General features: G+C 30.8%; 34 protein-coding genes and 1 pseudogene. 14 read left to right on the forward strand and 21 right to left on the reverse strand.

Features of this window, described 5'->3' with window-relative positions:
• The 4 genes and pseudogenes from C7H52_RS10785 to C7H52_RS10800 all read right to left on the reverse strand — a co-directional run.
• A pseudogene (locus C7H52_RS10785) lies at window positions 1–2,582 on the reverse strand (hypothetical protein); the annotation flags it as partial.
• Between the two features lie 7 nt (window positions 2,583–2,589).
• On the reverse strand, window positions 2,590–2,997 hold the full coding sequence (locus C7H52_RS10790) for a hypothetical protein (protein WP_106463930.1): 408 nt from the start codon (window positions 2,995–2,997) through the stop codon (window positions 2,590–2,592).
• Window positions 2,998–3,237: 240 nt separating this feature from the next.
• Window positions 3,238–5,538: a translocation and assembly module lipoprotein TamL gene (gene tamL / locus C7H52_RS10795; RefSeq protein ID WP_106463931.1), complete on the reverse strand. Its 2,301-nt coding sequence runs from the start codon at window positions 5,536–5,538 to the stop codon at window positions 3,238–3,240.
• Between the two features lie 11 nt (window positions 5,539–5,549).
• Entirely contained in the window at window positions 5,550–10,628 is a 5,079-nt protein-coding gene (locus C7H52_RS10800; RefSeq protein WP_106463932.1) for a translocation/assembly module TamB domain-containing protein, read from the reverse strand.
• 261 nt (window positions 10,629–10,889) lie between these two features.
• On the opposite strand from C7H52_RS10800, the gene C7H52_RS10805 reads away from it, so the two are divergent.
• Window positions 10,890–12,341, forward strand: coding sequence for a CotH kinase family protein (locus C7H52_RS10805; protein WP_106463933.1), 1,452 nt, complete (start codon window positions 10,890–10,892; stop codon window positions 12,339–12,341).
• Between the two features lies 1 nt (window position 12,342).
• On the opposite strand, the gene C7H52_RS10810 is transcribed toward C7H52_RS10805, so the two are convergent.
• The 6 genes from C7H52_RS10810 to C7H52_RS10835 all read right to left on the reverse strand — a co-directional run bounded on the left by C7H52_RS10810 (window position 12,343) and on the right by C7H52_RS10835 (window position 20,418).
• Window positions 12,343–13,464, reverse strand: coding sequence for a metallophosphoesterase (locus C7H52_RS10810; protein WP_106463934.1), 1,122 nt, complete (start codon window positions 13,462–13,464; stop codon window positions 12,343–12,345).
• A 186-nt stretch (window positions 13,465–13,650) separates the two neighbouring features.
• Complete coding sequence (locus C7H52_RS10815) at window positions 13,651–14,700, reverse strand: hypothetical protein (protein WP_106463935.1); 1,050 nt, start codon at window positions 14,698–14,700, stop codon at window positions 13,651–13,653.
• A gap of 14 nt (window positions 14,701–14,714) precedes the next feature.
• Entirely contained in the window at window positions 14,715–16,289 is a 1,575-nt protein-coding gene (locus C7H52_RS13370; protein WP_146130043.1) for a hypothetical protein, read from the reverse strand.
• 111 nt (window positions 16,290–16,400) lie between these two features.
• On the reverse strand, window positions 16,401–17,414 hold the full coding sequence (locus C7H52_RS10825; protein WP_106463937.1) for a hypothetical protein: 1,014 nt from the start codon (window positions 17,412–17,414) through the stop codon (window positions 16,401–16,403).
• Window positions 17,415–17,546: 132 nt separating this feature from the next.
• A complete protein-coding gene (locus tag C7H52_RS10830; protein ID WP_106463938.1) occupies window positions 17,547–19,775 on the reverse strand; it encodes a TonB-dependent receptor in 2,229 nt (742 codons plus the stop codon).
• A 199-nt stretch (window positions 19,776–19,974) separates the two neighbouring features.
• Window positions 19,975–20,418: a hypothetical protein gene (locus C7H52_RS10835; RefSeq protein WP_146130044.1), complete on the reverse strand. Its 444-nt coding sequence runs from the start codon at window positions 20,416–20,418 to the stop codon at window positions 19,975–19,977.
• A gap of 819 nt (window positions 20,419–21,237) precedes the next feature.
• Here C7H52_RS10835 and C7H52_RS10840 point away from each other — a divergent pair.
• Together C7H52_RS10840 and C7H52_RS10845 are read left to right on the forward strand one after the other, a co-directional pair.
• Window positions 21,238–22,233 (forward strand): hypothetical protein, encoded by a 996-nt coding sequence (locus C7H52_RS10840; RefSeq protein WP_146130045.1) that lies wholly within the window; start codon window positions 21,238–21,240, stop codon window positions 22,231–22,233.
• Between the two features lie 233 nt (window positions 22,234–22,466).
• On the forward strand, window positions 22,467–22,832 hold the full coding sequence (locus tag C7H52_RS10845) for a hypothetical protein (RefSeq protein WP_106463941.1): 366 nt from the start codon (window positions 22,467–22,469) through the stop codon (window positions 22,830–22,832).
• A 33-nt stretch (window positions 22,833–22,865) separates the two neighbouring features.
• On the opposite strand, the gene C7H52_RS10850 is transcribed toward C7H52_RS10845, so the two are convergent.
• The 3 genes from C7H52_RS10850 to dinB are packed head-to-tail and all read right to left on the reverse strand — an operon-like array spanning window position 22,866 to window position 27,783.
• The gene (locus tag C7H52_RS10850; RefSeq protein ID WP_106463942.1) at window positions 22,866–23,597 is read right to left on the reverse strand and encodes an SOS response-associated peptidase; all 732 of its coding nucleotides are present in this window, start codon (window positions 23,595–23,597) and stop codon (window positions 22,866–22,868) included.
• A 14-nt stretch (window positions 23,598–23,611) separates the two neighbouring features.
• Window positions 23,612–26,569: a DNA polymerase III subunit alpha gene (locus C7H52_RS10855; RefSeq protein ID WP_106463943.1), complete on the reverse strand. Its 2,958-nt coding sequence runs from the start codon at window positions 26,567–26,569 to the stop codon at window positions 23,612–23,614.
• Entirely contained in the window at window positions 26,569–27,783 is a 1,215-nt protein-coding gene (gene dinB / locus C7H52_RS10860) for a DNA polymerase IV (RefSeq protein WP_106463944.1), read from the reverse strand. Before dinB ends, C7H52_RS10855 begins: the two co-directional genes overlap by 1 nt.
• Window positions 27,784–27,835: 52 nt before the next feature.
• Between dinB and C7H52_RS10865 the strand changes: the two genes are divergently transcribed.
• Complete coding sequence (locus C7H52_RS10865) at window positions 27,836–28,609, forward strand: XRE family transcriptional regulator (RefSeq protein WP_106463945.1); 774 nt, start codon at window positions 27,836–27,838, stop codon at window positions 28,607–28,609.
• A gap of 260 nt (window positions 28,610–28,869) precedes the next feature.
• Here C7H52_RS10865 and C7H52_RS10870 read toward each other — a convergent pair whose 3' ends face one another.
• The 7 genes from C7H52_RS10870 to C7H52_RS10900 form a co-directional block, all read right to left on the reverse strand.
• A complete protein-coding gene (locus tag C7H52_RS10870; RefSeq protein WP_106463946.1) occupies window positions 28,870–29,589 on the reverse strand; it encodes a hypothetical protein in 720 nt (239 codons plus the stop codon).
• A gap of 206 nt (window positions 29,590–29,795) precedes the next feature.
• The gene (locus tag C7H52_RS10875; protein ID WP_106463947.1) at window positions 29,796–31,448 is read right to left on the reverse strand and encodes a type I restriction-modification system subunit M; all 1,653 of its coding nucleotides are present in this window, start codon (window positions 31,446–31,448) and stop codon (window positions 29,796–29,798) included.
• A 2-nt stretch (window positions 31,449–31,450) separates the two neighbouring features.
• Complete coding sequence (locus C7H52_RS10880; protein ID WP_106463948.1) at window positions 31,451–32,806, reverse strand: AAA family ATPase; 1,356 nt, start codon at window positions 32,804–32,806, stop codon at window positions 31,451–31,453.
• A 2-nt stretch (window positions 32,807–32,808) separates the two neighbouring features.
• Entirely contained in the window at window positions 32,809–33,972 is a 1,164-nt protein-coding gene (locus C7H52_RS10885; RefSeq protein WP_106463949.1) for a restriction endonuclease subunit S, read from the reverse strand.
• The gene (locus C7H52_RS10890) at window positions 33,965–36,925 is read right to left on the reverse strand and encodes a type I restriction endonuclease subunit R (RefSeq protein WP_106463950.1); all 2,961 of its coding nucleotides are present in this window, start codon (window positions 36,923–36,925) and stop codon (window positions 33,965–33,967) included. The genes C7H52_RS10885 and C7H52_RS10890 overlap by 8 nt, the downstream gene beginning before the upstream one ends.
• Before the next feature lie 472 nt (window positions 36,926–37,397).
• Window positions 37,398–37,700 carry a helix-turn-helix domain-containing protein gene (locus C7H52_RS10895; RefSeq protein WP_106463951.1) on the reverse strand — a complete coding sequence of 101 codons (303 nt, stop codon included), beginning with the start codon at window positions 37,698–37,700 and terminating at the stop codon, window positions 37,398–37,400.
• A gap of 658 nt (window positions 37,701–38,358) precedes the next feature.
• Complete coding sequence (locus C7H52_RS10900) at window positions 38,359–39,510, reverse strand: tyrosine-type recombinase/integrase (RefSeq protein WP_106463952.1); 1,152 nt, start codon at window positions 39,508–39,510, stop codon at window positions 38,359–38,361.
• Between the two features lie 643 nt (window positions 39,511–40,153).
• On the opposite strand from C7H52_RS10900, the gene xerA reads away from it, so the two are divergent.
• The 7 genes from xerA (at window position 40,154) to C7H52_RS10935 (ending at window position 46,020) form a co-directional block, all read left to right on the forward strand.
• Window positions 40,154–41,269 (forward strand): site-specific tyrosine recombinase/integron integrase, encoded by a 1,116-nt coding sequence (xerA, locus tag C7H52_RS10905; protein WP_245918616.1) that lies wholly within the window; start codon window positions 40,154–40,156, stop codon window positions 41,267–41,269.
• A gap of 48 nt (window positions 41,270–41,317) precedes the next feature.
• Window positions 41,318–41,983 (forward strand): VOC family protein, encoded by a 666-nt coding sequence (locus C7H52_RS10910; RefSeq protein ID WP_146130046.1) that lies wholly within the window; start codon window positions 41,318–41,320, stop codon window positions 41,981–41,983.
• A 147-nt stretch (window positions 41,984–42,130) separates the two neighbouring features.
• Window positions 42,131–42,865, forward strand: a complete 735-nt coding sequence (locus tag C7H52_RS10915; RefSeq protein ID WP_106463955.1) for a hypothetical protein — start codon at window positions 42,131–42,133, stop codon at window positions 42,863–42,865.
• A gap of 173 nt (window positions 42,866–43,038) precedes the next feature.
• Complete coding sequence (locus C7H52_RS10920; protein WP_106463956.1) at window positions 43,039–43,887, forward strand: alpha/beta hydrolase; 849 nt, start codon at window positions 43,039–43,041, stop codon at window positions 43,885–43,887.
• 316 nt (window positions 43,888–44,203) lie between these two features.
• Window positions 44,204–44,725: a hypothetical protein gene (locus C7H52_RS10925; protein WP_146130047.1), complete on the forward strand. Its 522-nt coding sequence runs from the start codon at window positions 44,204–44,206 to the stop codon at window positions 44,723–44,725.
• A gap of 307 nt (window positions 44,726–45,032) precedes the next feature.
• Window positions 45,033–45,248, forward strand: a complete 216-nt coding sequence (locus tag C7H52_RS10930; RefSeq protein ID WP_106463958.1) for a helix-turn-helix domain-containing protein — start codon at window positions 45,033–45,035, stop codon at window positions 45,246–45,248.
• Between the two features lie 4 nt (window positions 45,249–45,252).
• The gene (locus C7H52_RS10935; protein ID WP_106463959.1) at window positions 45,253–46,020 is read left to right on the forward strand and encodes a SinI family restriction endonuclease; all 768 of its coding nucleotides are present in this window, start codon (window positions 45,253–45,255) and stop codon (window positions 46,018–46,020) included.
• Here C7H52_RS10935 and C7H52_RS10940 read toward each other — a convergent pair.
• Entirely contained in the window at window positions 46,002–47,261 is a 1,260-nt protein-coding gene (locus C7H52_RS10940; protein ID WP_221405038.1) for a DNA cytosine methyltransferase, read from the reverse strand. The two genes, C7H52_RS10935 and C7H52_RS10940, sit on opposite strands and share 19 nt — an antisense overlap.
• Before the next feature lie 297 nt (window positions 47,262–47,558).
• On the opposite strand from C7H52_RS10940, the gene C7H52_RS10945 reads away from it, so the two are divergent.
• From C7H52_RS10945 to C7H52_RS10960, 3 genes are all read left to right on the forward strand, one after another.
• Window positions 47,559–48,185, forward strand: a complete 627-nt coding sequence (locus C7H52_RS10945; RefSeq protein ID WP_146130048.1) for a hypothetical protein — start codon at window positions 47,559–47,561, stop codon at window positions 48,183–48,185.
• Window positions 48,186–48,331: 146 nt separating this feature from the next.
• Window positions 48,332–49,198, forward strand: a complete 867-nt coding sequence (locus tag C7H52_RS13375; protein WP_146130049.1) for a hypothetical protein — start codon at window positions 48,332–48,334, stop codon at window positions 49,196–49,198.
• Window positions 49,199–49,576: 378 nt separating this feature from the next.
• On the forward strand, window positions 49,577–49,909 hold the full coding sequence (locus C7H52_RS10960) for a hypothetical protein (protein ID WP_146130016.1): 333 nt from the start codon (window positions 49,577–49,579) through the stop codon (window positions 49,907–49,909).
• Window positions 49,910–49,984 lie beyond the last annotated feature (75 nt).

A 49,984-nucleotide genomic window follows, 5' to 3' on the forward strand; every position in this document is an offset into this window, starting at 1 on the left:
GTGGTGTTTATTGTTACTACAAAACTATTCTCATCTGTACAGTTTGGTGTAGTTCCTGATTCTGCATAAACGTAAATTGTTTGGGTTGTCGTAATACTGGTTCCTGATGCAATTACTGTTCCTGTGCCGCCTGATCCTGTGTAATACGTATTACCTGCATTTAAGGCTGGTAACACATAACTGTCACATGCCGTAACATCGGCTGGTGCATCTGCGGTTGGTGTAGCGTTTATCGTTACTACAAAACTATTCTCATCTGTACAGTTTGGTGTAGTTCCTGTTTCTGCATAAACGTAAATTGTTTGGGTTGTCGTAATACTGGTTCCTGATGCGATTACCGTTCCTGTGCCGCCTGACCCTGTGTAATATGTATTGCCTGCACTTAAAGCCGGTAATACATAACTGTCACATGCTGTAACATCGGCTGGTGCATCTGCAGTTGGTGTGGTGTTAACTATAACTGTTTCAGAATCTGTTAAAGGCACAGTACAACTTGATACAGGTAAGGTATACTCTACCCCGTCAATCCATAACCTACCTGCTAAACGGTTAAATGTAAGCGTATTAGTTGCCACACCCGTAACAAAATTAATTTGTTGGGAAACGTCTATAGGACCTGTATTAAAGTTTATAGTATTAACACCATCTGAAATAGTCATATCTCCTGCTGCTATATCCTGAGCCACAGATAAAATTATAGAAGTTCCAACTGGAACAATATCTTCTAAAACTAATGTTAGAGTTGTATCTGCTCCATTTGCTATTTGAGCTGAATTAGTTGCATCTAGGGTTGAACCTATTGGCAAGATTGGACCCGAAGCATTTGCGGAATTTATTGCTCCAGAACCTGACAAACCATTACCTACAATAGGAGCTCCCACAATTGATACTTGAGTTAAATTTATTGTTTGATTTGTTACTGGTGACGTCACCGTAACAGTAGCATTTCCTGATGCATCCAATGTAATTGTTTGAGTGGCCCCGCCATTTATATTATATTCTACAGTAGCGTTTGGTGTACCTGTAATAATAAATTGAGCGTTTGTACCATCATCACAAATTGGTGAAGCTACAGCTGAAGCATCTGCAGTTGGACCTGGAGAGACAATAACGGTTTCTGAAACAGATAAAGCAGAAACACAACCACCTTCATCCATTGAAATGACATTAATTGTTTGATCAGTAATTGGCGCTGTTACGGTAACAGTTGCATTTCCTGATGCATCCAGTGTAACTGTTTGAGTAGCACCACCATTAATATTATATGATACAATAGCATTTGGAGGACCACTTAAGTCAAAAACTGCGTTTTGACCAGCACAAATAGTTCCATTTGATGTTACACCATTAAAAGTCCCAGATGCTGGGTCTGAAATAACAATATCTCTTGGTGTACATCCTGCTGTACCTGTATCTACCGTAGTGTAATTTCCTGCTGGCAAATTAGGAATAGTTAAAATCCCATTAGCATCAGAAGTACCAGAATACGATTGTGGTGCCGGATCATTATAGGTAATTGTGTAAGCTGTATTAGGCTGAAGTAACTCAATGTATATAGCTCCATCTGACGCACCACAAACTGATGGCTCAATTGCAGAAATTACAGGACAGCAATCTGTAGTACCTGCACCTGGGTTTCCTGAATTTGTTTGAGTAAGGGTGATAAACCCCTCGTCTCCATCAAAATTTGTGACTAAAAACATATAAAATTCCCCAGCCTGAGCTCCTATAATATCTGCCGTCTCTATTGCAGCAAAACTATAGCTACAGTCTATAGGTGTATTAGCTGTAAAATCTAAGCACGCATCTGATGGTTGCGTGAATGGTCCCCAAACCGCAAAATCTACATCCAATCCGGTACCCGTTCCCCCTGGCCCGGTAGTCTGCTCAATTTCTACAATAATATCACCTGAAGTTCCAACTTCTATAAAATACCAAGCTGGATTAGGTGCAGAGCCTAAACATGAATTTGTTACTACTTCTGCAGGTGCATCAGGTACACAATCTGCATCGGTTGTATTAGGAAATTCTAACGCTCCAGCGTCTGCGCAGAATGCTCCAGATCCTCCACAAACTGAGTTAGCTGGTGGAGTCACACCGCCTGGAATTGTATCTCCTCCTGGAGTGGTTGTACAACTTATAGTGGCTTCCCAACCATCTAGTTGAACTGAACTATCAGACTCGAATACTACTGTTATACAACCTGATGGATCACTTGATGCTATAAAAGTTCCACCAGCACACGCACCGATATCTGGTGGGTCATTGTCACCATAAACACCAATTACGGTTCCTCCAGTTCCTATTCCCTCATAAAAAGTTAAAAAATCGAATGGTTCTCCTTCTACATTAAAACTTGAAAAATCAAATTGAATGTAATTTCCAGGTGTTGAAGGACAGAAAGTAACTTCAAAAGACTCACCCGCAGAGTAGTTTCCTCCTGCACCTCCAGAATCCACAAATGTTCCAGAGCATGTTGTTTGCACACCAGAACCTGTAGTTACATCACCCATGGTGTAAGTCTGAGCAAAAGAATAATTGGTTAACACTAAAGCTAACAGAAAAAGTATTTTTTTAATCATCTCTGAATTATTTAAGTGGATTGATAATAAGTAAATATTGAGTATTTCCTAATCTGTAAATTTTAGATTTTTGAGGAAACATCGGGGCCTTATACTTTAAAGGATTAAAGGATTGAATAGAAAATATGTTGTCCTTTTGTAGTTGAGGATTATATTTATTATTTAATGGTAAGTCTAAATAATTATCAAACTTTTTATTAATATCGATATCATTGCGTAATTCAATATTAATGTTTGAAAAAAACATATTAATTACTTTGTGTCTTTCTGGATTTTGAAAAACTAAATCTTCTGATTGACTTGCGTAAACTTCTTCTATAAAGCCACGTATTTGGCTTTCTGAATAATTAGCTTGAGAAAAACTAAATTGTAATAAAATAAGAAAAAAGGTAAGAAAAATGTATTTTTTTTGCATATCGAACAATAATTAATATTAAGAAGTATTAAAATATTGTTAAATAACTCAATTATCAACTTAAAATACAAACGAAAATTACGTGTTTCAACTATTTTTTATGCCCTTCGTCGAAGATTGGAAATAAAAATATAAAATAGGCAGCTAAGAGCACCAATTCTATTTTTGAAATCGATGGATTTTATTTTAAATTTTTATCCAATGTAAAAATTTAAACTAAAGAATAATGAAATTTTCATTTTAGAAAGGATAGCCAATTGCAAAATTTAGAATTGGTTCATCGAATTTAAAATCTAAACGCTCTCCTTCAGGTAATGACGGATCATGAAAAGGTGCTGCTAAATCTAAACGAATAACAAATCCCTGAACATCTATACGGGCACCTATTCCTGTTCCCATACCTAATTCGTTTATAAAATTATTAGAAAATTTACCACCAGGTAAACTAGGATTTTCTTTAGAGTTCCAAACATTTCCAGCATCTGCAAAAATTGCTCCTTTTAAAAATCCATATACTGGAAAACGGTACTCTATATTTGCCTCTAGTCTGATATTTCCTGTCTGATCAAAAAAAGTACCTTCATCTGTCCCTAACTCATTATAAGTCCCTGGTCCTAATGATCGTATTCTAAAAGCTCTCACGCTATATGGCCCTCCTGAAAAATACTGCTTCGTGAAAGGCAATATATCTGAGTTACCATAAGCTAAACCATATCCAGCAAAAAGACGAGTTGCGATTTTTTGTTCCTTGCCAAAATTGAAATGATAATGAAAATCTACATCTGCTTTTGCAAATTGTGCATATTCGAGACCAAAAATTTCTTTTGCTCCATTTGGCGCACCTTCTTTTCCAAATAAACTGATACTATTTCCAGCCACATCGAAATTAAAGTTGGCAAAAATCTGGTGCTTTTTTTTAGTATTAACCATTTCATTATATGTAAATGAATAGGTTAAACCAGATATAAATTCTTGATCAAAACTTCGTTGTAAAAAAGGATTTTCATCTAGAATTCTTTGAAACTCATCTGTAGTGTTAGATAGTCTGGTATAGTTTGTAGAAATAGGATTTACAGCATGTGTAACATAGCGATTAGCATCCCAAACGTAACCAAAGCGGGCATTCGCAGATAATAAACTGTATAATTTTGTACGGTTTAAGTAATCAAACCCTAAAGACATTCTGGTTTTAGGTATAGCGTACTCAAAATAATTATCGCTAATTTTTATAGGAAATAAGACTCTTGGAAAAATTAATTCCGCCTTAGCTCCAAGCTCCAAACTACTTAATCCTGATTGATTACCGCTAGCTATTTGGGTTTCGTAAGCAGACTTTAAACTGATATTTAAAGTTTCTCCACCTTTAAATAGGTTGCGATTACTAAATGTTAAAATAATTCCTGGACCTGCAAAACTGTTGGACTTTGTTACTGCCTGCAACTCTGCTCTTACTGCTCTTTTATTTAATGGAGACAAAAAAATGTCGGCATCTAAATAGCCTATTCCATCTGAAGCGGAAGAATCTATTTCTTTGTATTGAATGTTAACATACTTGTAAGCTCCGATTGTAGATAATCTTCGTGCTGTATTTTTTGATGTTTGTGGATTATAAAGCTGACCTTCTTCTAGTGTAATAAATGGATTTAATCGATCTGCTCTAAAAAATTGAGGATCCTGAATATAGTTTTTATTATCATATCGCTCATTATCGGAAACTTTAGAATCTTTTGGCAACTCATAATCTGGATAAATATTAAGATTCCTTATACGATATGGTATAATGGCTTTTTCTGGCACATCATTTTTAAGCTTTAAAAATAAGTCTATGCGTTTATTTGCGTATTGATTGCTATCGGCTTCAAATATTAAAAAATCTGAATTAAAATTAAAATAACCTCTTTTTTTTAAAATTCCATCCAAACGCTCTCTTTCTAATTTTAAACTTTGTAAATCAAACCTAATGCCTTTCTTAAATTGAGAACTTTCTACACTTTGTTTAATTTGGCTGTAAAGAGGTTCGGGCATAGAATCTACCTGATATGACTCTATAAGATATGGGGTTGGCACGCTTACACTATAAGTTACAAAAGATTCTTTAGCATCCTCATTATCTGTAAATGTGCTATTAGCTGTGCTATAAAAAAAACCGTTATTTTCTAACTTATTTTTTAGAACATCTTCTACCTCATAAGACTGTACATCGCTTTTATAAACAGGTTCTTCTCCAAACTTTTTATACAGCCATCTATTTAAAAAACCAGGTTTTTCTTTCTGATTAACATAGTAATAATGTAAGCCAGGACGCATACCTAAGAATGTTGAATTGGGCTTTGGTGTTGTAGCAGCTTCTAAAATCGCTTTCAAATCTTGTGGCTGCTTTACACTACTATCTGCTTTAATTTCAATTTCTGCTCCAGTGTATAATAATTCGCCTTCAGGTATATATTTTTTAACCGCACAAGACTGTACAAGAACTACAACAAGATTTGCCACCAATATATATGAAAGCCAATTCAAATTAAAACCTTTTAAATATTTCATGTACTTTAAGACTATTCTTTATTTAATTCTTCTTTGTTTGGATCTATCATTTCATTCTCTTTTAATTCCTGTTCTTTTTCCAAACGTTTTCGCTCTGCTTTTTCTTCTTTAGTTTCGCCTTTTATAATAGCATCCCAAAGCTCACTAAACTTATTGAATTCTTGGGTGAAAATAATTCCTATCCCACTTACAATGGTTTGTCCATCAATGACATTTTCAAACTCATTTCGTCTAAAACCTTTTAATTTATAACGTCCGTTTTTAGTTAATAGATATTCTAAACTTACATTTCCAATTAGAGGAGTTTCTTCTCCTGTAGAACTACTACCTTGCAAATCAACTTCACTACCAACTCTAACAATTAACCGATCGTTAAATAATCTTTTTTGAGCAGCTACATTTAATTGTGTGCGCTCTTCGGGAGCGTTTCCTTGATAATCGGTATAACTATCTAATCCAAAATCCAGCTCAAAACTAGATTCTCCCAATATTTTATTTGAAAATGTATTTAACTGATCTGAAACCGCGTCGTTTAAATTATCTCTGGCAACTGTTGCAAATCCTCCATTACTTCCATCGCTTCCTGGCTCTGGATAAAAACGATTTAAAACAAGCAGTGAAAACACTTGACGATTTAGTTCATCTTCCTGCTGATTAACCTGCTGAACACGTCCATAAACCTGACCACCTATAGCACCTTGTTCGTTTTCGGGCATATCTAACTGAAAGGCAATTTTTGGCGACATTAACTCACCATCAATATTTAAATACACATAAAAAGGTAAGACTTGTTTGTATTTACTTCTTACAGCAGCATCTGCTCCAGAAAGCTGTGGTGCCATAAGTGATGATGCCGAAGCTTTTAGATTGTAAATGGCACGAATATCAAGCTCCGCATCAAATGGGTCTCCAGACCAAGTAACTTTACTTCCAGGTGCTATTTCAAATTTTCGGTTAACCAAATTATACAAATTCATTTCATATAAACCTGTATTTACATTATAAGTACCTACTAAATCCATACGACCATTAGGTTTCATCAAGAAATTAAACTCTCCATTTCCTGCAACTTTAAAGTAATCTCTAGTTTCTTTATCTATAATAATTGTTACTGTAGCCTTATTTCCAATCTTCAAAAATGTTTTAATGTCAAAACCTTTTATGGTTGCGGTTTGCTCTTCCACCTGAGTTAAAATAGCGTCTGGATTTTCTCGATTTACAAAAACAACTACACCATCTCTATTTTCTACATTTACTGTTGCAGAAGGCATAACATAAGTAACATCGGTTTCTGATCCAACTGTAACATTAGCATCTAATATGGGAATTTGCAAGTCTCCTGTAAGCATACCTTGCGCATCAAAACTTGCTTTACCATACAAATAATCATTATCTTCTTTTGTAGCATCTAGAACCTGAAAATTCTCTGCTGTTAAACTTAGATTAAAAGTTGGATTAATAAAGCTTTCTGTCCCAATGTTACCAGATAAAACTAAGCTGTTATTATCCACATCTTTAATTGTAAAATCATTAAGCGTCAATCCCTCATTGTTTACTAAAAGTGATTCATTTTCAAATTTAAATGCTGCATTAAACATGGCTATGTTAAAATTAGCATTATTAAAATTTAATTGTCCTTGATAACTAGGGTTTGTTGTGGTCCCGTTTAATTTAAATTGCCCTGAAAAGTTTCCAGAAGTATTTTTTAAATAACCTTGAGAAAACTTTTCTAAGGCAATCATTTTAAATTCCTTAATATCTAAATTTAAATCTAATTTTGCGCCTGTGCTATTTGCAATATAATCGCCCACCAAATCTAAAGTAACATCACCGCCTTTTAAAGTCGAATTAAAAGCATAACTGTTACCACCAAGAGATCTTCCTGTTAAGGCCAAAACTCCTAAGTTAGCTTTTAATACTTCTAACTTAGAGATTTCGATATCTGCCAGTATTCCCGTATTTTGAAAAGGCTCTTCGAGCACAAAGTCACCATTTATGGCTCCACTAGCTAAAGTTTTTTCAGTGTTAAAATAACTTAAAAAATCACCCAAATTGAAATCCCTGAAGTCTAATGCAATGTGCTCTTTTGTTATGTTTTTTAAGTTATCTGTAATCTCGACAGATTGAGAACCGTTACTAATTTTAAAGTCGGTAAATTTTAAACGGTTTTCACTATAAACCATTTCATTAGAATCTGGAATAGTCCAAGGTTCCTGATTAAACGTTAAGCCTTCAGGCTGAACTTTAAAAATCAATTCGTTTCTTGTTCCTGTTATTTTTGAATTGACATTTATTAACTTCTCTTCTTTGTTATACGCTTGAATAGCCAATAGCATTTCATTATTTTTCTGTTCACCAGAAATTCGAGTGCGTTGGATATCTATAGGACCTCCTTTTAAAGCTTTAAAACCAAAGTCAAAATTTAAATCGGTTTTATTTGTATTCAAACTAAAATTTAGACTATCCAGTTCTGTATCGCTATAATTTATATGAGGCGCGGTAACATTTGCTATTAGTTTACGTTCGGCTTGCTTAAAATCGACATCTATAGAGATGGTATCTAAATCTTTTACATTTACTAAAAACACCTCATTTAGTAGTGGTGACTGGGTAATATGTCCTTTTAAAATTAAATTAACTGGTTTAATAATACTGTCTTGTACTATGGCATCTCTATAGAAATAACTATAGATATGATCTTGCAAAGCTGTAACAAAACTTTCTGGATCTGTATTAGATTGTAAATCTAAATCTACCAACTTATTGTAAAATCTAACAGAAGTGGTGTCTGGTTTCACAAATCCATCGGCTTGAATAGATCCAACCAGATATGTGTTATTATCGTAAACTACTACTGCATCATCTACGTTTGCATCAAACTTATAAGTTTCTGCATTGCCTTTAAAATTTGCTGTAAGTTTTAAACCTGTTCGTATGTCTCGATTTGCTAATCCCAAACCTTCCAAATTCGCTCCAATTAAATCCAAATTAATTTTGGCTTCTGGCGCAATAGAATCTAATAAAACATCTGCATTTAAATTTAGGTTAATTGCCTCGTCTTTGTAATTTGACACCACATTTCCTTTACCGTTTCTTATAGCACCTGTTAGTTTTAAATCGTTTATAGCGTAATTGTTATATCCAAACTTAGAGACTACAGCTTCTACATTAGCATCCAGATTATTTATAGTTTTACCGTTTCCTTTGGCATCTAAAGTCACGCTTAAATTACCCAAAGTATTATTTTGTAACAGCTCGCTTAATTTATAATCTTCTATACTAATTTTAGCATCGAACGCGATTGTATTTGTGTTTTTGAAACTTCCGTTTATAGTTGCAACTCCTTGTGATGTTGATAGTTTTGTGTTGGTCATTAAATTGTCCAGACGTCCATTTAAATTCCCTGCAATAGAAATATTTTTAGGAAGTGATATACCTAACTCTTTTTCGTTTACAAATTTTACTAGATCAGATTTGATGGTTTTTGCTGAATAATTGGAAATATTTAAAGCTAAATCTTCCGGACTAGTAGCATTTAAAATAGATCCCGTTGCAGTAATTTGAGTAGAATTGCCCCAATTGACATAAGTGTTTTTTAGGGTGATATTTGACAAGACGCCATTAGCATTAACAGTTCCGGTAAGTGGTCTTTGACTTAAGGTTTTTAAGTAAGGATTGTTTTTTAAATCTGGTTGAAATTTAAACACTTCATTTAAATCTACTTTAAAAACAGGAAGGCTTAAATCTATTTTAGCATTTTCGGGACGTTCTATAAATGAAGCGATAGATTGATAATTTAAATCTACATCTCCATTTAAAGTGTTATTATTAAGTTTAAGTTTTAAATCGGTAATACTTAAATTAGTATTGTCTATATTAAAATTTAGAGATGCATTTTTAAGATTCAAACCTGAGCCTTCATTAAAACTTAACGCTTCTAAATTTAAAACCCCTTTTTTATTTTTTGATAGTTCTGCGTTTCCTTTTAAATTAAGATTTGTAAATACCAAAGCCTCAGGATTGAAATAATCCTGTTTAGGTTGTTGATTATTTACAGTATAACTAATCTTATTATTTTCAAGGTTTAGATTTTTAGCTACAAACTTTAAAGCTGGCCATTCAAAACCGGTGTTAGAATCAACATTTGTTTTGGTTGAAGCATCTTCCGTTTCTGTTTGAATTGCGATGACCGAATTTTTTAAATCTAATTTATCAATTTCAAAAATGCTTTCAGCTAGATTAACTTGAGGTAATTCGGTATATAAATTGGAAATATCTAGAGTGGCTGCAATCTTATCAGCTTCAGACTTATAATCTGCAAATACATTTTTTAGGGTTAATTCTTCTACAGCTAATTTGGGTAAAGGCGTTTCCTCTGCATTAGGATCTATAGACACTGGTTTCTGGAAAAATTTGATTTTTGCATTAGTTAACTCAAATTTGGAAGCTTTAAAATCCATGGTTTCCAGATTGCTTTCTTCCATATTTAATTGAAGCGCATCAAATTTGAATTGGCTATCAATACCCGTAACCGCATCGTTATAAACCACATCTATATTTTTCAAATCAAAATCTCCTAAAATAATAGTTAAGGGCTGATTTGCTGTAGTATCTACAGGCGTATTTGGATTAGGTGCTGGGGTTAATGCCTTCAATAAAAAATCAAAATTAAACCCATTTGTTGTATCTTTTCTTATAATATTGGCACGTAATCCGTCCCACTCTACTGCATCTACGCCAACACTTCCACCACGAATCATGGACCAAAGTGGTAAGTTAGCTTCCAGAGATTTGGAATACACTAAAGTATCGCCTTTTTGATCTTCTAAATACAAACCGTCAATTTGTAAATTTCCTCCAAATGTTAAAAACAGATGTTCAACTTCAACTATTGTATTGGTTTTATTGGAAACATACTTAGTAGCTTTATTTACAATAATGTTTTGTCCAAACGGACTACGTATAAAAAGAACCACAGCAAAAAACAAGAGTAAAATAACCAGAAGCGTTTTGCCTAGTATTTTTAATACCCTTAAAAATTTTTGTTTTGGGGTTTTGGTCGTTTTTGTATTAGATTTAGAATCGTTCAATTCTTGATTTATATTTTACTAATTTGAAGTTTAAATGCTTAAAAACACATCATTTTACGACATGTAACCCAAAGGTTAAAATTTTTAACGAGATATGTTAACACGTTGGCTAAATTTTATCATCCTAAAATCTATATTCCAGACTTTTAATTTTTGTAAACTCTATTTTAAAACAAATAAATTAATGTTTTCGCGGTAAGTAAGGGACGGTTAAAGCTCAAATTTAATTATCTTTCAAAAAAATTAAAATTTAGTATTAACATGCGTTTAAAGCAACATAAGTTCTCTCTAGTCTCTATTCTATTCTGCTTCGTTTTTAATAGTGCCTGCAGCCAATCTGTTACTGCAGAAAAAGACAGTTACGGGATTGATCAAACCAACAAGCTAATTGTTTGGCATGTTCCAGATTTGGATGCGTCACTTTCTATAGGTCAAAACGTCTCCGAACTTGTTTTTGATAGTAATTATAAAATGGTATCTAGCAACACCAAACTATCTTACGAGCAATCTTATAAAGTCAATGCAAATGGTACAGATTACAAACTTTACGTAACCAAATTGCCTATTATACAAGTTGAACTTGACACAACAACACTTAATAGCGATAAAAAATTTGGAGCGAACTTTAGATATTTTTATCAAGACAAGGCAATATCTTCTGCTATGGGTATTCGCCAGCGCGGTAATTTATCGTTGACGTTTCCTAAAAAATCTTATGACATCGAATTCTGGAACGACACCATTTCAAAAGAAAAAAAAGATTTAAAGTTTGAAGGTCTTAGAGATGATGATGATTTAATTTTAGATGCACTTTATAATGAACCTTTAAAGGTGAGAGCCCAAGTAGCTTCAGAATTATGGACTGAAATGCATAAACCTTATTATTTAAATGAAGAACCCGATGCTAAAAGTACTTACAGGTCTACATATGCGGAAGTATTTGTAAACGGACGTTATAATGGTGTGTATGCTATGTCTGAATCTGTAGACCGTAAACAATTAAAACTTAAAAAAAATAAAGACAATGTTGTTAGAGGCGAACTATTTAAAGCCAACTCTTATGCTGGTGGACCAGATTTTAAAGTGGCTGGCGAGTTTAATAATGCATTCCCGCATTATGTAGGATTTAGAATGGAGTATCCTGTAATCGATTACGATTCGCACTGGGATGATTTAGCAAAGGTTTTAGATGTGGTTGTTAACCAGTCTGACGCCAATTTTAGCTCTAACATTTCTAAAGACATTCACATAAATAATGCTATAGATTATTATTTATTTATTAATACTATTGGAGCAGTAGATAATTTTGGTAAAAATTATTATTTAGCCAAATACAATTCAAATGAGCCTTACTTTTTTGTACCATGGGATTTGGATAGTTCTTTTGGGTTGGTGCAAAATGCTGAAAAATATACGGTTACAGACCGTACATTTAGCAATAATTTGTTCGACCGATTACTTGCCGTAAATCCTAATGAGTATAAAACAAAACTAAAAGAGCGTTGGAAAACTTTGCGAGAGTCTACCTTAGCTGAAAAGGCAATTATATCTCGTTTTGAAAACTATTATTCAGAATTTACTGCACATAAAATTTACGAGCGTGAAGCTTTAGTTTGGCCTAAAAAAACCAGTAATCAGGATGATTATAACTATTTAACGGAATGGGTTCAAGACAAATTAAAGTATCTGGATACGTATGTTGAACAGTTATAGCCTATTCCAATAGCATTTTTTCACCCAAATCGTTAACGATATATTCAATACCATTTTCTATTAACAGTCCTTTGGTTCTACCAGAGAACTTGTCGGCGCCATGTAAAACATCTACACGTATGACTTTACCATCATACGAAGACGAAATGGTGTTAACTACGGTATGACCAATCACCACTTTTTTGGCTTTATAGTACAATAACAGCTCATCGAGTTTTTCTTGTGTTATTTGTGGATATTTAAAATGATCTACAACTAAGCCACGATACCAAAAAGGACCTTTAGAACCATAAATAAATATTTCAGCTTCAGATAATTCTTTTTTAGATTTTGGCGTTTGTATATGAAACTGAGAACGGGCTTTAGTATTAATCTCTTCAAGACTTAATTGATAGTCCAAAAGTTCCGGACTCAAGCCTGCATGAACAAATATATAATCTCCAATTCTTTCAATCACATTTTTTGAAGCTAACCATTTACCAAGTTCAGAAACTTCGGAATACATGTATTTCACAGCTTCTTCTTTATTAGAAGTCCCACTAATTTTCAGTGCTGCTTTAATATATTTTAAACGGTTGTAACGATGTTTCCCTTGAAAATTTAAGACCTCATGGTTTCCTAAAATAAAATGTACTTGTCCGCCGCAAAGTTCTGCTTGTTGTTCCAATTTATAAATAAGCCATAATACTTGAGTAACGTTTACACCTCTGTCTACAAAGTCGCCCACTAGAACGAGTTTCCCATCGTTATAAATCCAATTATGGTTTTGATCTATGATATTATTGCTATATAAAAAACTTGCAAACGCATTGTATTTTCCTTCAATATCTGCAATTACCATCATTTGATTTGATGATTTATATATACTTTCAGGAATGACGTAATTGGTTTTTAAAGCCACATGAAATTCGTCTTTATCTTGGTTATCGACCTCAACCAACAAAGAATCTCTATTAAAATTGATTTCTTTTAAAAACTGATGATTTCTGGTAATGCGGTATAGCGTATCTTTTATAATATAAGGTCCATCTGCTCCAGTAAATTCTGCCTCATCCAGATAATGCTCTGTATCTTCCGTTTCTTTCTGAGCTATGGGCAATTGAACTTCTTGAGCAAATACCATATTATTAAAACAACATAGCCAGACTAACAAACATAGTTTTTTAGCTGAATGAAATTTATAACCGCACAGTGCTCTTGAAAACATAGAAACATTCTAAAATTGAAGTTTAATATAAGGCTATAAATTAAAAAGACTTCAAGTTGTACGACATTTTATGATAGGTTTAAGAGCTTCATCTTAAAAAAATTATTTATAAGTAATGTTTAAAATCGTTTCTTTATGGAGCCATTTACCCGAATTGGTAACTACATAGGATTTTATGTTTATAGGATTTTTATAATCGTCAAACGTATATTCGTAAAATCGTTTTGAAGGTAAACTTGCGTCTATATATAATTTATTTTTACCATAACTAATGTTATAATTAAAGTTGTAATAATCTTCTGGATTATAATAAGCTGTACCATCTTTAGAATAAACATTATGGCTTTGCTTGGCCTCTATAAGTTGATGGTTTATGTCGTACTTAAATTCTATCTTCTTTTCAAATACCTGTCTATCATCTGCAAGGTACTTTTTATAATCAAATTCTGTAATTACAATTGGCTTTTTAGTTTCTTCCTCAATTTCAAACCAAGGAATAGAGTAATAGGCTTCTTCTTCTTTTAATTCTATTAATAAATTAAGGTTATTATAAGTGTAGTGTTTTTCATAAACAGACAAACCATCTCTGGTATCAAAACTTTTAAACTCTATAATTTGACCTTTGGAGTTATAAGTCGCTATCTCTATATTTTCTCCATCATAGTCATGGTCAATTATTTTCTTAATTAATCTTCCTTTATCATCATAAAGGTATGATGTCATCACATTAAATTCATCAGATTTATTTACAATAACTCCATTTTTTAATTTATAATAATAACTTATATAATCTAAACTATCAAATACGAACAACCTAAACTGTCGTCTTTTTATTTTTTCTACAGACGAAACACCTAAAACATCTAAAATTGGTTGTTTACTTATTTTTTTATTGCTTATAAACTTTTTTGTAGGTTGATTAATTTCTGTATTTGTACCCAAAGCCTGCCCTGATGAATTATACTCGGTATAAATTCTGTCAATTTTTGAAATAGGTCCGTTATAACTATTTGTATCAAAAACAAAATCCTCTTGATTAAAATAAAGCAATTCCTTTTCTGGAGCTGGAAATTGTGGTTCATTAAACACTATTTCTTGAGAACTAGCAATAATTGAAAATGTAAATAATATTATTTTAAATAAATTTTTCATAGTTTTTTTTTATTTTAAAGACTAAAAGCAAGTGAAAATGTAAAATAGCCAAGTTTAGGTTTTGTATATTCAAATTTCTCTTCTTTATCATAATTACTTCTGTAAATAGTGATGTCATTATTTGTTGTTGAATTCAACCATTCTCTTTCAATAACATCATTGTTTTTAAAATTTAAATTTGTTAGAGGAATTACATCTGGAGGCAATGATTCATTTATAGAACCACCTAACACTCTAAAATTATAGGTAGAGGACATATATTCTGCTCCGAAAGTAAATCTTCCAATTTCAAATTGCAAGCCTCCTCCAAAACCAATACTAGAGTAACTTTTAGTTCCTATAGCTAACTCTCCAATACCATAAGGCGTAATTGCCGTTTTGTTTGACAAATCTATTCGCACACCCATAGATAACTCTAAACCTCCTCCAAAAGACTGTATATTTTCATTTCTCTTAAAAAACTCATCATCTCCATCTCCAGTAGTATAAATTAAGTCTCCACTTTTCAGATCTTCTAAATCTAAATCTTCATTATACTCCCAACCGTTTATCGAACTATATACTCCATTTATATAAACTGACAAAAAAAAGAGTTTCCATGCGTTTGCGAATTCAAAACCAAATTGATAACTATTAAAACTGTTATTTTTATATTTCACTTTTAAATTTTTTCTACTCACTCTTTCTTCATTAATTTTTATATTACTCAATGCAACAAACGTATCTGCTAAAGCATTTTCTGTTTTTTGAGTTTGGAGTGTCTCTTTTTGTTTAGGTGTTAAATACTCCTCATAAACCTTGAGTTCATCGACTATTTTTTTTCTTTGACTTAAACTCATTTTATTGTTCTGAAGCTGTTTATATAAACTACCTGCTTTATATGTGTATTCAGCTCTTAATTGATCATAAGTCTTTTTTTCTTCTTCTTGTTCTTCTTCCTCTTCTTTTTCTTGTTCTTGTACTTTGTCTTTATTATTATTTTTTTTTGAGCCAGAATTACTCAATTTTATTTTGATCTGTTTTTTTCTCTCAACAATACTTAAGTCATAAATAGCTTCTCTTATAGCGTCATTAGTTTTTGACAGCTTAGATAAATTATCTGTACAATTAACATAAACTTTAGGGCATAAAACACCCAAACGGTAAGCTAGTCTTCTAGCTTCTTCAATTGCAGCTTCAGCTTCAGAAAACAAAATACTTGCATCAACTTTATCATCTTCAAAATTTTCACTATCCTCAATACCTGTATAAATATATAATCCTTCTCCTAATTTTGAATCTGCTTTACTATACAGTTGAACAAATTCTTGATTTAATTTAATATACTCTTTTTTAATTCTATCAGTTTCTTCTTTATATGCTTTCAAGTTATCTTCATACTCGCACATACATCTTGAATAAGTCGTTGAGGATTTAATATTACAATAGGAGAATCCATTATCCCCAGATCCATAATTCTCATTTTTTTCTTTCAAATCTTTACAATGATTGACAGGTGGTAATAACGTTTGTCCGTAAAAAATAAATGGAAACAAAAAAATAATTAGAAAAATAAGTTTTGAATAATTGGCTGCAAGTTTGATTTTCATCTTTAAAAATTTAATTTATAGTTTCTTTTAATTATTTAATGCTTTAATTTTTTTTGAATTATAAATATCTATTCTTCTATATCTAATTCTAAAAAACAAAACATATGAAAGTTAGTGATATTCGTAAATATAAATCTCAGATTCATTTTCGTTTAATTTTAAATTAATAGTTGTGATAGAGTTATTTTTATTATAAACAATATGGCATTCACCTACACTATTGTTTTCAGATGGCGTAATGGTTATTTTTTTTAATCTGTTATTACTATAAGTGTATAAAACTTTCTCTTTCTCTGTTTCATCTTTATCATAAACTGTTGCTGTATGTAAATGATGTTTTGGAGTGTAGTCTAATTTTAATTTATAAGTGTGCTTAGTCGCTTTTTTTGCATCTTTATCTTCTAAAACGACATTTTTATATACGACTTTTGGCAAATTATTTTTTCCGTATTCTATCTGATGTTCTGTTTGTTCTATATAATGGTATTGAAATTCATTTACCATTTCCTCTTTAAACAGTTTAACTAATCGTCCTTTTTTATAAACACCTGTTTCTATAATGGTTGTTGTGGGTTCATCTTTTAAATAAACTCTACCATAACTATCTTCGGAAACCCCATGAAAGCACTTCGTTGTTTTTTCGACAAGCTGTTGATGTTTATTGTACACATAAGTTATCACATCGTAAGATGTGTCTTCAAGATATTTTACATAGACCTCCAATAGTTGATCTGAATTGTACTTATATTCTTCCGCCAACACATAACCTTCACCATCAGTAACTCTATAGTCTTCCTCATTCTTGTTTAAAGGTGTATAAATTTTTATTGAGGTGTTTTCAACCGATGAATCTATACGTTTTGTTACGGGCAACCCATCTTTATTAATTTTAATTCCATTCTTATTAAAGCTAAGCTCCTCACTCGATAGTTTTTCACCAGAATAAATCGTTTCTTTTTTAAGAGATTTTAAAACAGAATTAGAATTATAAGCTTTAAGGTAATGACTTATAGTGTCTTTATGCTGATTGAAATAATCTGGAAATGCAGGAATTTTCTCGGGAATGTCCTGAGCGAAACTTATAGATATAGAAAGTACGCATAGGAAAAACAAAGGTGTTTTCATATGTTTTTTTAGTTGGTTAGACCTTTACAATATACAATAAATCTTAACATTTAATCTAACGCTAAGTTTGGGCATAAAAAAACCTGAACATTATTTAAACGTTCAGGTTTGTAATTTTAAAGTGAGAATAGATTAAAACCTCACCGAGACTTTCCCTCTTACATAAAATGGTATTCCTGGTGTAAAATGAATTTCTTCCGTAGATTCTGTCTCATTAAACAAACGACTTTCTGTTGCAAACTGAGTTTCATTCCATTCTGTATCAAATAAATTTTCTACAATAACACTATACGTCCAATTATTTACTTTGTAGTTTAAGTTTAAATCTGTTACAAAATATCCTTCCGCATTAATAGAATTGTCTTCATTAGCTGGTCGGTCTCCAATTAAGCGATAAGTTAAACCTCCTGAGAAACTGCCTAAACCATCCACTAAAATTCCTCCAGAAGACGTAAAATCTGGCGCTAATGGAATAAAATCTTCTCCATCTGCCTCTTCCGTACTTCTCGCGTTAGTAAAGTTAACATCTGTATACAGGTATAACCAATCTAAAGCTTGGTAACGCGCACCAACTTCTGCCCCATAACGTCTTGTTTTACCACTAGGCTCAACAATTCCTGCATCTCCAACATATACAAACTCTTGTTCTAAAAATAAAGTCCAAAGTGTTGCATTAAGTGCTAGTTTTGAAGTTGGTTTAATAATGGTTCCGAAGTCTACACCATAAGCTGCCGGTAAAATATCTTTACCATCATTTGCTACAACCACACGAGAGTCGTTAGAGTGAAACCCTATTCCTGATTTTAAAAACAGTTGCCAGTTCTGATTTACGGAATAAATCGTATTCATCTTTGGACTAAACGCTACCTTAGATTCACTTTGATTATCATAAGTTTCGGTAAGTTTATTTAAATAATCAAATCTAAAATAATCTAAACGTAGCGCAGGATTAAATGTCCATTTTCCTGTTCTGTATTCTGCATTTAAAAATCCATACGTATTCACTTCATCTACGTCGCCTAAAGCAACCGTATTTAAAGTAGTTTTTCGGTTTAAAGTATTAGCCAGCTCAATGTTATCGGCATTGTCATATCTAAAACCAACACCAGATTGATATTTAAACTGCCCATTCTCTCCTACGTTTATATTTTTTCTTTCATACGCAGTTTCTGCACCTACAATAATACGGTCTTCTTTTTGTTTAATCTGGTCTCCATTAATTGGATCTTCTAGAAAGAAGGTAAAGTTAGAAAACAACTCAAAGTCATAGTGAGATACAAATGCTCTAGTTTTAACCAACTGATTATCGTCTATAATTTTTGTGTGGTTTGCCATAAGGTTTGTTCTGCTGGTTTGTCCACCTTCAGTATCATCTATAGCTCCAAAACGACCAATTAATCCTTGGTCTACAGCTCTTTGAGGAATTTGACCCGAAGCGTCCCATTTACTTTGAAAGTGAGAAGCTGTTACATTTAATTCCTGACTACCAGGCAAATTAAAATTATATCGCCCCATAATATTTATACGGTTAAAATCTTGTGGCGAATCGAAAGCTCCATCTGTTAAGTAAATTTCTGAGGCTAAATAAGCATTACTATTTTTTGAATCCAACACATTAAACATTCCTAAAAGACGTGTGGTATTAAATTGGCCAGCTTCAAAAGAAATTAGACTTTTATCTAAAGTTTTGCGTAATCTTAAATCCACAAAACCTGCAGTATTAAAGTTACCTTTATCGGCGTAATATGGTCCTTTTCCAAAGTTTACATTTTCAATAGTTTCTGGAATTACAAAGTGTAAATCGGCATAACCCTGACCGTGTGCATGACTCACCATATTAACTGGCATTCCGTCTACACTAATCGCCACATCTGTTCCGTGATCTATATCAAAACCTCGTAAAAATATTTGTTCTGCTTTTCCTCCTCCGGCATGCTGACCAATAATTAATCCAGGAACTTTACGTAAAATCTCTTGTGAAGATTGCACTGGATTGGTTTGCACGTCTACATCTACAATACGACTAAGCAAATCAGATTCTGACACTAAAATAACCTGATCTAAAGAAATACTAGATTCTGTCATGACCATAGTAAACTTAGAATTTAAGTTATTACTTGTAATTACAACTAAATCGGTTTTATATCCTAGGTTGGAGAAGTAAACCGAATCTCCTACAGATGTTCTTGGTAAGGTAAAAAAACCTGTGGCATCTGTATGACCGTGCTGTCCAGTATTTTGATTAAATATCCCCACATCTTCTAGTGGTTTTTGTTTTTCGTTAACTACGGTTCCTTTAAAGTTTTGAGCATAGATTACGCTCGAAAAAAGCATCATAAATGCGAGTAAATTATATTTCATTTTTTAGTTTTTTAATTGGTAAATGGTTTTTTATAATCAAAACGAGGTTTGATTAATGTTTTAAAACTATAAAGTATAAGCACTTCTCTAACCTTTCATTTATTAAAATGAAATGCATTAAATCACACCCAAAAAATTTAAGGGTATAACACAAAAGAGAATTACAAACCTTCATTATAGGTTTGTAAAAGAAAATACTTTAAATGAAATATGTTTTGGGAGGAGGCGTATTGACATCAAAACCCATTTGGTCTATTTTTAAAGCGTAAAACCAAATTTTTAATGTTGTAATTGAAGGTAATTCTTCTGGATTTATAACTGTTATAGGAATAATGTGCTTATCTAATTTTGTTTCGACAAGTAATTTCTCGGAATTGTTAGCCGACTCATCTGTATTAAACACAGCATTTAAAAACGAAAGAATTTGATGCGAATGACTGGTTTCTATTCCATCATCATGATGATGCTCGCTTGTAACAGCAGCCTCTAAAGTCGAAAAATTATGATGATGATTTATTTCATTTTGAGTGTGATGTTGATGTGATTTTGAACGATTAAATTTAGATTCTAGCTGGTGTGAAATTTCATGAAAAAAACTATACACCTCAGTCTGCAATGGACTTAGCAGATACATCACAGACATAAAAACAAAAACTGTTTTTAATAAAATTGATTTTAGGCTGTTGGTTTTTTTCACTATTTCTATCTAAAAATAATATGGTCAATATAGAAACTTACAAGGTATTTACGAAATTTAATTGCTATTGGTTTTTGACTTTATTAGATTTAAACGTAAAACCAGTATTGTAACAACTCATCTAATCTATGGACATAAAAAAAGCTTCACAGTTTTGTGAAGCTTTACTTAGTAGCGAGAACTGGACTTTATGACCAATTATATCAAAACATAAAAAACTGATAACGAGACAGTTTAAATTATTTGAAACCTATTTTTTACTATCATTTGTGGCGTTTTTGTGGCGAAAAAACTTAATTTTTATTTCTGTAAACCTAGACTATAATTGACTCTACAATTATTTACTCTAAATTTTGATTTAATCGTAATTTTTAAAAACAAGAATTACCAACACAGAAAACTCTATTTTACTAATATATAATTTTATTTTATTCTATTTATACTGAAAATTGGTAACTTGGTAACTAAATATATAAATAACTAATTACCAATAAATTACAAGGTTACCAAAATGGTTACCAATCGGTTACCAATCGACAATAGATTGGTAACCCGTCTATAAAAAACATTAAGATTTAATGAAAATTTAAAAATAATTAAATAATATCCTAATTAGATTTTAGGTAAGCTAATTAACCATAAACGTATATATAAAATCTTGATTAGAAAAATTAATAGCATGTGAGCCCAATTTCTTATGTTTATTATCGAAATAACACATAGGAATTTTTACAACTAATTAGTTTTAAAATTTAAAAAAACTTTATGAAATATATTTTCCAGATAACTTTCTTCTTTGTGATGAGCTACACTTACTGTCAAGAAAGGAATTTTGAAATTTTGGGAAAAGATTTAGCTAAAGCAATTATTAAAAACGACTCAGTGTCTTTTTATTCATTAATCTTGCCTAAAGAAGCAATTATTGAAAAATTTAAAACAGAAGCTGAGGTTAAGCTAGAAAAAGAAGAAATTGATTCTGGCATCAAAAACATCAATGAAAATTATACTAACATCATATCATCAACCTATGGACTTAGTTTTTTCAGTTTAAATGCAAAAACTACCATATTTAAATTGGACTTGCTAAAGGCTAATTTTAAAATTGTAGATTCAGAAGAGACAAAAATAGATACAAATATTTTTGCGATTCAAGGTGAAATTGAGCATAAAAAGTTTACTCATTTCACATTTTACGCCTCAGAGTTTAAAGGAAAGTTATATTTAGCAAGTCACCTAATTAATATTTCCGAGGTAAATAAATTTGATGAAAGAGCAACACTTAAAAAAGTTAAATTATCTACTGATCATAACGGAAATTTAATTGCTCAAGGGAAAATTGAACTTGACAGTATTAATACACCAAAAAAGAACATTTTAAATTGTATACTGAACTCACCTACCACAGTTGGAGTAAAGGAAAACTCAAAACATAAGAACATCTCTAATGACTTTGAATATATAAAAAGTCAATGGCGATATCCTTATTACATTAACAATTCATCTGATTTTGCTGGAATGGTTGAATTCAAATATGAATTTAAGATTACAGACGGAACTATTTATTATAATTATTATGATTTTAAGCACGATAAAGATGATTCTACCTTTAGATCTATTGGGATATTACCATTTAAGGTAAATGAAACAGTATTGGAAGTTTTTAGCGAAAAAGAATATCAAGAAATCATTGAAGAAATATATCTTAATCAAGTTTTAACAATAAAAAGAATTAAACAGTTCTCAAATAATTGTTTCAAATAAATCTTGCTAAAACATTGACTTTAAGAAATTGCATCTACTTTATCACTCCTGAGAACCCTAACAGTTTTCAATTTGGTGGATATTTGCGAAAGTAGATACTAATTCAAGGAACTCCGCGCAATAGAGGTCGTTATGTAATATTATTAAATGAAAAAAATTGAAACAAAATGAGTTGCTAAAGACCCATAAAAGTTAAAAATATTGAATAAAATTCATATAAAATTAAATTAGGAATGTTTTTAAAAGAAGAATACAATAATCATCCACATCTAATTTATCAACTCGCAACCTTATTTTATTTATCTGAAATAGAATTTATAGATGATATTATAAAATTCTCTTTGCGAGAAAGTAAAATTGAAGAATTTGCTATTAGAACTACATTGGATATAATAACCTATGGAATTACTACTAATAAAATTTTAATTTCAAATGGAAAAGTTGTTTACGATAAATCGAATTATAAAACACTTCTAAATATAGTAGAAAAGAATTACCACAATTTTATTGATATAAATAATCTTCAATATCCTTATTTGTACCAAATTGAATATACGGGTTATTGGCAAGAGAAACTAAAAAAGATTGGTTTAGGTTGACAAAAAAATTGGAACTTAAAATGCAAATCCAATTTAAAATTTCAGCACACTATATTCCACTTCATTTAAAATACTAGGCACATTACTATCAACTTTAGGACTAAACAAATCCTTACTAACGGTATAAGTTTCTATAAGTTCTTCTGGATAATTAAAATTAATTAGCTCGGATATAGCTTTTTCGTTTAAGTTGGGAGATAACCAATCGATACATAAATTCTTATCTAAAATTAAAGGTTGTCGTTCTTTTTTATTGTGGATTTTAGCAAATAAAGGCGAAGCACTTTTAGTTAATATTGTAAAAGTAATGTAGGTATCAATTACTGTATATAATCCTGCCAAAGCTAATGGTTCGTCCTCTTTATGCTTAAAGTGAAAAGGATATTTTTTACTTTTAAATTCATGCGGTTCAAAAAAGCCAGAAACTGGTATAATACAGCGTTTTTCCATGACAGCTTCTTTGTATAGAAAATGACTAAAAATCTTTTCAGATCGTGCATTTAAGCCTGCGCCATAACGAACAGCTTCTTTGTAATAAGATTTAATTTCATTTGAGGATTTGTTTGATGGAACAATACCCCAAACTGCTGGAGCTAAAACCTCACTTTTTTGTTGTGGAATAACTAACATATTGGGATGTGAGAAACCGTTTAAATGATAGTTTGGTTTATCAAAAATAGGTCGCAAATTTTCATCACTTATTTTAGTTTGAAAATGAGTCTCTAACTTTTTTACTTTTTGTGTGGTACTAGTATGAAAACACATAATTCATTATTCAATTAAACACCTCTAGGATCTGGTTTTAAAGCTAGTTTTCTTGACCAAATAATGTCTAAACTACAAAAACCAAAGGATTCTGTTACTTTACCATAGCAAGCATAAACTCCTAAACCATTAATAGGACATTTATCAACTACTTTTGTAAAATGTACTGTATCAAAATAATTTCCTTCCTTATCTATAAAAGTACAAAATCTTAATAGTTTACCATTAGACGCTTTATGGAATCTTGTATTAACTAAAACGCCATACATTAAAACGTTTTGGTTGACTTGGTTTTTAAACTGTTTTACTAAAACACTTGGCTCTAAATCTTCATTAATCAAATCAAAATAATCTATTAATGGAAATCCTAATAATTCCATTTGATCATAAGCATCTTCAATTGTATTTGTTTCTATTTTTGGAAGGTTAAACTGCTTATGCTCTATTTTAAATAATTTAGATTGAGCGGTTTTCGCTTTTGATACATTTAGTTTAAATATCGCTTGCCAAAGCAATTCAACTTTTGAAATTCCTGTAAACCTGAAGGCATTTATTCTTATTAAAATAGTTAGTTGCTCTATACTTATAACGACTCTATCAATAAAATCACTTAAAGATAAAAACTTACCATATAGCTGTCTTTCTGTTAATATGCGCTGGATGACTAAATACTCTAAACTTTTTAAATAACCTAAACCTAAATAGATATTTTTACCCTTAATAATGTTGGCATGATCACTTGTATTTATACAAGGCGGATGAATAATGCCACCACACATTTTGGTTTCATGAATATAATGCTCTGCACTATAAAAGCCACCACCATTATTTAAAACTGCCACCATAAACTCTAAAGGATAATAGCATTTTAGAAATAAACTCTGGTAACTCTCTACCGCATAAGAAGCGGAATGACCTTTTGCAAAAGCATAACCTGCAAAACTTTTTATTTGATTCCAAACTTCAAAAATTAAGGCTTCCTCATAGCCTTTTTTACGACAATTAGTAATGAACTTCTCTTCTACCGCTAAAAATTCAGATCTAGATCTATACTTACCACTCATACCTCTTCTAAGCACGTCTGCTTCACCTAAAGTTAATCCTGCAAACTGATTAGCCACTTTTAAAACATCTTCCTGATAAACCATAATTCCATAGGTTTCAGGCATAATTTTTAATAAAATAGGATTCGCTTCTTTTCTCTTTTCAGGATATCGTTGTCTTATTATAAATTCTTGCTTCATTCCTGAACCTGATACGCCAGGTCTAATGATGGAACTTGCTGCAACTAAACCTATATAATCTTGAGTTTGTAATTTTTGCATAAGTCCTCGCATAGCTGGAGATTCCACATAGTAAGCTCCGATTGCTTTACCTCTTTTTAGTAGTTGATTTATTTTAGGATCCTTTTTAAATTTTTCAACCTGTGTAATGTCTATTGGCGGTAAGTCTGGACGATTTTCTTTGATAATTTCTAACGCATCTTTAATTTTTGCTAAACCACGTTGACCAAGAATATCAAACTTAAAAATGCCAACATCTTCCGCAATTATCATATCAAACTGAACTGTTGGAAAGCCTTTTGGTGGCATATCGGTTGCCGAATAATAATGAATAGGTTTGTCTAAAATTAAAATTCCACAAGAATGAACACTTACATAATTTGGAAATCCTTCAATTAGCTTACCATATTTTATAACTAAAGAAGCCATTTCATCTAGTTGACCTAATTGCTTTCTATCTCGGCTTAACTTATCAATTTCTTCTTTTGGCAAACCAAAAACTTTTCCTAATTCTCTTATAACTGCTTTGTATTTAAAAGTGTTATAAACTGCCAACAATGCAACGTTGGTAAATCGTTTAAAAATATATTGGGTAATATCTTCACGTTCTTTCCAAGAAAAATCGATATCAAAATCTGGTGGTGAAGCTCTATACGGATTTATAAATCGTTCAAAATAAAGATCTAATTCTATAGGATCTACATCGGTTATTCCAATTATATAAGCCACAATACTATTTGCACCACTACCTCGACCAACATGAATAAAATCTTGACTTTTTGAATAGGAAATGATATCGTAATTAATTAGAAAATACGACACGAAATCCATTTTATAAATAGTCTCTAATTCAACCCTTAAACGCTCTTTTACCTTATCTGTCGGATTCTCATAACGATTGTGTATTTTCTCTTTACAAAGTTGTTTTAAAAGCTGAAAATCTTCTTCTTTTGAGTTTAAATAAAGACTTTGATTTTGTGTAATGCGCTCTTTTCCAAAACTGAAATTAATAGAACACCTTTCAATAATTCGTTTTGTGTTTTCAATTATATGAGGAAAATCTTTAAAATGATGTTCTAACTCATCCACAGAATACATCACATCTGTTTCTTTACATTCTTCTGTTTTTTGAAGTTTACTTAGTAATATATTATTATCTATCGCTCTTAATAATCTGTGCGCATTAAAATCTCGTTTTTCTCTAACTGTTACTTGTTGTTGAATCACTAATTTATCCTTGAAATCTTTATAGACTGAAAAACGTAATTTTCTTAATTCTTCAACAGATACTCCAATATATTCATTGGTTTTAAATTCCTTTTTTTCTAGTTGCAATACTTTTTCAAAAGGATAAACAATTATTGCATTTTTAAAATCTGGTGCTATGCTTGGTATTTTCTTTTTATGATGAAGATGTTTGGATAGAAAAACATTTAACTCTTGAAAACCAACGTTGTTTGTTGCTAAGCACACAAACTGTTGTTGCGCTCCATTTCTAAAATCGATTCCTAAAATGGGTTTTATACCGTATTCTTTAGCTTTTCGGACGAAATTTAAGCAAGCAGAAGTGTTGTTGATGTCTGTTAACGCCAAAGCAACAACGTTGTTGTTTTTTGCCAACAACAGTAAATCTACTTCAGAAAATGTTCCGAATTTTAATGAGTAATATGAATGACAGTTGATATACATTACTGTTTTCTATGAGCTAACAAAACTGGTGGTTCACCATTAAAAGGATTTTGAAAGCGTCCAATAGTTTTAGCTCCAATAGAAGCTGCTTTTTGAATACTTAATTCACCATATTTATTTCTAATATGATCCATTGCATTGTAAAGACTTAACATTTCCTCTGTATCATCAAATAAATTAATTTGATAATTTCCTGTTACTAAATGACTTAATTTAACTCCTACTAATCGAATTAATAAGCGTCTTTGATATAAGCTATTAAACAACTCCAAGACTTTCGGAATAATAACATGATCTGCACTGGTATATGGAATTTTAAGTTGTTTAGTATAAGTATTAAAATCGGAATATCGAATCTTTACACTTATACAAGACGATAATTTGTCGCCTCTTCGTAACTGATATGCTAAACTTTCTGCCATAGCAAAAATGGTCGTTCTAAGTTTCGTAATATCAATAGTATCTTTATTAAAAGTACGTTCTGTAGAAATGGACTTTCGTTCGTAAAAAGGAATTAAAGGCGGATTATCAATACCATTAGCACGTTTCCAAATGGTACGACCATTTACACCTAATGCACTTACAAGCATTTCAACTGGCATATTTTGTACAACTCCTACTCTATCTACACCCAAATTTCTTAGAACTTGATAGGTCTTCTCTCCTACTGATGGAATTTTTTTAATAGATAATGGTGCTAAAAAAGATTTTTCAAAACCAGGATCTATTCTAAGTTGGTTGTTAGGTTTTGCCTCTCCTGTTGCCACTTTAGAGACAATTTTATTTACTGATAAACCAAATGAAATTGGCAAACCTGTTTCTTTTATAATGGTTTCTCTTAATTCCGATGCATATTTATAGCTACCAAAAAATTTATCCATACCACTTAAATCGGCATAAAATTCATCAATACTCGCTTTTTCAAAAACAGGTACACGTTCTTTAATAATTTCGGTAACGAGATGGGATTGTTTGGTATAAATTGAAGAATTTCCACGAATAACAACAGCTTCAGGACATAATCGTCTTGCTAGTTGCATTGGCATACCAGAATGAACACCAAAACGTCTAGTTTCATAACTGCAAGCAGCAACAACACCTCTATCTCCAGTACCACCGACCAACAACGGTCTTTTCTGTAAACGACTATCAATCAGGCGTTCACATGACACAAAAAAGGTGTCTAAATCGAGATGTAAAATGTTTTTATTCATATTACAAAACTAGCTACATTTTATAGCATTTATTGCTTATATTTGTAGCATTATGAAATTTATATCTAAAAATATTCGTCATTTAAGACATCTAAAAGGATTAACACAAGAGGTGTTATCTGAAGACCTTGGTGTTACCAGATCACGCATAAGTTCTTATGAAGAAGGACGATCTGCACCAACCATTGAAATGTTGATCAAGCTATCAGATTATTTCAAATTACCTGTAGATATTCTCTTAAGAAATGATTTGACCAAAGCAACAAATTCTTCATTTATTGAAGTGGGCAACCAACGTGTGTTATTTCCAATAAGTGTTGATGAAGATGGCGAAAACTTAATTGAAGTTGTTCCTGTTAAAGCTTCCGCAGGATATCTTAACGGTTATGATGATCCTGAATATATAGAGCAGCTTCAAAAAATAAAATTACCTTTTTTACCCACTGGTAAGCATCGTGCTTTTCCTATAAAAGGAGATTCTATGTTGCCTATGAAAGATGGCTCTTTTGTTGTTGGTCGTTTTATAGAAGATAGAAATGACATCATAAGCGGTAAAACATACGTTTTAATTACTCTTAATGATGGTATGGTCTACAAGCGTGTATATAAACAAACAACAACAGAACCAACGTTGTTGTTGGTCTCTGATAATACGTCTTACCAACCGTACTACCTTGCTATGGATGAAGTTCTAGAATTGTGGGAGTTTACTTGTAGCATCAACACTCAAGAATATGACGAACGAGAACTTAAAATTAGTAGTATCTTAAATATGTTTAATGATTTAGGAGTTGAATTGAAGGCTTTGGAGAAGTTGATGGATTAAAAAACAAATAATTTTAAGTTTAATACTTCTCCTTAAAAAACTCCTTTTAAAACTTGTCTTTCAGCCTACTCCAATCATTAAATTTTTTTTTTACTTTTTAAACATTCTTCGGTCTTGTATATGGCTCGTAATGTGTAAATTAGCGATTATTTATCGGTTAAGAGCGAGCCAAATTAAAAAATTTGGCGGACTTGCAAATTTGCGTTAACTTGGAATTAAGCAACTAATTAGCTATGAGCTATATACATTGTTACCCACAGTTATTTTGTGCGATATTTATTTAAACTTCCATTTTTCGCAATTCTATTTATCTGCCATTTTAATCTTCTTTTGTCAAATTTTGACATATAAGTTAGAGTACTCGTAAATAAAACTGGTGTTCCAAATAGAAACTCATTTTGCATTGGTAAAATACTATTTTCGTTTTTAGATTTGATAATATCCACTCCTAAATTTTCATCAAATTCAAAATCATAACCAAACCAAACATTCAGCCAACCTTTCGTATTTTTCCATTTATTAATCCCAAAAAAGTCGGACGCACCACTGTTGCAAACAATAATAAGTTCGGGATTTATCTCAAATATCATTTTATGAGTTAATCTTAATTGACTAACCAAAAATTGAGGGTCGTTTTTTGCAAAATCGGATACTTTTTTTTGGTCAGTTTCTCTGAATTGAAATAAATCAATATATGTCCAACTTTCACTAAACTCGGTATCGTTAATTAGTTCAGAAAATTTGGAATAGTGTTTCGGGTATTCGGTTACTGCGTTATCAATGCTGTATTGAAAACTTTCTATTTTTGAGCCAGAAGGATAAGATGGGTTTATACCAACGAATAGCACTTTCCCTTTTTTAATTCGTGAACAAACAAACCCACGATTGATAATTTCTTGATTTTGAAAATTTTTAGATTGATATGTAAAAATGTCTAATAACTCTTTAAAAACTAAATTGTCATTTATTCTGTTAACCATATAATTATTACAAGTATTAGCATCACGAAAAAAAGTCCAATAAAAATTCCTTATTTATTGAAAGCCTTTTTTATTTTGAGCCGTTTCAGTTTTTTTATATTGTTTTTTAATACTCTCATCATCCGTAGTTTTAAAAAGACTTTACTTTTTTGAAGTAGTGAATTCTTAATTATTTATATCATTTCGTTTATTATAATTAAGATCAATTATATTGTATTTAAACCTAATTCTTTTAAATAAGTATTATGTTCCTCTCTACTTGCTTTTATTCTTTTTTCAATATCTACTATATTAGTGTTAACCTCTTTTAAGTCGATGATTGGTTGTGGTTTTGCTGTACTTACGTAACGTGATATATTTAGGTTGAAATCATTTTTTTCAATTTCTGCCATAGAGACTCTACGAGCAAAGCGCTCTATTTTTTCTGGTCTATTTTGATAAGTATCTACTATTTCTTGAATATCATTAGGCTCTTTAGGATTTATTACACCATCTACTGTTCCATCACGTAAAGTATTTTGACGTTTTTCTTTTTTATAATGCTCACTCGCATTTATAAACAAAACATCATCTTCTTTTTTACATTTTTTTATTACTAATATACATACAGGAATACCTGTTGAAAAGAATAGATTTGAAGGCAAACCAATTACTGTATCAATATTACCGTCTTTTAATAATTTTTCTCTAATACGTTGTTCTGCACCTCCTCTAAACAAAACACCGTGAGGCAAAATAATAGCCATTGTACCTTCATCACTTAAGAAGTGTAAACCATGTAATAAGAACGCAAAATCTGCTGCTGATTTAGGTGCTAAACCGTAATTTTTAAAACGAAAATTTTCACCCATTGCTTCAGATGCATCCCAACGTAAACTAAATGGTGGATTTGCTACAATGGCATCAAAAGTTGTTTTCTTAGCTGGATTCATTTCATTCAATAAATCCCATTCGTTTTTTAAGGTATCACCGTGAAATATTTCAAATTCTGAATCTTTTACTCCATGTAACAACATATTCATACGTGCTAAGTTGTATGTTGTTATGTTTTTTTCTTGACCGTAAATTCTACTAATTGTACCGCCTCCTTTTTCTATTTTGTCTTTTACATTTAAAAGTAAAGAACCTGAACCACAAGCAAAATCTAGTACTCTATTAAGTTTTTTCTTTTTCCCTGCTTTTGGGTTTTGACTATCTAAGGTTACAATTTCTGATAGGATTGTAGATAATTGTTGCGGCGTGTAAAACTCACCTGCCTTTTTTCCTGAACCTGCTGCAAATTCGCCAATTAAATACTCGTAAGCATCTCCTAGCGTATCACTATCTGTTGAAAAATCGGCAATACCTTCTGATATTTTTTGTATTATTTTACACAGTTTCTTATTTCTTTCTGTGTACGTTTTACCAAGCTTTTCTGAATCTAAATTGATTTCTGAGAATAACCCTTTAAAAGAACTTTCAAACGAATCATTTTCGATATGTTTAAACCCTTTTTGAAGGTCACGTAATAAATCTTCATTTTGAGTACGCGCTAATTCCGAAATACTATTCCATAAATATTTAGGTTCTATAACATAATGTACTTTTCTACGCATTTGTTTTTCAAAAGGCTCTATATCATTTGGATTAGCTTCATACCAAACTGAAAGCGGTGTGCGTTTATCTTGTTCATCTAACTTAGGGTAATCTGAACCTAATTCTTTTTTTACTGAACCCTCATAATTATCTGATAAGTAACGTAAAAAGAGAAATGATAGCATATAATCACGAAAATCGTCTGCATTCATTGCTCCTCTTAAATCATTAGCTATATCCCAAAGTGCTTTTCCTAATTGTTCTTGTTTTTGTTTTGCTGTCATAATTAATTTTGTTCTTCTGTAAGAGCTGGTATTATTACAGGATTAAACTGATAATTTGTAATAAAATCTTTAAATATTTGTTTGAAATATTTTTTGTTTTCTGGCAACATTTCTCTTGGTTCATATAAAGAATAATTACCGTGACTTAATATATTTACCATTCTTGTATAAAGAACTTTATCTTCATCATCTTCTAGTGGTCTAATACAATCAGAAAAGAATTTAAAGCCGTGAAATGAAGCTGTCTTTTCTAATACACTTCTTAATATATTAAAATGATATGTGTACAATACCCCTGACTCAATTGCGTTACGCAAGTCTTTTATCAATGAAACGTGATGAAAAAAAGGTGTGTCTGTTGTATTGGTTAATGTATAATTTGACTCACCAAGTTTACTTAAAAAATATCTATTAGCCTTCTTTAATTCATTACACATTACATTAAAAAACAAGGTGTGATGTGAAGAAATTATTGTTTTAATATTATTTCCTTCCTTTTTAAGCATCTGAGATAAATGACTTGCTACAGCAATAGTATTATTATCGTCTAATGAAGAAATAGGATCATCAATGTAAATATATTTCACCCAATTATAATTTTCCTCTCCATCAATTGCTAATTGACAAATAGCTAAGAAAAAACACCAAATAAATATATTTTCCTCACCTCTTGATACTTTAATAAATTCAATATTTTCAGCAGTACCATCAACTATTTCTTCACGTATAAATTTAACAGCCCAATACAAATTATCATCATTTTCGTCTGCTTTTTCGTAATCAAATAGAGTTAAAAAATTAAAGTCAGCATATCTATTTAATAAAACACGTATTTTATTATCAATATCTAGTGTTTCAATTAGTCTTTTACCATCAGAACTTGAAACATCTCTACTACCAAAAAACTCTGAATGCTTATTCAAAAGTAAAACTCTTTGTTCATCTTTATCCAAATCATTATCCCAAGTAAATAAATCTTCTGTAAACGCATTAAAGTATAAAGTGTCAGCATTACCATTTTTTTTAGCTTCGTCTTTAAAACTCATTGATAATCTGGTTTTACCTGTACCATTATAAGCAAAAAACAAAAAGTATTTATTTTCAAGAGTTCTAATATATCGACTTATTTCATCTAAAGATTCAAAAGGTAAAAAACCTACAGATTTAAGGATAAAAATAATATTAGCTATCTCTTCGTCAGTTAAATCATCTTTTAAATTGTAAACTAACTCTTGATTATCATAAACATAATTTGCTTCTAAAATCACTTTATAAAAACGGTCAAACTCCTTTTTATTTGGCTTGTTAAAAATGCTTTTTTGATAAACCTCTTTTTCTATTTGCTGTATTGCTTCCATAATTATAAACAATTTACATTAGGAAACAATTGCTGCATCAAACCTTTTTTGTGATTTTTCAAGTTTTTTATTTTTATTTTTTGTGCTTTTATTAAATCATCCGCACTAGAAAAACAATCAGCAATTTTTTGTTGTTCTTTAGGGTCTTTTGGTTTTAAAATATCAAGTTTAGAGTAGACAGAAATCCAATGCCTTTTATGTGTACTTACTTCAAATTTTAAGTTTTGAATAGTCTCAAATAAAAATTTAATATTATTATCTCCTTTAGATAACAAAATTTTCATTGCTGAAGATTTAGCTTTAAAAGGAAAATCTACAAACTTTGTTGCTGTTGTGAAATCATCAAAAATAATAATAGGAAGATTTTTATTAAATATACCTTCCTGCTCATTTGTATAACCCAAAATAAAAGTTTTACCTGCTGTTAATACAGGTGTTTCAAACTTATCATCATAATCAGTACTACTAACCAAATAAGGTGTAGGCTGTAAATAATCAAGACAATTTCCTAAAGTTGTTTCAATCCAATCTCCATCATTTTTAAACTCTGGAAAACGGTATAGTGGTTTGGTTTCTCCTTTAGCAGGAAATAACTGTTGTAACAAGCCTTTTTTATGGTCTTTTAGTAGTTCTAGTTTTTCGGTTTCTGCTGTTATTAGATTATCTAATGAAGATAAACAATTGGCTATTTTTTGTTGTTCTTTTGGGTCTTTTGCAAGAGGGATTCTTATTCTTTCTAAGTTTTTTCTATTTAACTTGGGTTGTGCTTTACCAGTTAAATATTCTTCAATACTTTTCGAATTGATATATTTCTGAACTAGAATTTCTGTTGATTTGTTTTCAAACTTGAGAACGTGTGCGTGATTATTTACCCAAGTTTTACCAGAGATTGAATATGCTATTGGGTAATTTCTATCCAGTAAATTAGCACCATCTTCAGAAATTAATAATAATTCTTCATCAAAGATGAAATCTTTTACATAATCAATAACTCCAGATGCACCATAATAAGGAATATCACCTTTTTCTCTTTTATTACTTGTTATCGGTATTCTTCTGTTGCTTAAATTATCGGCTAACGAACCCAAATTTTCAATCGTCCATTCATTTTTAAAATCAGGAAAACGTAATACAGGTAAAATATTATCTTTTTTTTCTTTATTCATAAGCGTTTAATCCTGCTATTTCACGCCCTTGGGCTAATTTATTTAATAATGGGACTAAGTCTTCCATTAAAGACAATTCTTTTACTCTTCGGTCTTTCCAACCTAATTCTAAAGGTTCTAATAAATCGGTTAGTTTTTCACCATCAAAAATCATACGGTTCATAATTTCATTTATAAAATCATTTAGACTTTCTTCTGTGAGATTGTGCTTATCTGCAATAGTTTGTATTTCTTTTGCTGATTTTTCATCTTTAAATTTTTGATACCCCTGACGTATGTCTTTTTCATCTAAACCATTACCAACCTCTAAAGTATTTATGTAAGCAATAATATCTTCACGTTCGTCCATTAAATTGGAACTAGAACCTAATAGATTTATTAATTCTTCACGTGTCATTTTATGCTTAGTCGGTTTGTCTTGAGTGTATTTTGCTATTAAACCAATGATATAATCATAATCTATCACCGCAGAAGAAAATAATACAAATTCAAAATCTAATTGCTGTACATCTTCTGGTACTTTATCTCCTTGTTTGTTTTGTGCTGCTTGTAAACGTTTAGCTGTATCTATATATACTGATTTAAATGAACGCAAATCGTCTGTTGGTAATAATGCTTCAATCACTTCAGTTTGTTCTTCTTCTAAATCTGTATATTGGTCTAGTTGTGTTTTGTAACGTTGTATTTCTTTAAAGGCATTTATAAAACCTGCACGTGCTTCATCTCCTTTTAAATTACTTACTTCTGAAGGCGAACAGTCTAGTCCTTTAGCCTCCATAAATTGGTTTAATTGTTCTACTGCCTCTTTATATTTTTCTATTACTTTAGGCGCTGCATCTACCAACCAAATTTCTTTAGCCTTTTCTATTTTAGCTCCAGAGAAACGCATCATTGCTTTATTAACGTCTTCTTCTTGGTCTCTAAACACTAAAATATTACCATAAGGCTTTGTATCATTTATAACTCTATTAGTACGAGAATAGGCTTGTATTAAACCGTGATACTTTAAATTTTTATCCACATACAACGTATTTAAATACTTAGAATCAAAACCAGTTAGTAACATATCTACTACTATCATCACATCAATTTTACTTTTGTGAGGATAATCTGCATTTGTATATTTTTGGTCTTTTATACGTTGCTGAACATCTTGATAATATAAATCGAAATCTGCTATTCTATGGTTTGTATTGTATTGCTTATTGTAATCTGCAATAATAGTAGCTAAAGCTTCTTTCTTTTTATTAGGTTCTACTGCATTATCTGCTTTTTCTTGCGGTAAATCCTCTTGTAATTGCTGAACATCTTTATTGCCTTCTGCTGGTGGTGAAAATACACAGGCTATTTGTAAAGGCTTATAATCTTCATCTTCGGCTAATTTTTCTGATTGTAGTTTTTTAAACGTTTGGTAATACTGAATAGCATCATTTATAGAAGCAGTAGCCAATACTGCATTGAAACGCTTGTAATGTGTTGCTTTATCGTGTTTCTCTAATATCGCTTTTGTAACCGCTAACTTATGTAAATCATCACCTACCGTTACTTTTTCTTCTGGTTTAAAATAGTCGATATGAAAACGTAATACATTTTTATCTTCTATTGCATTGGTAATGGTATATGCGTGTAATTCTTTTTGAAAAACATCTTCTGTAGTTTTGTAAGATGCTGTTTCTCCTTCAATAGTTTTATAAGTTGCATTTTCTTCAAAAATAGGTGTTCCTGTAAACCCAAATAGTTGTGCTTTTGGAAAGAACTCTACAATAGCTTTATGGTTTTCTCCAAACTGTGAACGGTGGCACTCATCAAAAATAAATACTACTCGCTTATCTTTTAAAGGTTCTAAATGTTCTATATAATTTTTATCGTTTTTAGTATCTAACGCTAAACCTAATTTTTGAATGGTTGTAACAATTACTTTATCTGCGTAATCTGTAGACAACATTCTTTTTACCAATGTTTTTGTATTGGTGTTTTCTTCTACACTACCTTCTTGAAATTTATTAAATTCTTCCCTAGTCTGTCTATCTAAATCTTTTCTATCGACTACAAACAAACATTTTTCAATATCATCATTATCTTTTAAAAGTGTAGAAGCCTTAAAAGAAGTTAGCGTTTTACCACTTCCTGTAGTATGCCAAATATATCCGTTTCCTCTATCTTGCTCTATACAATCTACAATAGCCTTTACTGCATATATTTGATATGGTCGCATTACCAATATTTTCTGTTCGGTTTCTACTAAAACCATATAGCGACTAATCATTTCACCTAACGTACATTTGGATAAAAATTTATCTGTAAAATCGTCTAAGTGGTTTATTTTAGAATTGTCTTCTTTTGCTAAAGTATAGACAGGTAAAAACTGCTCATCTGCATTAAAAGCAAAATGTTTGTTGTTATTGTTAGAAAAATAAAAGGTTCTGGTTTTATTACTGACTATGAACAATTGCATAAAGCACATCAACGAGTTGGTATAACCGTTTCCTATATCATTTTTATAGTCAACTATTTGTTGCATTGCACGATTAGGACTAATTTCTAAGGTTTTTAGTTCTATTTGTACAACGGGAACACCATTTATTAATAAAACAACATCGTATCTATGATTGCTACTTTCTGTATTCATACGAAGCTGATTAATAACTTCATATTCATTTTTACACCAATCTTTTATATTAACTAAGGTGTAATGTAAAGGTGTATCATCCTCTCTAATAAATGTATTTCTTTTTCTTAAATGATTAGAAGATTTAAATACATCTGGATTTATGATTTCAGTTAGTAATTTCTCAAATTCAGTATCTGTTAACTTAACCCTATTCAACGCTTCAAACTTTTCTCTAAAGTTTAACTCTAAAGCTTCTTTAGTTCTTATATCTGTACGATAATTATATTTTAAATCAGATAATCTTTTGATTAATTCTTCTTCTATTTGCTGTTCTTTTGTCATAAAATATAAATAGAATTACATTCTTTATTCTCTACAATATTTTGGAGAATCAAAAGAATGTTTTATAAAAAGATAAATATAGGATATAAAAAGACTTATTCAAATCTAATACTACAATTAACTCTACTTAGTTTGAGTCATTTTATTAAATTTCAGCTCTTCATTTAAAATGGTTGTTCATTTACTAAAAGACTATATTAAATTGAAACTATGGTTGTTGGTTGTTGGTTGTTGGTTGTTGGTTGTTGGTTGTTGGTTGTTGGTTGTTTAAATATAATAGCTTACAACCATATAAATAAAAAAAATGAGCTAATTCCTTACACACAGGCTAGAATTGCCATAGGTGGAATTAACTCATCATATAGCAAAATTATTAAATATAATTAGCAAAAATTTTACTATTTACACTTTAAACTCTTGTTGTTGAGTGGATTAGTTGAAATGTTAGTTATCAAATGAAATTTCAAACAATTTAGATTCCCATTAAATATTTATTTACTCTAATATTTAATTCTCTTGTTGAGGATTTTTTCCCTTCCATCAACCACTCTTCTATTTCATTTTTATAAAAATAAAGTTTTCTTCCTTTTTTAATATAGGGTATTAAATTTCTATGCGTATAACCATAGATTGTTGGTACGGTTAATTTTAAAAAATCGGCAACTTCTTTAATTGTCAACAACTCTTTTTTTTCAATTTCATTAACTTTTATTTTGTTTATTAATACTTCTATTTCATCAAGTCTGTTCATTATTATTTCAAAGGGATTTTCCATAATTTTTAAGGTATTTTAGAATTAAACATCAATTTATAGTTTAAACTAATATCACACCTAAAATTTCACAACATACTTCTATAATTAAACTCCAGAATTGTATTCCAACACTAATAGAAGTAAAATCATTTGGTTTAAACAAAGTTATTCAGGAAAACCAAATGACCTTTAAAACCAAAAAATATAAAAATTAACTTGTGATTAGGAAAAATTAAAATAGAGGAAAATTGTAGTTTTTGTTCGTTTTTAGTGCTGGTTACCAAACTTTATTTAAATTGTTACCGTCTGGAAACCAACGGTAACTCATCTTGGTAACCACCTTATTTAACTGTTTTTCAATAGTTTACACATGGAGGTTACCAAGTTACCAAAAAAATAGAATTTTAATTTCTAAATTAATTTATTTTAATTTATTTCCACTTTTCAAAAATTTTCATTCGACTATAAAATTATTTTTGGAATGTAAGAAAACAATATAAAATTGTTGGTTTTGTTTGTTTTGAGTACTGGTTACCAAACTTTATTTAAAATGTTACCGTCTGGAAACCTATGGTAACCCCTCTTGGTAACCGTGATAATTTACTGTTTTTCAATGTTTTACGTATACAGGTTACCAAGTTACCAAAAAAATAGAATTTCAATTTCTAAATTAATTTTTTTAATTTATTTCAGCATTTCTAATATTCTCATTCGCTTTTAAAATTTCTTTTGGAGTGTATGCATCAGTTTGCAAACTACTATGATGACGAGCTTGATCTCGAACCGAAATTAATGGAACTCCAGCTTTTAATAAATTGGTAATTCCAGTATCTTTTAAACTATACCATTGGTATTTATTTTCCAATTTAAAATTTGACCTCATTTTATCCCATTCATCACTAATTTTTTTTGGTTTTAATTGAGTTTTACCAACATCAAAATTTGAACTAAATAAATAATCTGTTTGTTTTGCATTTTTTAAATGTTCTACCAAAATTGGAATTAAAGCATCTGGAATCGTAACAGGCTGACTTTTTTTGTTTTTGGCAGTTTCTTTATCAACGTAAATAATACCATTTTTTAATACTATATCGCTAACCTTTAATTTTGTCATTTCTGTCCTACGGATTAAACAATAATAACAAGTCAAACACATGACATAATAACCGTAATTAAGTTTTTTTAAATATTTAAATATTTCTTTACGTAAGTCATCAGGAATAACCACTCTAGTTTTTGTTTTAGTAGTCATGGTTTCAATTCTTAAACAAGGATTTTTACTTATATAACTATTTCTAATAAGCCAATCACTAAACGTTTTTATAAAATGGAGATAATTATTTCTTGTTCTAGCTGAATTTTCACGGTCATAATAGATTACATCTAAGAATTCATTTACAAAATCCGCATCAAATTTCACAACAAACATATTTTCATTTCCACATTCAATAATATAATTGTTGATGTTATTTAAGAATGAACGATAAGATCTTAAAGTATCTATTCTCTTATCTCCATTTTTCACTTCAATTTCAATACGTTTTATAAATATTTTAGAAACATCTATAAACTTATTAAATCCTTTATGCTCAGTTTCATTAATAAAAGGATTAAAGCCTCGCTCTAGTCTTTTATTCAACTCAACAATCATTCTTCGAGCAATTTTACGTCTTTCCGTCTTGTTTTTTAGAGGTTTTACGCGCACTTGCTTACGCTCAAGCTTTTCTGTAAAAGGGTTTTTTACGTAGTAAACAATTTCCCAGCGTTTGTTTTCTTTTAATTCAGCTGGTAAGTAGTCAATTAAACAAATCTTTTTTTGAGAAGTTTCCATTTTTTTTTTACTCAATTATTCAAATTGTGTAAAAAATGGTTTATAATTTGTTTTGTGGCGTTTTTGTGGCGCCTATTTTGCTAAAATAATGAAAACCACTGTATTTACAGTGGTTTTCAAATAATTAGTAGCGAGAACTGGACTCGAACCAGTGACCTTCGGGTTATAAGTTCGACTAATAGAAATATAATACTCTGTTTATCATTGACTTATATTTAAATCATATTCAAAACCGTATGCACTTTCGTATGCAGTATTTTTTTGAGTTTGATGTTTGGATTAAACATTAAATTTTGAATAAATATATTATAATTTTACTTATATATGGAGTTTTTTTTAATAACGGATTTTATCCTTTACAAATAAGTAAATTACTTACATCTTTTGAATTTACGAACTTCAACTACATAATCAAAAAAAATCCCTATATCACTACAATTTATCATATAAATAAGTATTTTTATATGTATACAACTAATATGATACAATATGAGCCAACTTATGGGAAAATCGATATTAGTTATTTTTCTATGAGAAATAAACTATACTTTTTTGCAATTTTCATTTTAGTTTATAAACTATGAATACTTTTCCCAATATTTCTTTAAGACATTTAAAACACAAAAATCAAAATAATATATGTTTGATTTTTCCCTACAATGAAACCTTGATTAATATTTCTAAAAAAGAGTTAAAGGCTAAATGGAGTAAAACACATAGTTGCTGGCATGTAAAAAACACCCCGACACAATTAAAATTAATATTTAAGGTTTTTAAAGGTCATGCAAATATCAAATCAAACGAGTTATTTGATAAGCCTATTATTAAGAATGAACAATCTTCTAAAAAGAAAAGTCGTAACCTAAACGATGAACAAAAAAATACATTAAACAATTTTTATAAATATCTAAAAGGAAAACGATTTAGCAAAAGTACTGTCGATACATATACTTACCTAATTGCTGACTTTATTGAATTTCATAACCAAAAACAAATAAAAGAGTTAAACTCTAGAGATGTAGAGCTTTTTAATGAATACAAATGCACACAAAAGTACAGTGTAAATACACAACGTCAATTTACAAGTGCTCTAAAATGGTTTATTAAATTTTATCCCACAATACAAATAAGTGAGTTGCATTTATCGAGACCAAAAAAATCAAAAAAACTACCTATTGTACTTTCGCAAGAAGAAGTTATTAAATTAATTGCAGTAACAACAAACCTAAAACATAGAGCAATTATTGCTTTAATTTACTCATGTGGCTTACGTATTAGCGAGATTATAAATTTAAAATTAGAAGACTTGTTTATAGATAGAAGGCAAATTGTTGTAAAGGATGGAAAAGGAAGAAAAGACCGTTATGTCACTTTAGCTGAAAGTTTTTTACCTCTTTTAAGAAATTATTTAACAAGCTATAACCCAAAAAAATATTTTATTGAAGGACCTAAAGAGGGAAAATACAGCTCTAGTAGTATTAGAAAGTTTTTAACAAAATCAAAAATGAAAGCTGGCATAAGAAGACCAATAAGCCCACATACTTTAAGACATAGTTTTGCGACACATTTATTAGAAAATGGTGTTGGACTAAGACACATTCAAGAACTATTAGGACATGCCAAGCCTGAAACTACAATGATCTACACTCATGTTGCTAAAAAAGATTTATTAGATATAAAAAGTCCTCTAGATACTGCTATAGAAAAATTAGAAAAAACTCAAAATGAAGAACAAAAGTTCCTTATATCCGGAAAATAAGATTGAAAAAAGTGTATATTTATCCACATATAACAAGTTGTAAAACATTTGACCGAATCAACAAATATGGAAATTGACCACATATTTATATTTTCAAATAATGACGGAAAAGAAGCCGACAAATTAGTTGAGTTTGGTTTGACCGAAGGAAGTAATCGCATTCACCCAGGACAAGGAACAACGAATCGAAAATTTTATTTTGAGAATTTTTTTCTCGAAGTTCTGTGGGTCATTGACGAAGCCGAAATACGAAGTGACTTGACTTCTAAAACAAAACTTTGGGAACGTTCACAATTTCATAAAAATCACTTTTCACCTTTTGGCTTGTGCTTAGTCAACTCAAAATTGACTGACAAGCTTTTTGAGCAAAGCCAGATTTATCAGCCGAATTATTTTCCAAAAGGAATGTCAATTGACATAATTACCAACGAAAAAAATGCAAATTTACCTTGGACTTTCAGACTTCCATATCGTGGCGAAAAAAAAGTCCATAATGAACCAACAAATCACAAAAATGGAATACGAAAACTAACTCATACGGAATTTGAAATGCCATCTAATAAGGACGAGAAAGAATTTAAGACCTATTTTAAGAGTTGTGAAAATATTAAATTCAAAAATGGACAACGAAATCATTTAACTCTTGAATTTGATAATAAAAGTCAAAAGAAAGAAATGGAATTTAACGAATTGAATTTAATCATAAAATACTAAATAAAAACGTTTTACAACAATGGCTATAAGTAATTGCTTGTTCTCGCCTACTTCTGAAAATCCTCGCGGATTTTCAGTTTGGTGCGTACTTGCAAAGTTAATTGCTAAATCACGCAACTACTCATAGCCGAGACCGTTAGCAAACATATGACCAGACCAACAAAAATACTTCTACCATTCATATTTTTATTGCTAATAATAAGTTGTGCGGACAAAAAACCTGAAAAACAAACTTCTGAATTTGACAAAGTTCTAGGAATTCAAAATGTTGCTACTTTAAACTTTCTCGTTTCCGATTTTGAGAATGACTTTTTAAAAAGACAATATCCGAAATTGGACACAGAAAATGCCTATCGACAATTTTTGACCGAATTACGTGATGAAAAAACCAAAAATTGGAAAAGCATATCCCAAAAGGCAAGGAACAAATTTAAATCCAGTGACTTACGACTTGAAATGTACGAATTTCCAGATTCAGTTTGGATTTTAAAGAATAGCACTTTTGACAAAATAGAATCGGATTCTTTACCTTTTTTAAAAAGTCCTTTTCCGTATGTTAAATCGAGATATAAATACACAAATCCTGACGGAACTATTGAATATACTTATTCCCGAAGTTCTGGAGAAAACATATCCGAAGTTCATTATGACTCTATAATAAAACGAGAATTGAATTCACCTGATTTCAATTATATTGGAAAGTTTTTACAAGCATTGGAATCAATAAAAGAGAAAAGCGAATTTCACAAAGAATTCTATGAGACAAAGAAAAGTGCTGGATTTTTATTCCCTGAATCGACTGCGAATGTTATGTTGAATTATAACATTGATTTGAACGACAAACTGAATAGAAAAATAATTGTACTCGAATTAGCATATTGAAAATGAACAAAATACGTTTGCTAACAACGTGTATAATTAATTGCTTTGGTCGTTGCCTATTTGGAAAATTCCTTCGGAATTTTCTCGCGTTCGTTTTTGTTTACTAAATTAGTTGCTGAAACACGCAACTAACCATACACAAAACCGTTGTGAGCAATGCGAAAAACCAATCAATGAGAAAAATCAGAATAGCAGTAATTGGAATTGTTGGTTTGTCAATAATTTCTTGTCAATCTAAAAAATCGACATCAAATTCGAAATCTGAATACTTCACAGACTCAATTTATAGCAAGTCTCTGAATGAATTCCGTAAACATAATATCTATCTACCAAAAGGGTTTGATAAGACCAAAAGATATCCGATTATATACTCAACAGATGGCAATGAAATTAAAGAATATAGTTTTTATCAAAAAACATTGGATTCCTTAATCCAAAATAACATTATTAAACCTACAATTTTAATTAAAAGTTTTTCGAACAAAAAAATTGCTGACAGTAGTGGAACAAAAGGAAATGGTGACAAATTGTATTTGGCATACAGATATTTTGAATATGTCAATCAATATTATTCCGACACTCATAGCCCAAAACTTGCAAAAAGATTCGAAAACCATATGAAGTACTTTACTGATGAATTAATACCTCACATAGAAAATAAATTTGACCAAAAACTGAACAAAGAAAACAGATACTTTTATGGCGTTTCTAATGGTGCAGGTTTTGGATTAAGTATGTTAAATAGTCATCCAGATATTATTGGAACATACCTTTGTTTCTCAACATTTGGTGGAGATATTCAAACTAATAATTGGAAACCTAACGTAAATTATCCTAAACTTTATTTAGAGTATGGTAGTGAAGAACCTTTCTTTCTTAAAGAGGATGCGGACTTCTTAAGGACAAAATATAACGAATTGAGTTTATCTGCTGAAATTAATGAATTTGATGGAGGACACGACTATAAAAAGTGGAATGAAAAGTTTATTGAAATCATAAGTAAGGAATTAGCAAACGAATAAAGCACTGCTCACAACAATGTGTATAGCTCATTGCTAATCAGTTTCTTAATCCAAAGTTAAGGCATATTTGGAAAGTCGCCAAATTTTTAAATTTGACAATTTCCAATAGAAAAGATAAATAGTAAAATTTAAAAATCTGGCTTGTGGCTCAACCGAAAATTAATCGCTAATTTACACGCAACGAGCCATACACCAGACCGTTACCCACCATTTGAAAAAAACATCGTACATACAATTCAAAATGCCGAAAAGCGAGTACAAAACTCAAGCTGACGGGAAGTTTAAGCGGAATTTCAAAAAAGCTTTGATTGGCATTTTGAGTACGATTATTCCAAAAGCTAATCCTGACTTTGAAGAAAAAATCGACTTTGTGGAAACGTGGATTGTTGAACTTGACAACGAAACTGGAATTCCAAAACGTGAAATTGGAATGGATAAAGACGGACGTATAATTCTAAAAATGCCGTACAAAAAGAATTATGGTTTTTGGACTGACAGCAATTTAGTATTTACTGATTTTAAAAATGAATTTGATACTTCGGAAATTACTAAAGACACTTTTGAAAACTATTGGAATTTATTTGAGAAAACAGAAGATTTTGAAATTGAATTAACCGATTATAAAATACAATCGACTGGTGCTGATGGCGGACATAAATATTTAAAGTCTAAAGTTGACTTTAAAGAGCAAAAACGAGAAATAATTATCTTGTTCACAAATAAAAAAGACGAACAAAGAATACTTGATTTGAACAAAATAAGAGTACGTGGAAAAATAGTTGATGACGGAATTGAACAACCACTAACTCTATATGAAACAAAATTAATAACCGAATAAAAACGGTGGGTAACAATGTATAACCGCAATTACGGCGGATTCGACTACGTCCGAATCCACTCGGAATTGCTAACGACAGTGCTAAACCGAATTTTAACGCATATCAACCCGTAACTGACGGTTATACGAGCCGTTGTGTTTCATACTGAACCAGCCGCATATTTTAGCACTTTCGGTTTTTCCACACACAATTCCAACGCTCTAAAAACCAAAAGAGCTAAAATTTCCCAACGCTGAATCTGAATGCTAACTATAGTCTGTTGTTTAAGATGAATACTAAAGTTAGCTTTGCATACTTTAGTTAGCAATGGATTCAAAACAAAAAATACTGATAAAATTTGGAGAAAGAGTTCGTGAAATACGCAAAGAAAAAGGACTCTCACAAGAAGAGTTGGCTCACATAGCTGATTTACACAGGACTTATATTGGTATGATTGAGCGAGCAGAAAAAAATATCACTCTCATTAACATTGAAAAGATTGCTAATGCTTTAGAAGTAAAAATTAATAATCTAATCAATTAGTTTTATGCCAAGAAAATCATTATCAACATTTAATAATCTAAATAAAGAAGAGCTACTTGATATAGTCAGAACAGAAGCTGGAGAAAGAATTAATGATTCATTAATGGTAGTAGCAAACAGAGTAATTGAGCTGCCTGAATGGTCTTGTACCATTAATATAAAAGCTGGAGAAGATGCTACCGATTTTATGAAAAAATGGACTAATAAATTTCTAAAAGGTTATGACAATAGACCATCTCAAAGAACAAGTAACCCAATAGGAACGCAACACGACCCAATTTTAGATGAAATTATTTCGTCAAGAGTAAATCATACTACTGAAGACGACCTTGAAAATATCAAATATGGTCATAGGTTATCAATGTCAGCAGAAAATATTGCAGGAGGTTTTCTTGAAGAATATATTGCTGAAGAATTAATTTCTCAAGGTTGGCATTGCTGTTGGGGCGAGACTATGAAAAGCATTGACTTCTGTAATGTTGATGACCAATTACTTCAAGTAAAAAATAGTGATAATAGCGAAAACAGTTCGAGCAAAACTGTAAGAGACGGAACACCTATTAAAAAGTGGTTTAGAAGATTTTCCAAAACTGGAGCTACAAATTGGAGTGCTTTAAACGAATTAATAGGTATTCAAAATGAAGTTGAACATCTTGATGAAGAGTCATTCAAAACATTTGTTCGAAATGCAGTTACAAATAATCCAGGCTCAATTTTTTTAGAAGAGGACAGCCCTTTTTATGGGAATAACAATCAAAATAACGATAGTTGATTTTTTTCCTTTTCCTCGATTAGCTTTCTTGCTCTTTTTTCAAAATCTAAAACAAAAGATTCGCTTGATGTATTCAAGTAACGAGAATATTTAAAATTTGGAATATTTTCCACTTTTTTATTCTTCGATAAAGAAATTATAAGTTGGCCAATTGCTTTACCAACACTTACTGGAACTGCATTGCCAATTTGCTTATATTTATTAATCAAACTTCCTTTTATTTCCCATTCATCAGGAAATTCTTGAATTCTCTTGTACTCTAATACACTCAATGGTCTATCTTCTTCTGGATGACCTAAATCAGTTGCAGGCATAGCAGGATGCGTGACAAGTGTAGGAGATGGTTTATCCCAAGAAAGTCTTCTAAAGAAACCCGTTTTACCACCACCTAAATAGTACGATTTTCCAAGTGCTTCTTTTTGTAACTCTTCAGTTAGATTGCGCCAATTTTCACCAGCTTTTAGTAAGCGATAATATTTTAAGCGTTTCTCTGGAAATTTGATGAATTCATTATTATTACCATTCAAACCTTTTAAAGCAGACTTTAAAACTTTCCATTTTTTTAATCCAAATTCACCATCTTTTGAGTGAGTTGGCTTTAAATAAGGTACATAATCGTTCACTCTTGAACAGACTATAATAACTCTTTCTCGACTTTGTGGAGTTCCATAATTGGCAGAGTTATATAAATTAAAAGAAAGTTGGTATCCTGCATCACGTAACCTATTATAGATATAATACATTGTCGCACCTTTAAGTTCTTTCAACTCTGGAGCCAAGAAAATCTCTTCTTCTTCTTTTAAATCTATAGAGTAAGTTGCAGACAACAAACCTCTTACGTTTTCAATTACTGCGAATTTTGGCTGAATATTCTCAATTACTTCAATAAATTTCAGAAATACATTTCCTCTTTCATCTGCTAATCCCCTTCTATTTCCAGCTGAACTAAAAGCTTGACAAGGTGGTCCACCTACTATTAAATCTACTTCTTCTCTATTTTCCAATCCTGCATATTCTAAAATTTCTTCAGTAGAATAATTTCTAATGTCACCAATAAGTCCAATTTTAGGATTATTTGCAACAATGGTTTCACGACTTGATTTATCAATCTCACAAGCTAATAAAGTTTTAAAGCCAACTTTATGTAAACCAATATCCAAACCCATTGCACCACTAAAGAAACTTAATAGTTTTAGGTCTTTTTTATTTGAGTTTTTAACTTGTGATTTTCTGTCGTCCATTACGCTAATTATAGTATGCAAATATATGTATATAAATTGGAATTGCCAAACGCATAAAGCCATACACATTTACAATTCGCTGCAGCCACCACACAACCCACAAATTGTAAAAGAGTATGTCTTTGCCAACGCAATCAACAACACGGAAAAAGTACGAAAACACAACAACGTATATAAAAAATAGCGGTTTTGGTGCTTTAACAAAATTGATTTTTATAGATTTATGGTCACTGTTAATCTGAAAAGTTAGCGCTTTAAAATCCGCTACTTTTCATATACAAGACCGTTGCCATTAATTTGAAAATGAACCTTACGAAAGAAATTAAAAATCGAAAAATTGATTTTGAACCTAAAGTTAAGGTATCAAATAATCGAATTGAAATTGAGAAAATAGGAATCGGAATTGAACTATCGGACAAATTTACTGTTGCGGATAAATCGGAATTTCGGAATTTTATATCCGACTATGAATTCCCTAAAAATTTGGAATTAAGTAAAAAGGACAGAGAAGGATTTGAAAAAGAACTTTTCGAGCCAATTTTCACTCTTTCGGACAAAGAAAATAATCGACCAATTATAGCCTGTTACCTTTTCAATGTTAATGACCTGAAAGGAAATACAAATCTAAATATTCGGAGCATCACGAAATATGAATTAATGTGGGCGGAATATGTTTTGGAATCGAAAAACAATCGGAGAGTAAGCGTTAAAAGAGTTGTTACGAATGGAATTAACGGCTCGATTTCGGAAAATTATTGGTTTGCTTATAAAAGTAAAAGTACTAATTCAGAGATATTGTCTCGTTTGCGGATTTTAAACTTGGAAATTAATGATTACGTTTTGACATTTTATATTGTGGATGATGAACAAAACTCTTTGAGCGAAACGGAATTAGAAAAATTCATAAACGGAATAAAAAACTAATGGCAACACCGTATATAAAAAATTGCTAGTTTTAGCTTAACCAATGTTAGTTGCTTTGTTTACTAGCTTCTGATTTTCCTTCGGAAAATCCTCGCACACAAACACGCAACTTTCCATATACAACAACGTTGGCACACATTTGAGAAATGACATTAATCATTGGAAAAAATATTGGAAATTCATTAAGAGTTGATAGCGATTCCAAGATTACAAATCCGAAAATTGCCTCGAATAGAAATAGTGTTTTTTCAGGATTATTAAAGTCCATAATTCTAAATCCATACATTTCTGTATCATATGCTGGTGGAGTAGAAACTGCGCAATCTGCAATCGAAGAGCTATATAAACTTCCAAATTTTAATATTAGCACAGTAAAAAAAGAGCTACTTGGAATTCATAAAGAAACTAATTTTGAAACTGACTTTTTAATTGCTTCAATTGAGAATCAAGGGTTACTTTATAAGATTTCAGAGGGAAAAATTGATGTTTCAAATCAAAGTCAATGGATAGGCGATTCTTCTGGTTTTAATATGTACCAAAGAGAGTTTATTCCAAACCTAAAAGGAACAGAACCAAAACAAATAGTGAAAGCTCACGAAAATGCATTTGAAGAAGTTGTTAAAAGTGGAAAAATAGAAAGTATTGGCGGATTTCATATAACAGTCCACACAACAAAAAATGGATTAGAATATTTAATGAAAATGTCTGTTTCAATTGGACAACCAACCTCAATGGTCGTTCAGGCAAATCAAGTAGTTCCAATTCCGTTTGGAGATGCGAAAACAGGTGCATTTTCATATAGTTATCTTATATCAAGTAATCCTTTTCATCCTGCAATCGGAATTTATTTTCCTATGGGGAATTTTGGAACTTTATACTATCCTCGTTTGACAAGGGAAATCTTAATGTTAAAAAATGTTGACGTATTTAATTTTGCTAAAAAAGTCAAAGAGGATTTTAAAATTGATTTAACTGGAATAGTTAAAGATGGAGATTTTATGAGGCGGATTTAAAAAAAACGTGTGCCAACACCGTATATAAGCTATGGCTTGGTCAGTCCTCACTTGGAAAATCCTGCGGATTTTCCAAAGATAGTTTATATTTGGAGTGGTCTGTGTCGAGACACGCCACAGCTCATATACAAAAACGTTGTGCGTAATATGAAAAACTGAATGGATTGTGAAAAAATAGATATGATTAAATTAATACTTCCAGCAATTCTCACCATTCTCGGAAACATAATTTTTTACTTATGGATAAAAAAACGTGTTGACCGTTAAATTGAACAATACAAAATAACTTACAGCGGAATTTTTAGGGAAAAAATAGACATCTATCGAGAAATTCTGGACAAGTCTTACCGAATAAAACTTCTGATTAATCGCTATCATTTGACTGGAGACGAAAAAATGGGTGCTGATTTTATCAAAGAAATTGAGGAATTTATAAACTTTTACCTAAAAAATCAACCATTCCTTTCTGAAAATATGCTTGACAAGCTAAAAAAAATACGCGCGGAATTTCAATTTATTTTTGACAATTCTTATCAATATTATTCCTTATCAAAAGTGAGCGGAATTCCTAAAGAAATGCGAACTGAAATGACTTTGAAATTCTTTGAGGCAGGAAATAAATTTAAAACTGATAATCCATTTAACGAATTAGAAACTGTAATCATTAAAGAAATGAGAGCGGATTTAAAAACTGACAACTTTGAAAAATAAAATACTACGCACAACAACGGCTATAGTTCATTGCTTCTGACTTTCCTCTCGGAAAGTCCTCGCAAATTTGCTATC

This window comes from Aurantibacter aestuarii, from assembly GCF_003008425.1.
GTDB lineage: Bacteria > Bacteroidota > Bacteroidia > Flavobacteriales > Flavobacteriaceae > Aurantibacter > Aurantibacter aestuarii.

Bases quoted from the DNA above. Each gene is read 5' to 3' on its own strand.
- C7H52_RS10790 (WP_106463930.1), bottom strand. From the start codon at position 2,997: ATGCAAAAAAAATACATTTTTCTTACCTTTTTTCTTATTTTATTACAA.
- tamL (WP_106463931.1), bottom strand. From the start codon at position 5,538: ATGAAATATTTAAAAGGTTTTAATTTGAATTGGCTTTCATATATATTG.
- C7H52_RS10805 (WP_106463933.1), top strand. From the start codon at position 10,890: ATGCGTTTAAAGCAACATAAGTTCTCTCTAGTCTCTATTCTATTCTGC.
- C7H52_RS10810 (WP_106463934.1), bottom strand. From the start codon at position 13,464: ATGGTATTTGCTCAAGAAGTTCAATTGCCCATAGCTCAGAAAGAAACG.
- C7H52_RS10815 (WP_106463935.1), bottom strand. From the start codon at position 14,700: ATGAAAAATTTATTTAAAATAATATTATTTACATTTTCAATTATTGCT.
- C7H52_RS13370 (WP_146130043.1), bottom strand. From the start codon at position 16,289: ATGAAAATCAAACTTGCAGCCAATTATTCAAAACTTATTTTTCTAATT.
- C7H52_RS10825 (WP_106463937.1), bottom strand. From the start codon at position 17,414: ATGAAAACACCTTTGTTTTTCCTATGCGTACTTTCTATATCTATAAGT.
- C7H52_RS10830 (WP_106463938.1), bottom strand. From the start codon at position 19,775: ATGAAATATAATTTACTCGCATTTATGATGCTTTTTTCGAGCGTAATC.
- C7H52_RS10835 (WP_146130044.1), bottom strand. From the start codon at position 20,418: ATGTCTGTGATGTATCTGCTAAGTCCATTGCAGACTGAGGTGTATAGT.
- C7H52_RS10840 (WP_146130045.1), top strand. From the start codon at position 21,238: ATGAAATATATTTTCCAGATAACTTTCTTCTTTGTGATGAGCTACACT.
- C7H52_RS10845 (WP_106463941.1), top strand. From the start codon at position 22,467: ATGTTTTTAAAAGAAGAATACAATAATCATCCACATCTAATTTATCAA.
- C7H52_RS10850 (WP_106463942.1), bottom strand. From the start codon at position 23,597: ATGTGTTTTCATACTAGTACCACACAAAAAGTAAAAAAGTTAGAGACT.
- C7H52_RS10855 (WP_106463943.1), bottom strand. From the start codon at position 26,569: ATGTATATCAACTGTCATTCATATTACTCATTAAAATTCGGAACATTT.
- dinB (WP_106463944.1), bottom strand. From the start codon at position 27,783: ATGAATAAAAACATTTTACATCTCGATTTAGACACCTTTTTTGTGTCA.
- C7H52_RS10865 (WP_106463945.1), top strand. From the start codon at position 27,836: ATGAAATTTATATCTAAAAATATTCGTCATTTAAGACATCTAAAAGGA.
- C7H52_RS10870 (WP_106463946.1), bottom strand. From the start codon at position 29,589: ATGGTTAACAGAATAAATGACAATTTAGTTTTTAAAGAGTTATTAGAC.
- C7H52_RS10875 (WP_106463947.1), bottom strand. From the start codon at position 31,448: ATGACAGCAAAACAAAAACAAGAACAATTAGGAAAAGCACTTTGGGAT.
- C7H52_RS10880 (WP_106463948.1), bottom strand. From the start codon at position 32,806: ATGGAAGCAATACAGCAAATAGAAAAAGAGGTTTATCAAAAAAGCATT.
- C7H52_RS10885 (WP_106463949.1), bottom strand. From the start codon at position 33,972: ATGAATAAAGAAAAAAAAGATAATATTTTACCTGTATTACGTTTTCCT.
- C7H52_RS10890 (WP_106463950.1), bottom strand. From the start codon at position 36,925: ATGACAAAAGAACAGCAAATAGAAGAAGAATTAATCAAAAGATTATCT.
- C7H52_RS10895 (WP_106463951.1), bottom strand. From the start codon at position 37,700: ATGGAAAATCCCTTTGAAATAATAATGAACAGACTTGATGAAATAGAA.
- C7H52_RS10900 (WP_106463952.1), bottom strand. From the start codon at position 39,510: ATGGAAACTTCTCAAAAAAAGATTTGTTTAATTGACTACTTACCAGCT.
- C7H52_RS10915 (WP_106463955.1), top strand. From the start codon at position 42,131: ATGACCAGACCAACAAAAATACTTCTACCATTCATATTTTTATTGCTA.
- C7H52_RS10920 (WP_106463956.1), top strand. From the start codon at position 43,039: ATGAGAAAAATCAGAATAGCAGTAATTGGAATTGTTGGTTTGTCAATA.
- C7H52_RS10930 (WP_106463958.1), top strand. From the start codon at position 45,033: ATGGATTCAAAACAAAAAATACTGATAAAATTTGGAGAAAGAGTTCGT.
- C7H52_RS10935 (WP_106463959.1), top strand. From the start codon at position 45,253: ATGCCAAGAAAATCATTATCAACATTTAATAATCTAAATAAAGAAGAG.
- C7H52_RS10940 (WP_221405038.1), bottom strand. From the start codon at position 47,261: ATGGACGACAGAAAATCACAAGTTAAAAACTCAAATAAAAAAGACCTA.
- C7H52_RS13375 (WP_146130049.1), top strand. From the start codon at position 48,332: ATGACATTAATCATTGGAAAAAATATTGGAAATTCATTAAGAGTTGAT.